Genomic DNA, 56199 nt, shown 5'->3' on the forward strand with positions numbered 1-56199 from the left:
CGAGATCCGCGAGGTGTTCCGCTCCTCGAAGTTCGGCAACATCGCCGGTGTCATCGTCCGCTCGGGCACGATCACGCGCAACGCCAAGGCGCGCGTCATCCGCGACGGCGTCGTGCTGGCCGACGGCCTGCAGATCGAGTCGCTGCGCCGCTTCAAGGACGACGTCACCGAGGTCCGCACGGACTTCGAGGCCGGTATCGGACTCGGCAAGTACAACGACATCCAGGTCGGCGACGAGATCGAGACCACCGAGATGGTCGAGAAGCCGCGAGGCTGATCACATCGGGCGGGGGTCGCGTCTTCGGACGCGGCTCCCGCTTCGGCCTGCGGGGTGTGCATCTCCGAGAGCAGAGCGGGGCCCCTGCCCCGATGCTCTCGGAGATGCACACCCCTCCGGCCTACGCTGGGGGCGGCATCCTCGACGGGACGCCCACCCGCTGCGTCATCCGCGGCGGTATGGAAGAAGGAGAAGGCAGTGGCAGGGGAACGACAGGCCCGCGTGGCCGACCGCATTCGGGTGGTCCTCGCGGAGCGCCTCGAAAAAGGGCTGCGCGACCCGCGGCTCGGATTCGTCACGATCACCGACGTGCGCGTGACCGGCGACCTGCAGCACGCGTCGGTGTTCTACACCGTGATGGGCGACGAAGCGCACCGGGCCGATACGGCCGCGGCGCTGAAGTCGGCCACGGGAATGCTGCGCAGTGAAGTGGGGAAGAACCTCAACACCCGGTTGACTCCGACGCTGGAGTTCATCCTCGACGCCATCCCCGAGAACGCCGACCACATCTCGGCGCTGCTGCGCGAAGCGCGCGAACGCGACGAGTCGGTCGCGGGACTCGCCGCGAGCGCGTCGTACGCCGGCGAGGCCGACCCGTACGTCAAGCCGCGCGAGTTCGACGAGGACGACGACGACGAGGACGACGCGCGCGGCTGACGCCGACCTCGGTGACGGCCGGATGCCCCTCGGGCTCCGGCCGTTCGTCGTCTCCGGCGCGCCGTCGTGCGGAGTCCACGCACGACACGCCGAGCGTGTGGGGGTTCGATCGGCGTGTCGCCGGGAGAGTCCGCAGCGCGGACCCGCGGCGTCCGTCCGGGGGCGGAGGTGCGTCTCTCCCTCGCGCGGGGGAGGTGGTGGCATCCCCCCGTTCGTAGGCTCGGCGCATGACCGCTTCGTCTCGCCCGGACTGGATCGCCATCGGCGTCTTCGCCGTCACCTCCGTCGCGCTGTCCTGGCTCGTCGCGCTGCCGCTGTGGCTGCGGGGATCGGGGCTGGCCGATCCGTTCCTCGGCCTCTTCGCCGCCGCCATGATGTTCACCCCGACGCTCGGTGTCCTCGCAGCCCTCCAGGTCCAGCGGCGCACGCGGGGGCGGCGCGGTGCGCGTGTCGTGCTCCGCGAGCTGGGCATGTGGCCGCTCCGGCCGGCTGCCCGCACCGTCTGGACGTGCGTGGCCGTCATCATCGCGGCCCCGCTCCTGGTGGCGGTGGGCCTCGCGGTCGTGGCGGCGGTCGGTGTCGCGACATTCGACCTGGTCGGATTCTCCGGCTTCCGCGAGACCCTCGAGGCGGCGGTCCCGGCGGGGACCCCGCTCCCGCCGGTGGCGCTGCTCGCCGCGGTGCAACTGGCCACGATCCCGATCGGGGCGCTCATCAACGCGCCCTTCGCGTTCGGCGAGGAGCTCGGCTGGCGCGGCTTCCTGCTGCCCGCCCTCCGCCCGCTGGGGGTGTGGCCCGCGCTTCTGCTCTCGGGTGCGTTCTGGGGGCTGTGGCACGCGCCGTTGATCCTGCTGGGGTACAACTTCCTCGAGCCCAACGCGTTCGGCGTGCTGCTGATGATCGTGGCGTGCGTCTTCTTCGGCATCCTGCTCGGCTGGACCCGGCTGCGGACGGCATCCGTCTGGCCCGCGGTCTTCGCCCACGGAGCGTTCAACGCCTCCGCGGGACTCGGCGCCCTCGTCATCGCGGCCGGCTCCGCCACGCCCTCCCCGGTGATCGCCGGTCCGCTGGGCATCGTGATGTGGGGCGTGTTCGCCGCGGTGACCGTGATCCTGGTCCTGACGGGACAGTTCCGCGCCGATCGACTCGACGCGCGGCTCGCACCCGATCCCGTCCGGCTCGACCCGTCTCCTTCCCTGCCCTCCCCGTCGTGATGACGGGGTGATCGAGGGAGTGCCATCCCGCGGAGATCGCGGACCACACGCCGCCCGGATCGGTCCCGCGGCGGCGTGCCGGCGGTGCACTCCGCGAGACGGTACGCCAGCGCGCGGTCAGCGGGGGAGGAAGAGCGCTCCGCCGTCGGCCTCGGCGAGCCCGTCGGCGATCAGCGAGTCGATGGCGCGGTCGCGCTGCCCGGCGTCGGGCCAGTCGGGGATCATGTCGTCGAGCGGAACGGGGGCGGGGGACGCATCGCGCAGCACCTTCAGAACCGCTCCGCGCGCCTGGCGGTCACTGCCCTCGTACTTCGCCTGACGCCGTCGTCGGTCCTCGGACGCCGGGTATCCGGCCGCGCGCCACGCGCACTGCGCGGCGAGCGGGCAGACGTCGCACCGGGGCGCGCGGGCCGTGCACACGATCGCTCCGAGTTCCATCGCCGCCGCGTTCACGATCGCCGCCTCGTCGATGTCGTCGGGGAGCTCCGCCGCCATGCGCGCGAGGTCCGCCTTGCCGGGCGGTCCGGGCTGGGCGGCGCCGTCCACGACCCGGGCGAGCACGCGCCGGGTGTTGGTGTCGACCACGGGATGCCGGTCGCCGTAGGCGAACACCGCCACGGCGCGGGCCGTGTAGTCGCCGATGCCGGTGAGTGCGAGCAGGGCGTCGACGTCGCGCGGCACGATCCCATCGTGGCGGTCGCGGATCTCGACGGCGGCGCGGTGCAGCCAGAGGGCACGCCGCGGGTACCCCAGGTTCGCCCACTGCGTGACGGCCTCCGCGGGGCCGGCCGCGGCCAGGTCCGCCGGGGTCGGCCACCGCCCCAGCCACGCCTCCAGGTGCGGGATGACCCGCGCGACGGGGGTCTGCTGCAGCATGAACTCGCTGACGAGGGTGCCCCAGGCGCCGAAGCCGGGCCTCCGCCAGGGGAGATCCCGCGCGTTGCCGCGGTACCACGCTATGAGCGGCGCGGCGATCCCTGGCATCCCTCCACCCTACGAGTCCTCGCGCCCGCCCGCGCCGACTCCGCCTGGCGCCCCACCCGGTCGGTGGGTGCCGCGGCGGCACTCGATAAACGCGATCCACGGCCAGACACGGGTTCGCCCGCCGTGTCTCGTCGCCGATCGCGTTTATCGGGTGGAAGCGTGCACGAGCGTGCGCCGAGTGGGACCGTGCGCGGGCGTGGGGCGGGTGGGGGCGTGCGCGGGCGTGGGGCGGGTGGGGGCGTGCGCGGGCGTGGGGCGGGTGGGAGCGTGCGGGGGCCGGGCGCGACCTAGGCTGGAGGCATGTCGAGCGAGAACCCCGTGGAGACCGTGCAGCGGAGCCTCCGTGACCTGATGCGCCAGAACGCGGGCAACGGACGTCTCGTCGTGGCGATCGACGCGCTGGATGCCGCTGCCGCCACGGCCTTCGCGGACGGTTTCGCCGCGGCGGTCGGCGAGGACGGCACGGCCGTCTTCCGTGCGACGCTCGCCGACGACGCGGGCGACGTCCGCGAGAAGCTCGTCGCCCCGTTCCGTGCCGGCGAGCCGTTCGGCGACGGCGACGTCGCACCCGATCGCGCGGTCCTCGTCGTCGACGGCCGCTTCCTCCACGCCGCGGGCCTGCGAGGCCTCTCGAACTGGTCGGTGTGGCTCGAGGCGAACCCGCCGTTCGGCGCCCCGCGTCCCGAACTCCCGGATGCCGAGAAGCGCTACCTCCGCGAGGCGCGCCCGAAGGCGGCCGCCTCGGTCATCGTCGAGAACTCCGACCCCGCACACCCCGTGCAGGTGTTCGGCGACTTCTGCTGATGGCACGCCCCGGCATCCTCCTCGTCGACAAGCCCGGAGGCATCACCAGCCATGACGTCGTGGCGCGCGCGCGTCGCGCCCTGGGCACCCGCAAGATCGGCCACGCGGGCACGCTCGACCCGATGGCGACGGGGTTGCTCGTCCTGGGCGTCGAGGGCGCGACGAGGCTGCTGACCTACGTCGTCGGCGCCGACAAGACGTACGAGGCGACCGTGCTGCTCGGGATCTCGACCGACAGCGACGACGCCGACGGCGAGGAGACGGCCCGGGCGGATGCCACGACCGTCGCCGCCGTGACCGATGCGGCGATCGCCGCCGGGATCGCCGACCTGAGCGGCGAGATCGACCAGGTGCCGAGCACGGTCTCGGCGATCAAGGTGAACGGGCGCCGGGCGTACGACCTCGCCCGGGCGGGCGAGACGGTGGAGCTGAAGGCCCGCCGCGTGACGGTGTCCCGTTTCGAGGTCCGGGCCGCGCGCCGGGAGGCGGCGACGATCGCGCTCGACGTCGTCGTGGACTGCTCGAGCGGCACTTACATCCGGGCGCTCGCCCGTGACCTCGGCGCGGCGCTCGGGGTCGGCGGTCACCTGACCGCTCTCCGCCGGACCCGCATCGGGGCGTTCGACGTCGCCGCCGCGGTCTCCGTCGACGCCATCGCCGAGACCGTGCTCGTGAAACCGGCGACCGCCGCGGCCGCGGTCGTCGGTGCCCTCGCGGTCGGGGCCGAGGAGGCTCGCGACCTCCGCCACGGCAAGCGCATCGACGGCGGCGGTCGGTTGACGGGCGAGCGCGCCGCCGCGATCGATCCCGACGGGCGTCTGGTGGGGATCGTCGAGCGCCGCGGCACTCAGCTCAAGAGCGTCATGAACATGCCCGAGGAGGTCGCGGGATGATCCTGTGGTTCACACTCACGCAGGTGGGGGTCGCCGTCCTGGCGGGGCTCATCGCGGTCGTCGCGGGGCTGGCCGGCCGCCGCCCGTCCGACGTCACCGTGGGGGCGCTCGCCCTCATCGAGGTGCTCCTGATCGTGCAGATCGTCATCGCCATCGCCTCGCCCTTCGCGGGCAACCCGCCGACGGGCAGTCTGCTGGAGTTCTGGACCTATCTCGTGTCCGCCGCGCTCCTGCCGCCGGCGGGGGCGGCGTGGGCGCTCATCGAACGCAGTCGGTGGAGCACCGTCATCATGGGGGTCGCGGCCCTCGCCGTCGCCGTCATGGTGTGGCGCATGCACGTGATCTGGACGGTGCAGGTGGCCTGAGGGCACCGGATGCCGCGGCGCCCGGCCGCCTAGGATGGGGAGGTCATGGCATCCACCACTCCCGCCCGCACCCGCGGAATGACCGGCATCGGCCGGGTCCTCGTGATCGTCTACGGCATCATGGCGCTCGCCGCCACCGGCCGGTCGTTCGTGCAGATCGTCCGCGAGTTCGACGACGCCCCCGTCGCCTACTCGCTCTCCGCCCTCGCCGCGGTGGTCTACATCCTGGCCACGCTCGCGCTGATCTTCTCGTCGCGCGCGACCTGGTACCGCGTCGCCTGGATCGCGATCTGTTTCGAGCTCGTGGGCGTGATCGTCGTCGGTACCCTGAGCCTGGCCCTGCCCGCGCTCTTCCAGCACCCGACGGTGTGGTCGGTGTACGGCATCGGCTACCTGTTCATCCCGCTGGTCCTGCCCTTCCTCGGGCTGTGGTGGCTGATCCGGCACCGCAGGACCGCCCCGTGATCGTCTTCCGCGACCCGGCCGACGTGCCCTCGGGCTTCGGCCCGTCGGTCGTCGCGATCGGGAAGTTCGACGGTGTGCACACCGGCCACCGGGCCGTCATCGATCGCGCGCGCGTGGAGGCGGCCGACGGCGCCCAGGTCGTGGCCGTGACCTTCGACCGCAATCCGTTGAGCGTCCTGCGACCCGACCGGTGCCCGCCGGACGTGATCGGCCCGCACCAGAAGCTCGAGCTGCTCGACCGCGCGGGAGTGGATGCCACCCTGCTGCTGACTTTCGATGAGACTCGGGCCGCGCAGCCCGCGGAGGACTTCGTCCGCGAGGTGCTGGTCGACGCCCTCGCGGCGCGCACCGTGCTCGTCGGTCGCGACTTCCGGTTCGGCGCGGGCGGTGCCGGCGACCCGGACCTGCTCGCGCGGATGGGGGAGGAGCACGGCTTCCGTGTCGACGTCGTCGACGACGTCCGTGCCGTCCACGCCGACCGGCGCGTGTCGTCGACGTGGATCCGCGAGGCGCTCGCGGCGGGCGACATCGCCACCGCCGCGCGCCTGCTCGGCCGCTCGCCGTCGGTCTGGGGCGAGGTGGTCCACGGGCTCAAGCGCGGGCGCGAGCTCGGGTATCCGACGGCCAACCTCTCGCCCGACCTCGAGGGCTTCGTGCCGGCGGACGGCGTGTACGCGGGGTGGCTCATCGACGTGGACGGCGCCCGCCGGATCAGCTATCCGGCCGCGGTCAGCATCGGGACGAATCCCACGTTCGACGACGTGCACACGCGGCAGGTCGAGGTGTACGTGCTCGACGAGACCGACCTCGATCTGTACGGGCATCACGTCGAGGTGCGTTTCGTCGAGCGGGTCCGCGGCATGGCGGCGTTCGACGGCATCGACGCGTTGCTGGTGCAGATGGCCGACGACGTCGAACGGGTCCGCGGCATCCTGCGCTGACCCGGGACCGCCCACGGGTGGAGGCGCGCGGACTCAGTCGCGCCGCGACAGATGATTCCGGATGCCGAGGAACGCGGCCGCGGCACCGAGGAGCATCAGCACGGCGGTGAACACCGCGGCGCGGTGGAACCCGTCGATGTCGAGCGCGCCCCCGGCAACCGCCGAGATCGCGGCGATCGCGAGGAGGCCCGCCACACGGGAGACGGCGTTGTTGACCGCGGAGGCGATCCCCGAGCGCTCCGTCTCGATCGCGCCGAGCACCGCGGCGGTCAGCGGCGACACCGTCGCGGTCAGCCCCAGTCCGAACACGACGATCCCCGGGAGCACCTGGGTCCAATAGTCGAAGTCGGGCCGCACCGACAGCAGCAGCAGAGCGCCCGCCGCCATCACCACGGGGCCGAGCGTCATGAACAGGCGGGGGCCGTACCGCCCCGCCAGGGCGCCCATCCGGGAGCTGAGCGTGATCATCAGCAGCGTGCTCGGCAACGAGGCCAGGCCCGCGAGCGTCGCGGGCAGGCCCGCCCCCTGCTGCAGATAGACCCCGACCACGAACCCGTTCAGCGACAGCGCCGCGTACACGAAGACGGTCGTGAGATTGCCGGCCCAGAAGTTGCGGGAGCGGAACAGGTCCAGCGGCATCATGGGCTGGCGGGCCGTGCGCTGGCGAACGAGGAAGCCCGCGAACGACAGGATGCCGATCACTCCCGGCCCCCAGATGACCGGTGACGCCCACCCCAGGTTCGGCTGCTCGATGAGGGCGAACACGACTCCGCCGAGGCCCGCCGCGCAGAGCACGGCACCGAGGATGTCGACGCGCGCCCCGGCGCGTCGGTGGTCCACATGCCCCGATCGGGCCAGGAGCCACAGCGTGGCGCCGATGGGCAGCACGTTGACGAGGAACACCAACCGCCAGGAGAGCGTGTCCACGAAGACGCCGCCGATGAGGGGACCGGCGATCATCGCGACGGTGGTCGCCCCGGTCCAGATGCCGATCGCCCGGGCCTGGGCCGGGCCGCGGAAGGTCGATGTGATCAGCGCGAGGGAACTCGGTACGAGCAACGCCCCGGCAACCCCCTGGAGTGCCCGCGCGACGATGAGGAACTCGGCCGTGGGGGCCGCGGCGATCGCGATCGAGGTCACGCCGAACCCGACCAGCCCGATCCGCAGCACCAGGGTGCGGCCCAGGACGTCGCTGAGGGAGCCGGCGACGAGGATGAACGCGCCGAGCGTCACGAGATAGGCATCCACCACCCACTGCTGCGTCGACAGGCCGCCGCCCAGATCGCGCGAGATCGCGGGGAGGGCGACGTTCACCACGGTGCCGTCGAGGAACGACACGAAGGATGCCAGCACGGCGACGGCGAGCACCACGCGCTGGTCGCGCGACATCGGTTCGGCCATCGCCCCAGCGTAGGTGTCGTCGAATCGCCGGGGGAGGGGTACGTCAGGACCACCCGCCGACGCGCTAGAATGGTCTCGATCCCGTCACCCGCCTCCTCGCGAGCCGTTCCGGTGAAGACGCGTCGCGGGTCGCAGACGCTGCCGCTCCGGCGGTGAGTCTCGCGGCACTCTCCGGGATCACTGATCCACCGGCCACCGGCCGGGACGTTCCGGACACGTCCGGACGACACGCTCAGGAGGAGCATGCCGACCACGGCAACCGCCGCCCGAGGCTCGAGCCAACGGCGCCGCAAGACCTCGTCATCCCGTCGCGACGACGAGGCCCCCGTCATCCCCATCCTCGCCCGCAAGGTGCGCGAGGTCGAAGCCAAAGCGCAACGCGGCAAGCTCGGCCCGACCAACCGGGTGAAGTTCCAGGTGATCGCCTTCCTCGTCCGCGAGGAGCGCGCCCGCGTCAAGGCCGACACCGAGATCACCGACGCCGCACGCGCCGAGCTGCTCAAGCGGCTCGACGGTGTGGCCACCATCCTGGCCAAGACCGCCGCGCGCGACACGTCGCTGATCCAGCTGCTCGAGGTCGACCAGGCCACGTCGCCGGTCGCGCGCCGCATGCGCCGCGACTGGCTGCTGGAGTCCGGTGCCGAGCTGGCACCCGACGAGCTCATCATCACCGACACCGCCCCGCAAGTCGCCCCGGTGGTGCCGGCGGCGCTGGCCGAGAAGCAGGTCATCCCGCCCTCCATCGAGGCGCGCCAGATGGCGAACCCGTTCCTGCCGCCCGATCTCACCCCGCGCAGCACCGGCGACGCCCCCCGGCGACGCCTGGACGGCTGGGAACTCATGGGCCCGCTCTACAAGGCCTTCGAGACCGGTGCCGGTGGGTCGGCCGCCAGCATGGACCTGCCCCCCGTGCCCGAGTTCGACCGGCTCTCGCCGCGCGGGCTCGAGGTCATGCCGCACCAGTCGCGCTTCCTCGAGGCCGTTCGTCAGGGGCACCGTTCGTTCCTGCTCGCCGACGAGCCGGGTCTGGGCAAGACGGCCGAATCGGTGCTCGCCGCCTCGGTCGCCGAGGCCTACCCGCTGCTGGTCGTGGTGCCCAACGTCGTGAAGATGAACTGGGCGCGCGAAGTGCAGCGCTGGACGCCCCACCGCCGCGCCACCGTCATCTCGGGGAGCGGCGCCGACATCGACGCGTTCGCCGACGTGTTCATCGTCAACTACGAGATCCTCGACCGCCACCTGTCGTGGCTGTCGTCGATCGGCCTCAAGGGCATCGCGGTCGACGAGGCGCACTTCATCAAGAACCTGTCGTCGCAGCGGTCGCAGAACGTCCTCGCCCTGGCCTCCCGCGTCCGTCAGCAGACGCGCGATCCGCTCCTGCTCGCGCTCACCGGTACCCCGCTCATCAACGACGTCGAGGACTTCGACGCGATCTGGCGCTTCCTCGGCTGGACGAACGGCGAGAAGCCGGGTCCCGAGCTGATGGAGAAGCTGGATGCCACGGGCCTCACGCCCGCGGACAAGGCGTTCTACCCCGAGGCGCGCGAGGCCGTGATCTCGATGGGGATCGTTCGGCGCAAGAAGAAGGACGTCGCCGCCGACCTCCCCGACAAGCTCGTCGCCGACCTCCCCGTCGAGCTCGACGACGAGTACGGCCGCTCGATCCGCCACGCCGAGCGCGAACTCGGCGCGCGTCTCGCCGCGAAGTACCGCCGGATCATCGAGGCCCGGGGTGACCGTGGGCTCGCGCCGGGCGAGATCGACGAGGACATCGTCCGCCTCGTCGCGCACGGCGAGCTCGAAGAGTCGAAGGCCGCCGGAACCGGCTCCGAGAACGTCTTCACGATGGTCCGTCGCATCGGACAGGCCAAGGCGCAACTGGCGGCCGACTACGCCGTGCAGCTTCAGCGTTCGGTCGGCAAGGTCGTGTTCTTCGCCAAGCACATCGACGTCATGGATGCCGCGGAGGCCCACTTCAAGGCATCCGGTCTGAAGGCGGTGTCGGTGCGCGGAGACCAGACGTCCACGGCGCGCCAGGCCGCGATCGACGCGTTCAACACCGACCCGTCCGTGGGCATCGCGGTGTGTTCGCTCACCGCCGCGGGCGTGGGACTGAACATGCAGGCGGCGTCCAACGTCGTGCTCGCCGAACTGTCGTGGACGGCCGCGGAGCAGACGCAGGCCATCGACCGCGTGCACCGCATCGGCCAGGACGAGCCCGTCACGGCCTGGCGCATCATCGCCGCGCACACGATCGACACCAAGATCGCCGAGCTCATCGACTCGAAGGAGGGCCTGGCGCAGCGCGCCCTCGACGGCCTCGCCATCGAGCCGGGGTCCAGCGACTCGGTGCAGCTCTCCGCGCTCATGCACCTGCTGCGGCAGGCGCTCGGCGCCTGAGCCCTCCCACGAACGCCCCGGTGCCGCCGGGGCGTTCGTGCGTCGTGGGGCGTGCACGCTCGCTAGGGTCGGGGCATGCCCCTCGATCCGTCCGCACTGATCGACGGTCCGCGTGGGCGTCGGCTGTGCCTGGAGGTCCTGCTCGAAGGAGCGCGTCGCGCCGACACCCCCGAGACGAGAGAGGCCGTTCAGGCGGCGTTCTGGGCCGCGCACGGGCGCGAACGAGGCGCGAGTGTGCTGCTCTCGTTCACCGACGGGACGGAGCCGTTCGTCGAGCCCGAGGTGTCCCCGCGCGCCGCGGCGGCGGCGCTCGCTGCGCTTCCCGTGCCCGCGATGACGTCGCAGACGCTCGCGCACGCGCTGTGGCAGGCGGTCGACGAGGCCGCGTACTGGCAGCCGCCCTCGGGGATGGACGAGCTCGCGGCCGCGCCGGAGATGCGACCCGTCCTGCGGCGGATGGCGGACGGCATCGTGCGATCCGGCCTCGTCGAGTGGTGGGCGAGCCCGTTCGCGCGCGAACACCAGGCGGACGTGGCGTGGGAGGAGGAGCCGTTTCGTGCCGTCGATCCGACACGGATCCTCCCTGAGTGGCGCGCGGACATGGCAGCCGACGAGCTTCGGTTCGCGGGCTCCACCGGGGTCTCCGGCCCGTGGTGGTCGACGCCGCCCTTCCCTCTTCCGCGTACGACCCGCCTCGGCGAGCGTGGCCCGCTGGGCCTGTCCTTCGTCGAGGACTCCTTCGGGTGGCTGTCCGCGCGTTCGCGTCGCGTCGACCCGCCCGCGGGTGACGTCATCGAGATCGACGGCCCCGAAGCCTGGGCGGCGCTGTGCCTGCGGCATCCGCTGGTCGTCACCGCGTCACGGCGCACCGTCTGGGACTGGACGACGGGGCGCGACGGCGTCTGGGTGATCCCGGACTGGGCGGCGGTGGCGCGCGCGGCGGTCGGCGTCCATCTCACCGTGACCGGGTACCTCGCCGGCGCGGGACGGATCATCGACCTCGGCGACGGGGGAGCCAGCACGATCGCGGGGTGGGTTCCGGACGAGACGTTCTGGTTCCGGAACCCGGTCGACGTGGGGCCGGAGGAACGGTGGGTCGCCGAACACCCCATGGGCGTGGACCGGTGGCATCCCGCGTGAGACGTCCCCCGTTTGGCGGGCGCGGCGGGTGGGGCACTAAGGTCGAACGCGGCAGCGTCGCCGACTCGATCATCCCCAATAGCGAGGTTCCAGCATGAAGATCGGCATCCTGACCAGCGGCGGAGACTGCCCCGGGCTGAACGCCGTCATCCGTGGCGTCGTGCTCAAAGGCACCACCAATCACGACATCGAGTTCGTCGGCATCCGCGACGGCTGGCGTGGCGTCGTCGACGGTGACTTCTTCCCGCTGACCCGCCACGAGGTGAAGGGTCTGTCCAAGGTGGGCGGCACGATCCTCGGCACGAGCCGCACGAACCCCTACGAGGGTGTGCGCGGTGGCGCCGAGAACATCTCCAAGACGCTCTACGGGCACCGCATCGACGGCATCCTGGCCATCGGCGGCGAGGGCACGCTCGCCGCGGCCGATCGCCTGTCGAAGGACGGCATCAACGTGATCGGCGTCCCCAAGACGATCGACAACGACCTGCGCGCCACCGATTACTCGTTCGGCTTCGACACCGCGGTCAACATCGCCACGGATGCCATGGACCGCCTCCGCACCACGGGTGACTCGCACCAGCGCTGCATGGTGGCCGAGGTCATGGGCCGGCACGTCGGCTGGATCGCCCTGCACGCCGGCATCGCCGCGGGCGCCCACGTCATCTGCATCCCCGAGGTGCCGATGTCGATCGACGAGATCGTCGAGCAGGTCACGCGCGCCCACGACCGCGGCCGTGCGCCGTTGGTGGTCGTCTCGGAGGGCTTCAAGCTGCAGGGCATGGACGAGGCGTTCAGCGACAAGGGCCTGGATGCCTTCAACCGTCCCCGCCTCGGCGGCATCGGTGAGCTGCTGGCCCCCGAGATCGAGCGCCTGACCGGCATCGAGACCCGCGCCACGGTGCTGGGCCACATCCAGCGCGGTGGTTCGCCGTCGGCGTTCGACCGCGTGCTCGCGACGCGTCTGGGGCTGCACGCCGCCGACGCGCTCGCCGACGGCGCCTGGGGGCAGATGGTGGCGATGCGCGGCACCGACATCATCCGCGTGCCGTTCGCCGACGCGCTCGGCGAGCTGAACAGCGTGCCCCTCTACCGCTACGAAGAAGCCGCCGCGCTCTTCGGCTGAACTCACCCGGCGTTCGAGCACAGGAGATCGTTCGAGGACAGGACCCTCCGGGGCAGAGGCATCCTGTCTCCGAACGATCTCCTGTTCTCGCGCGGGGTGTCAGCGCGGCGCGAGGTGCAGCCCCTGCGCCATCGCGACCCGGAGTCGGTCGAGCACCGTCGCCGAGTCGAACATCACCTGCGCGTAGTCGAAGCGCACGACGGTGTACCCGCGCAGCACGAGCCGTGCGTCGTGATCGAGGTCACGACGACGGTCTTTCGCGGCGCTGTGGAAGGCGAATCCGTCGAGCTGGACCACGAGCCGTTCGCCGATCAGCCCGTCGACGTCGTGGCCCTCGATACGCACCTGTTGGCGCAGCGGGATGCCGGCGGTGGCCAGGAGCGCGCAGAAGTGGCTCTCGAGCCCCGAGTCCGACAACACCCCGGCGGCGCGAGCCACCCGCGCGGCGCGGGGGGAGCGCCAGACCACGCGCGCCAGGACATCGGGGTGGACCATGCGACGTCGCAGCGCCGATTCCCACACCGCGAGGGCATCGGCGGGCGGAACGCAGGATGCCACGTGGAACAGCACGTTCAGAATGTGCTCGACGGGCTCGATGGGTGCCAGGGGAACGGGGCCGATGGCGCGGTGGAGCCGCACGCCCGTGGCATCCACTCGCGAAGCCGTCGGCGGCACCCAGATGTGGAGATCGCCGGATGACGGCACCCAGAGACCCTGCTCCGCCGCGGCGCTCACACACGTGAGGCGTCCGCTGCGGGCGGCGGCGGCGCGGCGGGACGGGGTGCAGTCCGGATGGATCAACCACGAGCGGCGGACGCGGTCGAGCCTGCCGTCCCGCACCGCGGTGACCATCGCGTGCGGCAGGAAGCCGGCTGCGCGCGCGGTGCGGGTGTGCGCGGCGCCGCCGCGGCGACGGACGAACTCGACCAGGGCGTCACTCATTCCCCCGATGATGCCCACGCGCCCCGCCTCGCGAACGCTGTCACCGCGCACCTCGTGGATGGATCAGGATGCCACCGGGCTGGGGAGAAGCCGTGGCGCCTCGCGCGAGAACAGGAGATCGTTCCGGTACAGGACGCCTCGAGCTGCCGCGGCCCTGTACCGGAACGATCCCCGGCGTTACTCGGCCAGGCCCAGCACGTCCAGCAGCCAGGCCAGCTCGAACGCGCGCTCGCGCCACGCGTTGTAGCGGCCGCTCACGCCGCCGTGCCCGGCGACCATCTCGCACTTCAGCAGTGCGTCGGCGCCGACCTCGCGCAGGCGCTGCACCCACTTGGCGGGCTCGACGTACAGCACGCGGGTGTCGTTGAGCGAGGTCACGGCGAGGATGCGCGGGTACGCCACGCCCTCGCGCACGTTCTCGTACGGCGAGTACGACTTCATGTACGCGTACACCTCGGCGTCGTGCAGCGGGTCGCCCCACTCGTCCCATTCGATGACCGTGAGGGGGAGCGAGGGGTCGAGGATCGTCGTCAGCGCGTCGACGAACGGCACGTCGGCGAGGATCCCGGCGAACAGCTCGGGCGCGAGGTTGGCGACGGCGCCCATCAGCAGCCCGCCGGCGCTCCCGCCCTCGGCGACGAGGCGGTCGGGGGTGGTGTACCCGGATGCCACGAGGTGCCGCGCCACCGCGACGAAATCGGTGAAGGTGTTGCGCTTCGCCTGCAGCTTGCCGTCCTCGTACCACTGGCGACCCATCTCGCCGCCGCCACGGACGTGGGCGACCGCGAAGACGACGCCGCGGTCCAGCAGCGACAGTCGCGGAACCGAGAAGCCGGGCTCGATGGAGTGCTCGTAGGAGCCGTAGCCGTAGAGGTGCACGGGACGCGGCGAGGCGCCGGGCTCGCCGAACGAACGCTTCCACACCAGGGACACGGGCACCTGGGTGCCGTCGTCGGCCGTCGCCCAGGCGCGGGCCTGACCGTAGTCGTCGGGGTCGAAGCCGCCGAGGACGGGCTGACGCTTGCGCAGCAGCAGCTCGCCGGTGTCGATGACGTAGTCGTACACGGTGCCCGGTGTCACGAAAGATCCGTAGCCCACGCGCAGCACGGGGGGAGCCCACTCGGGGTTGCCGCCGGTGCCGACGCTGTACAGCGGCTCGTCGAACGCGATCTCGGACACGGCGTGGTCGGCGTACGACAGCAGGCCGAGGCGTGCGAGGCCGTCGCGACGGTAGGCGACGACACCCCAGTCGCGGAAGGTGTCGACGCCCAGCAGGCGCTCGCCGGGGCGATGGGCGATCACGGTCTCGCGCGGCCCCTGAGGATCGGATGCCGCGACCCGCACCACCTCGAAATCGAGGGCGCCGTCGTTGTGGAGGATGTACAGCACGTCCGCGCCGTCGACGACGGCGTGCTCGACCGAGTACTCCACGCCCTCGCGGCGGGGCCAGACGATCCGGGCCTCGCCCCGCAGGTCATCGGCGTCGAGCAGGCGCTCCTCCGAGGTGATCGAGGACCCCACGCCGATGATCAGGTACCGGTCGCTGCGGGTGAAGTCGGCTCCCACCCAATACCGCTCGTCGGGTTCGTGGAACAGCTGCACGTCGGCATCCACGCCCGTCCCGATCTCGTGCAGCCACACGGTGTCGGGGCGCCATGCGTCGTCGACGGTGGTGTAGACGATGAAGCGGCCGTCGGGCGAGAACGTGGCGCCCGAGAACGTGCCGGGGATCTCGTCGGCGAGCGTCTCACCGGTGACGAGGTCGCGGACGCGGACGGTGTAGCGCTCGTCGCCGGCGACGTCGATGCCGTAGAGCATGCGCGTGCCGTCGTTGGAGACCTCGAAACTCCCGAGGGAGAAGAAGTCGGTGCCCTCGGCCTCGACGTTCCCGTCGAAGAGGACCTGTTCGCCGGGTACGGCGACGTCCGGCGAGAGCTGGGGCGGCGTCCAGTCGTCGGGCGAGGCCAGCGGGGCGCGGCACTGGATGCCGTACTGCGCGCTTGCGACGGTGCGGCCGTAGTACCACCACTCGCCGCGGCGGGCGGGGACGGACAGGTCGGTCTCGAGCGTGCGCCCCTTGATCTCGCCGAAGATCTCGTCGCGGAGGGATGCCAGGTGCTCGGTGCGGGCGTCGGTGTACGCGTTCTCGGCCTCGAGGTGGGCCACGACCTCGGCGTCCTCCTTGGCGCGCAGCCACTCGTACGGGTCGTCGAAGGTGTCACCGTGATGGATGCGCGCCGTGATGCGGCGGGCGGCGACGGGAGGGACGGGGCGGGCGTCGGTGTCGGTCACCACTCCACGGTAGTCGGCTCCCGATGCCGTGGGCGGCTCAGCGTTTGACCAGGATGCATGCCGGTGAAATGATGTCGTCGGCCCCGTGAACCTGGGCCGAATGTCAGGTGAACTCTTCGTTCTCCGCGCCGATCCCGTCGGCATCCTCCTTCCCCCTACGGAAAGCGATCGGTGGAGAGCGCAGCCCTTGTCATCGTGCTGGTCATCGCCCTGGCACTGTTCTTCGATTTCACCAACGGCTTCCACGACACCGCGAACGCGATGGCCACGCCCATCGCCACCGGCGCGCTGAAGCCCAAGGTCGCGGTGCTCCTCGCCGCCAGCCTCAACCTCGTGGGCGCGTTCCTGTCGACGGAGGTCGCCAAGACGATCTCGGGCGGCATGATCCGCGAGGACCAGCTGAGTCCAGACATCTTCCCGCCGATCATCTTCGCCGGCCTCATCGGCGCGATCACCTGGAACATGCTCACGTGGCTGCTGGGGCTGCCCTCCAGCTCGTCGCACGCGTTGTTCGGCGGGCTCATCGGCGCGACGCTCGTGGGCGTCGGGGCATCGGCGATCGACACCGGTGTCGTGCTGAGCAAGGTCATCCTGCCGGCGCTGATCGCTCCGCTGACCGCCGGCATCATCGCCTTCACCGTCACGAAGATCGCCTACGGCATCACACGGCGGTACGACATGAAGGCCGACGGCCGCGACGGCTTCCGGTGGGGGCAGATCTTCACGTCCTCGCTCGTGGCCCTCGCCCACGGCACGAACGACGCGCAGAAGACGATGGGCGTCATCACGCTCGCCCTGATCACCGTCGGCTGGCAGTCATCGTCCGAGACCGACCCGCAGCTGTGGGTGGTCTTCGCGTGCGCCCTCACGATCGCCCTCGGCACGTACATGGGCGGCTGGCGCATCATCCGCACGCTCGGCAAGGGACTGACCGACGTCAAGCCCGCGCAGGGCTTCTCGGCGGAGACGTCCACGGCCGCGACGATCCTGGCATCCAGCGCCCTCGGGTTCGCGCTGTCGACCACGCAGGTCGCGTCGGGATCGGTCATCGGCTCCGGGCTCGGCCGTCGCGGATCGAAGGTGCGCTGGAACACGGTCGGCCGCATCATGGTCGGCTGGGTGCTCACGCTTCCCGCGGCCGGTGCGGTGGGGGCCGCGGCGGCGCTGATCGTGGTGTGGCTGGGCGGCTGGGGCGTGGCGGTCGACGCCGTGATCGCGGTCGTCATCATCCTCGGGCTCTTCCTGCGCTCGCGGCGTGACGAGGTCACCTCCGCGAACGCCATGAGCGAGGTCGCCGATTCGGGGGCGGCGGTGAAGGTGCCGCGCAAGCCGGGCCCCACCCGTCGCCAGCGCCGGCTCGAGCGCGCGCAGGCCGGAAAGGACGACCGCGCATGACCATCGACTGGGAAGCCTTCCTCCACGTCTTCGTGGCCGCGCTCCTGGGAGCCGCGGTCGTCGTGACGTTCTACGCGCTCGGGTTGCGCCTGCTCGTCCGGGGCGGCCGTCCGCCGCTGGTCGCGCCGGCGGAGTTCACGGATGCCATCACGGTGCTCACCGACAAGCAGCGGCGCCGCGCCGAGAAGGCGGTGGCCAAGGCTGCCGCGCGCAATCCGCTGAGCACGGGCCAGAAGCGCGTCGCCCTCGTCGGCGCCTACGCGTGCTTCGTGGTCTGTGCGGCGGCGGTGCTCGGCGCACTGCTCCTGATCCTCTTCCATCACTGACGCACCGTGTCGGACGCCCCTCGTAGGCTGAGGGCATGGCATCGGTGCAGTTCGGTCAGCACGCGCCCGCGCGGCGTGTGATCCTCCATCTCAGTGACACGCACCTGCTGGCCGGCGACCGGCTGTTGGGTGGTCGTTACGACGCCGGCGCGCACCTCCGCCGCACGCTCACGGCGGCCGAGGCGACGGGTGTGCGACCGGATGCCGTGGTGTTCACGGGAGATCTGACCGACCTCGGTGAGCCCGACGCCTACCGTGCGCTCCGAGCCGAGGTCGAGCCGTGGGCGGCGCGTCTGGGCGCGCCGGTCGTGTGGGTCGCCGGCAATCACGACGAGCGTCCCGCCCTGCGCGCGGAGCTGCTCGACGCGGACCCCACCCAAGAACCCGTCACCGGAGTGTGGGACCTGGACGGCCTCCGCCTCATCGCGTTGGACTCGACCGTTCCGGGTTGGCACCACGGCGATCTCGATGCCGCTCAGCTGGAGTGGCTCCGCGCAGAGCTCGCCGAGCCGGCTCCGCTCGGTACGATCCTGGCGCTGCACCACCCGCCGCTGCCGACCCACATCCCGTTCTTCGACATCCTCGAGCTCCGCGACCAGCCGGGCCTGGCGGCGGCGATCGCCGGCAGCGACGTCCGCGCCATCCTCGCGGGACACCTGCACTACTCCACCTCCGGCACCTTCGCGGGCGTTCCCGTGAGCGTCTCCGCGGCGTCCTGCTACACGATGGACCTCGCCGCCCCGTCCGACGAGGTGAACGGCATGGATGCCGGGCAGTCCTTCCACCTGGTCCACGTGTGGGACGACACGATCACGCATGCGGTGGTGCCCGTGGTCGACGCGGAGTCGGCGGGCTACTTCACGCCGGAGTGGGTCGCCCGGATGGCCGACCTCACTCCCGAGGAGCGGCTCGAGGCGTTCTCGCGCAAGCGCTGAACCCGTCCGCGCGGCGCCGCTGTACGCGGGGGAGTGCGGGTGTCCAGCGACAGGCCGTGGTGTCCAGCGACTCCGCTGGTCGCGGTGGTTAGGCTCGGGGGATCCCTGACCGCCGTGACGACCCACGAGGACATCCCCCATGGCTTTGGACGCAATGACGCGCACCCGTATCGAGACCGATTCGCTCGGCTCCCTCGAGATCCCCGCCGATGCCTACTGGGGCATCCACACCGCGCGGGCTCTGGAGAACTTCCCCATCGCGAAGCGACCGATCTCGGTCTACCCCGACCTCGTCCGGGCCCTCGCGATGGTCAAGCAGGCCTCGGCGCGGGCGAACCGGCAGATCGGGGTGCTCGACCCGGCCAAGGCCGATCTCATCGACCGCGCCGCGCAGCGCGTCATCGACGGCGAGTTCCACGACGAGTTCGCCGTGGGGGTCATCCAGGGCGGCGCCGGTACCTCGACGAACATGAACGCCAACGAGGTGATCACCAACATCGCGCTCGAGATGGCGGGGCGCGAGAAGGGCGACTACGCCTTCCTGTCGCCGATCGACGACACCAACCGCAGCCAGTCCACGAACGACGTCTACCCGACCGCGGTGAAGATCGGCCTGTCGCTCACGCTCCGGAGTCTGCTGGAGGAGCTGGGGCTGCTGCGGCAGTCGTTCCTGGCGAAGGCCGAGGAGTTCCACGACGTCCTCAAGGTCGGGCGCACCCAGCTGCAGGATGCCGTGCCGATGACGCTCGGCCAGGAGTTCCACGGTTTCGCCACGACCCTGGGCGAGGACTACAACCGCCTGCAGGAGAACGCGTACCTCATGTTCGAGATCAACATGGGGGCGACGGCGATCGGCACGGGTATCACCGCGCATCCCGACTACGGCCCGTCGGTGCTGCGGCACCTCCGGGAGATCACCGGACTCGACCTCGAGACGGCGACCGACCTCGTGGAGTCCACGAGCGACACCGGCGCCTTCATGTCGTTCTCGGCGTCCCTCAAGCGCAACGCGATCAAGCTCTCGAAGATCTGCAACGACCTGCGGCTGCTCTCCAGCGGACCCCAGGCCGGTCTCGGCGAGATCAACCTGCCGGCTCGCCAGGCGGGCTCGAGCATCATGCCCGGCAAGGTGAACCCCGTGATCCCCGAGGTCGTCAACCAGGTCGCCTTCTCGGTCGTGGGTGCCGACATGACGGTCACCATGGCGGTCGAGGGCGGTCAGCTGCAGCTCAACGCCTTCGAGCCCGTGATCGCCCACTCGATCTTCCAGTCGATCACCTGGATGCGTCAGGCGATGTGGACCCTGCGGGTGAACTGCATCGACGGCATCACCGCCAACCGCGAGCGGCTGGGCGCGATGGTCGGCTCGTCGGTCGGCGTCGTCACCGCCCTGACCCCGTTCATCGGCTACGCGGCGGCCGCGGCGCTCGCCAAGACCGCGCTCCTCACGCATCGCAACGTCGCCGACCTCGTCGTCGAGGCGGGGCTCATGACGCGCGACGAGGTCATGAAGCAGATCTCGCCCGCGCGGCTGTCGGGTCTGCAGGCGATCACCGAGGCGATCCCGGTCATCCGCGCCGCGGACAGCGTCGTCGAGGAGTGACCCGCGCCCGCCCCGGCCGGCTCGGGCGGGCCCCCGCCCCCGCCCGCGAGACTGCATCCGCCTGACATCTCCACTGCACGCTGCAGTGGACTCGTCAGGCGGATGCAGTCTCGGTGCCGGAACGGGGATGCCACGGCCTGAGGCGCCGCGGCCGCGGCCACGCCGGGCTCAGTCGAGGATGCGGCAGTGCGTCGTGAGTTCGCCGATGCCGTCGATGCCGACGGTCACCGTCGACCGGTCGCGGAGGAAGATCTGCGGGTCGCGGGAGTAGCCGGCTCCGCCGGGGCTGCCGGTGGAGATCAGGGTGCCCGGCAGCAGCGTCGCCGACTCGGAGAGCTTGTGGATGAGCGTCGCCACGGACCGCACCATCTGGCCGGTCGATGCGTCCTGCACGGTGTGGCCGTCGACGACGGTCCAGATGTGGAGGTCCTGCGGGTCGGGGATCTCGTCGGCGGTCACGACGAACGGACCCGTCGGCGTGAAGCCGTCGAACGATTTGCAGCGCGACCACTGCGCCTCCGAGAACTGGATGTTGCGCGCGGTGATGTCGTTGACCACCGTGTAGCCCCACACGTGATCGAGCGCGTCCGCCTCCGGGATGTCGCGGCCCGGCCGCCCGATGATCACGCCGAGCTCGGCTTCGTAGTCCACGGCCTCGCTGAGGGCGCGCGGCCACGAGGTCGTCTCGCGGTGCGCCGTGAGGGAGTTCGGCCACAGGACGAACACGGTGGGGCCGGCATCCGTCTTCAGTCCGAGCTCGCCCGAGTGCGCCGCGTAGTTGAGCCCGACGGCGAGGATCGTCGGGGGTGCGAGCACCGCCGATGCGAAGGGCACCCCCTCGAGCGGATGCCGGGGCGCCGACGGTGCGGCCTCGCGCACACGCGCCAGGAGGTCGTCGCCGCCGGCGATGAGCTGCTCGAGGGTCGTGGGAGCGCCGGCGAAGAACCCGTCGACGAACGCGAACTCCTCGCCGTGGACGCTGACGAGGCGAGGGGCATCGGCCGCCTCCGGGGAACGGACGTGGGCGAAACGCATGCCTCCACGCTACCGGGCCGGTCGCCGGGGGAAGCCGTCCGCCGCCCCGGCAACCCGCGGGGGTGTGCGGATCCCCGCCCCTAGGCTGTGCGCATGAGCTACCCCTCGCCGCTGTGGCAGCCCGGGCCGGGCGAGCCCGCCCGCATCTCCGACGCCCCGCCGTCCGCCGTGCCGGCGGCGGGCGTCCCCGCGCGTCCACGGCGGGGCGGAGTGCTCCTGTGGATCGTCGCGGGGCTTCTCGTGCCGGTCCTGGGACTGCTCGTGCTGTACTTCCTGCGGTTCCTCGGGCCCGCGGCATCCATCGTCGGGATGATCCTCGCGGTGGTGCCGTTCGTGATCGTGTGGTTCGCGGTGCGGCTCATCGATCGGTGGGAGCCCGAGCCGCGGCGGCTGCTCGCGTTCGCCGTGGCCTGGGGCGCGATCGCGTCGGTCGCGATCGCCCTCGGCGTGGACGCGCTCCTGGCGTTCCTCACGGGTGGGTGGGGCGATGCGTTCAGCTCGGTCGTGCAGGCTCCGATCGTCGAGGAGGTCGCCAAGGGCCTGGGTCTGCTGCTGCTGTACGTCGGCGCGCGCCGGTCGTTCGACGGGCCGGTGGACGGCATCGTCTACGGCGCCCTCATCGGCGCCGGGTTCGCGTTCACCGAGAACGTGCAGTACTTCGCGGTGAGCTTCATCGAGGGCGGTGCGGTGCAGGTCAGCGGGGTGTTCTTCCTCCGTGCGGTGCTCTCGCCGTTCGCGCACGTCATGTTCACCAGCCTCACCGGTTTCGCGTTCGGTCTCGCTGCCCGGCGGTCGCTCGGCACCGGGGCGGCGTTGCGGTACGCGCTGCCCGGCCTCGTCGGAGCGATCGTGCTCCACGCGCTGTGGAACGGTTCTGCGACCTTCTTCAACTTCTTCGAGCTGTACGCGACGCTGCAGGTGCCGCTGTTCGTGCTGTTCGTCCTCGGTATCCTCGCGCTGCGCCGGGAGGAGGCGCGACTGACGCGGGCACGGCTCGGCGAGTACGCCGCCGCGGGCTGGTTCACCGCGCAGGAGGTCGACATGCTCGCCACGGGCGCCGGACGCCGGTCGTCGGTGGCCTGGGCGCGAGGGCTGCCGGGCGACCGCTCGGCGGTGATGAAGAGCTTCATCCGGGATGCCACGGCGCTCGCCGCCGCGCGCCAGCGGGCCCTCTCCGGCCGCGACGCCACGGCGGCCGCACAGGAGCGTGCGCTGCTCCAGCGCACCACCGCGGCGCGTGCCGCACTGCTGGCCCCCTGACGCCGGGTCTTGACAGGCGCGGGGACCGGGAGCACCATCGATGTAGGCCAACTCAGCGCCCGGGAGACACGCAGGCATCGCCGCGGCACCGGGCGCTGAGTCTTTGTCCAGGGGGTTCGCGGGTGCCCGCCGCGTGCTTGGATGGTGTCATGACTGATCGCACCAAGCCGGAGTTCGACGCTCCCAGCGGCCCCGCCCCCTCCGACCTCGTCATCCGCGACATCATCGTCGGCGACGGCGATGAGGCCAAGCCCGGTGACACCGTCACCGTGCACTACGCCGGTGTCGAGTACGAGTCGGGTGAAGAGTTCGACTCGTCGTGGGGTCGCGGCGAGAGCATCCAGTTCCCGCTCCGCGGCCTGATCCAGGGCTGGCAGGACGGCATCCCGGGCATGAAGGTCGGCGGACGCCGCGAGCTCGTGATCCCGCCGCACCTGGCGTACGGACCCGCCGGCGGCCACTTCCTCGGCGGCAAGACCCTCATCTTCATCATCGACCTGCTCAAGGTGGGCTGACCCGGCGTTTCACCGCCTGTTCACGAACCCGAGGGAGCTCCGGCCCCCTCGGGTTCGTGTTTTTCGGGAATCGTGGAATACATTCGGATGAATGCGAGTTGGACCCCGGCAGGACGCCGTACCGGCTCCCCAGACCTCAAGGAGTGACATGACCGACACGACCACGCTCGAGATCCCCGGCTACAAGCAGGGCACCTGGGTGCTCGACCCCTCGCACAGCGAGGTGACGTTCACCGTCCGCCACATGATGATCTCCAAGGTGCGCGGTACATTCGGCATGAAGAGCGCGACGCTCGTCGCCCCCGAGAACCCGTTCGAGGCCACTGTCGAGGCTTCCGTCGACGTCACGTCCGTCGACACCAAGGACGAGGGACGCGACCAGCACCTGCGTTCGGCCGAGTTCTTCGACACCGAGACCTACCCGACGATGGACTTCCGGTCGACCGGTGTCCGTGTCGAGAACGGCGACTTCCTCGTCGACGGCGAGCTCACCATCCGCGGCGTCAGCAAGCCCGCCACCTTCTCGATCGACTTCGGCGGGTTCGGTACCGACCCGTGGGGCAACTACAAGGCCGGCGCGACCGCCAAGACGGTCATCAACCGTGAGGACTACGGCCTCACCTGGAACGCCGCCCTCGAGACCGGCGGCGTGCTCGTCGGCAAGGACGTCACCATCGAGCTCGACCTGCAGTTCGCCCTCCAGGCCTGATCGATCGACTTCTGCGAGGTCCCGGATGCCACGGCATCCGGGACCTCCGTCGTTGCGGGCCGGATGATCAGGCGCGGATGCGGCGACCGAGACGCACCCGCTCCTGCACCAGGAGGATGCCGAGGAAGACGACGACCGCGCCGGCGGGCTCGTTCCACGTGATCTTCTCGCCGAGCACCGCGATGCCCAGAGCGACGCCGACGACCGGGGTGATGTAGGTCACGGTCGAGGCGCGCGTGGGTCCCCACGCGCGCAGCGTGTTCTGGTTCCACACGTACGCCAGCCCCGTGCCGAGCACGCCGAGTGCGACGATGCTCGCGACGACGGCGGGGGTCGGGTTCATGGGCTCCGCGAGGATCAGCGGCGACAGCAGCAGCATCAGCAATGCCGCGGGCCCGATGTACCCGAACGCGAACGCGATGCCCGACAACCCGGCGTCCCCGAGGAAGCGCCGCATGTACGCGAGGCTGAAGCCGTAGCACGCGGTCGCGCCGAGGAGCGCGAGTTGCGCGACGGTGCTGCCCCCGACGTCGGTGAGGGCGCCCGGGGCGATGATGACGACGACCCCGGCGATGCCCACCGCGATGCCGATCAGCTGTCCCGCGCGCAGGCGCTCGACGCGGAACACAGCCCACGCCATGATCGCCGTCATGATCGGGGTCGTGGCGTTGAAGATGCTCGCCAGCCCCGACGACACGTGCTGCTCCGCCCAGGCGAACAGCAGGAACGGGACCACGCAGAACGTCACGCCGAGGACGCACAGGTGCGCCCAGATCCGGGGGCTGCGCGGGAGCCGTTCCCGTCGCACGGCGACGACGGCCGCCAGAGCGAGCGCGCCGAACAGGAGCCGCCCGCCGGCGACCTGCGCGGGGGTCATGCCGGTGAGGGCGACCGCGATGAAGAGGAAGCTCGACCCCCACACGATGCCGGTCAGGACGAACTGCACCGTGACCGAGACGGGGGAGGGGGAGGAAGTGGATGCCACGTCCCGACCCTAGGCCGGAGGTCGGACACGCGCGCGGGTCCGCGGGTGAGAAGTCCGGAATCCGCCGGTGGTTGGCGCTAGGGCACGGGGTTCAGCGCGTCGTAGTCGCGGAACCGTGGCGAGAAGCGCACGAGCACGCCGACGAGGGCCAGGATCAGGATGCCGCCGAACAGCGGCGGCACCCACAGGGCCGTGAGGGTCGCGAGCGTCCCGGCGTAGAGCGCGCCGACACGGGGGCCGCCGGCCACCACGACGATGAAGATGCCCTGGAGGCGGCCGCGCATGGCATCCGGGACCGCCGCCTGCATCATCGTCGAGCGGTAGATCGCGCTGACGTTGTCGGAGGCGCCGGAGACCGCCAGGACGATCGCCGCGAGCACGATCAGCACGACCGCGCCGGAGTCCTCGCCGGTGTCCGCCGGGCGCATCCATCCGAGCGTGGCGGCCAGCAGGATCACGCCGAACGCCCCGATCGACAGGCCGTAGACCTGAATCGCCCGCTCGATCCCGAGCCCCTGCCGCCGGACACGGCCGACGGGGCCCGAGAACAGGCTCGACAGGAACGCCCCTGCCGCGATGGCGGCGGTGAGGATGCCGGTCGTGATCGCGCCGCCGCCGAGGAGCACGGCACCGATCGCGGGGAACAGGGCGATCGGCTGGCCGAACGTCATCGCGGTGATGTCGAGCAGATACTGCAGGCGGATGTTCGGGGCGCGCCGCAGGAACCGCACGCCGTCGCGGAACGACTCCAGGCCCGGCCGGACGATCTCGCCCTCGGGCCGCAGCCGCGGCAACGACCACAGGCCGAGGAACAGCGAGGTCATCAGCAGCACGTCGAGCGAGTAGGTCCACGCGTAGCCCGCGAACGCGACGAGGACGCCCGCGAGCGCGGGTCCGGCCATCACCATGATCCCGACCGTGACTCCCTGCAGCGCGGCCGCGGCCGGCAGCAGATCGCGGGGGAGGAGACGCGGCGTGATCGCCGAGCGGGTGGCCATGACGATCGAGTTCGCGGCCGAGTTGACGACGCTCAGGACGAAGAGGGATGCCACGTTCTCCATCCCCGTCCAGGCCAGGGCCGCGAGCAGCGCGGTGGACACGAACGTCACGGAGGCGGCGATCAGGGCGACGGTGCGGCGGTCGAAGGCATCCGCGAGCATGCCGCCGTAGAGCCCCGCGAGGACCATCGGGACCAGGCCCGCGACGGCGATCATCGACACCGCGAACGTGCTCTGCGTCAGCTCGAACACGTGCAGCATGACCGCGACGACGGTGAGTTGACCGCCCATGCCCGAGAGCGTCGACCCGATCCACAGGCGGGCGAACGCGGGAGAGGTGGTGAGGGGGCGCAGGTCGATCAGCGCGCTGCCCCGGCTCACTCCCCGACCTCGACGCGCTTGACGCGGGCGGTGTGGCCGCGCAGGATCTCGACGTCGCGCGGGGCGACTCCGAAATGGTCGGCCAGCGCCCGGACGACGCCCGCGTTCGCCGCGCCGTCGGCGGCGCGTTCTCGCACGTGGACGAGAAGGCCGTCGGGTCCGTCCTCGACGAGGGGGCCGCGCCGGCTGCCGGGCTTCACGCGGACGGTGATCTGCACCCGTCGAGGCTACGGCACGGGCGCTCGCCGGGGTTCGTGGGCGGGTGGGTGGCGGCATCCGGATGCTGGTAGACTCATGCGGTTGCCGTTCGATCGGCCGCGGATAAAGAGAGCCCACGCATCAGGCGTCGGGCGCCGCGCAACGAAGAGGAAGGGGATCACCTATGGCACTGGAAGCAGACGTCAAGAAGGCGATCATCGAAGAGTACGCGACGCACCCCGGTGACACCGGATCCCCCGAGGTGCAGGTCGCGATGCTGACGCAGCGCATCAAGGACCTCACCGAGCACCTCAAGGCACACAAGCACGACCACCACTCGCGCCGTGGCCTGTTCCTGCTCGTCGGTCAGCGCCGCCGCCTGCTGGGTTACCTGCAGGAGGTCGACATCAACCGTTACCGCTCGCTCATCGAGCGTCTCGGTCTGCGTCGCTAATCGCACCAGCGTTCAATCGCGCAAAACATTCTTGGAAGGCCGCCCCACGGTGTGGGGCGGCCTTCGTCATTCCCCGCCGCGCCGGGGCGCGGCGTTGCGGCGCCGGGGTTGCGGCGTGGGGGCGTGGTGTTGCGGCGCCGTGTCGTGGCATCCACCGATAAACGCGATCCGCGACGAGAAACAAGACGTCGTCGCGTTTCTCACCGTGGATAGCGTTTATCGCGGAGGTAGCGGCATTGTGCGCTGCGGGGCGCGAAGGGCGTGGCGCGCGGGACGTGGCGCCGGATGCGCCGGTCAGGATGCCGCGCGGGCGGCGACCAGATCGGGATGCCAGCGCTCGGCGACGTCGGGATGGGCGCGCAGGCGCGACTTGAGGGCGTTCTCGCCGTACGTGGCGTGGATCGGGTTCGCGGGGTCCTGGGAGACGCCGCGGGCTTCGGCGGCGAACTCCGCGGGCAGGTCGATGATCGGGAGCACCGCGTCGAGTGCGGGGTTGAAGAAGAACGGCACCGAGATGCGCTCGTCGGGGAACTTCGGTGAGATCACGCGGTGGTTCGTCGCCGTGAGATACCCCTGGGTGGCGTACTCGAGCAGCTCGCCGATGTTCACGACGAAGGCGCCGGGAACCGGCGGCGCGTCGACCCACTCGCCGTCGCGGAGCACCTGCAGCCCGCCCTTGCCCGGCTCGACCCACAGCAGAGTGAGGAATCCGGAGTCCTTGTGGGCGCCGACGCCCTGCTGGGGCGTCGGGTCGTCCTTGCCGGGGTACCGCACGATCTTGATGAGCGTCTGCGGATCGCCGAAGTGGCGGTCGAAGTACTCTTCCTCGGCGCCGAGGGAGAGCGCCCACGCGCGCAGGAGCTTGCGCGCGATGCCGGTGAGGTGGTCGTGCCACTCGCCCACGACGTCCTGGAGCTCGGGCTGGGCCGCCGGCCACAGGTTGGGTCCGACGAGCCGGTTGTAGCCGGGGCCGTCGGGGTCGTCCCTACGCCCACTCCCCGCGTCGCTGTCGCGCCGCGGCGAGCCTCCGGGCGTGGGGGCCCAGATGGCTTCGCGCTCGGGTCCGATGTCGATCTGCTCGCGCCAGTCGACGCGACCCTGGGTCAGCTCGCCGCCGACCCGCGTGTACCCGCGGAAGTGGGGGCTCGTGACGTTCTCGATCGCCAGTTTCTCCGCCTCCGGCAGCGCGAAGAAGTCTTTCGCCGCGCGGAGGAGGCGAGCCTCCAGATCGGGGCTGATCCCGGTGCCGGTGAGGTAGAAGAAGCCCACATCGCGGGTGGCGGTGCGCAGTTCGTCGCGGAATCGGGCGGCGGACTCCGGCCCCTGGTCGAGGAGCGAGAGGTCGAGGATCGGGAGGTTCAGCTCGGACATGAACAGAGGCTAAGTCGGGTCTGCGGCGCGACGGCGAATGTTGCCGACGGTTACCGGCGCGTGGGCGGTGTCGGTGTGCGGGTGCGGTGCGAGGCGGTCGCGGCGTCTGAACCGCGGCGGATTCCCCCGGTCAGGCGGTTGTTTCCCGCGTCGAAGAGAATGTGACGCCGTAACCCCGAGGAGTGTTGGATGCCGCGAACCCCGCTGATCGGCGGGGGTGTCCCTCCGCCTGGTGGGGTGCGAGAAGGCCGCCGTATTGCGTAATGTGTCTGAGTCAGGTGAGGCTGCCCTTACCTACCCGCACCGCCGCGGTCCTCTCCGAATCCCGAAAGTCGGTGTCCGCCCGTGCTCGCGTCCTTCTTCGCTCCGTTCCTCATCGGACTGCGTGAGGGGCTGGAGGCTGCGCTCGTCGTCGGCATCCTCGTCGCCTACCTCACCAAGCTCGGACGCCGTGACGCCCTGCCGCGCCTCTGGGTCGGCGTGGGGCTCGCCATCGCACTGGCGGTCGCGATCGGTGCCGTGTTCACGTTCGGCGCCTACGCCCTGACGTTCGAGGCGCAGGAGCTGATCGGTGGGGGGCTCTCGCTGCTGGCCGTGGCGATGGTCACCTGGATGATCTTCTGGATGCAGAAGGCCGGCCGCTCGCTCAAGGCGGGTCTCGAGGGCGGAATCGACCGGGCGCTCCGCGGCGGGGTCTGGGCGCTCGTCGTCATCGGCTTCGTCTCTGTGGCTCGCGAAGGCGTGGAGACGACCCTGCTGCTGTGGTCGATGGTGCAGGGCTTCGGCGACAAGCCCGTCGCCCTGATCGGGGCGCTCGTGGGACTCGTGACCGCCGCCGTGCTCGGTTGGCTGATCGCGCGCGGCATGCTGCGCCTGAACCTCGGACGCTTCTTCACCTGGACCGGCGGGTTCCTCATCATCGTCGCGGCGGGGGTGCTCGCGTACGCGTTCCACGATCTGCAGGAGGCGGGTGCGCTCCCCGGCCCCTTCGGCGCCGGCGCCCCGATCGATCCGTCCACCGGTGCCGTCGCCGTCGGCTGGGTGGGCTTCCCCTTCGGGTGGGCGTTCGACGTCTCCGGCGCCCTCGCGCCCGACAGCACCCTCGCGGTGCTGCTGCAGGCGACGGTCGGATTCATGCCCCAGATGACGTGGCTGCAGGTCATCGCGTGGGTCGTCTACGTCGCCGTCGTCGTCCCCCTGTTCGTCCGCGGTGTCCGGGCGGGGCGCCGCCCCACCGCGGTTCCGCCCGCCGGTGCACCCGCGCCCGCCGGTGCACCCGCGCCCGCCGCGACCCCGACTCCGGCTGCCGCGCCCGCCGTGGCATCCGCCGCCCATCCGAACGGAGCATCATGAACCCGACTCGCCTCCTCGCGGCCACGGCCGCGGCCGGCGCGGCCGTCCTCGTCCTCTCCGGTTGCGTCGCCAAGACCGACGCCGCCGCCACCGGTGCCCTCACCGTCACGTCGACGGCCGACGGCTGCGACGTCTCCGCGGCGACCGCGACGAGCGGCACGCTCGCGTTCGACGTGGTGAACAAGGGCGATCAGACCACCGAGTTCTATCTGCTCGCCTCCGACGGTCTGCGCATCGTCGGTGAGGTCGAGAACGTCGCCCCCGGCGCCTCGCGCAGCCTGACCGTGACGGCGCAGCCGGGCGACTACTTCACGCTGTGCAAGCCCGGCATGGTGGGCGACGGAGTGGGCAAGGCCGCGTTCACGGTCACCGGTGACGCGGTCGCCGTGGACGGCGTGGATGCCGAACAGAAGCAGCAGGCGATCGACCTGTACGCCGCGTTCGTCAAGGATCAGGTCGGTCAGCTGCTGCCCGCCGTGCAGACTTTCACCGCGGCGTACGAGTCCGGCGATGACGCGGCGGCGCAGCAGCAGTACCCGCGTGTCCGCGCGTTCTACGAGCGCATCGAACCGATCGCCGAGGCGCTCGGCGATCTCGATCCGCGCATCGACTACCGCGAGGTCGACGCGGCGGCCGAGGGCCTGACCTGGACCGGTTTCCACCGGATCGAGAAGGACCTGTGGGTCCCCGCGCAGGACGCGCTCAACGCCGACGGCGAGACCCCCGCGTGGAAGGACTGGGCGCCGTCGACGTCCGCCGAGCGTGCGACGTACGGCCAGACCCTCGTCGCGGACACGCAGGAGCTGTACGACTACGTCCACTCCGACGCGTTCGAGCAGGCGCTCACCGACCAGGGCGTCGCCGGGATCTCCAACGGTGCCATCGCCCTCCTCGACGAGGTCGCCACCGGAAAGATCAGCGGTGAAGAGGACTGGTGGTCGCACACCGATCTGTACGACTTCGCCGCGAACGTCGAGGGCTCGAAGATGGCCTTCTCGCTCGTGCGCGATTTCGCCGAGTCCAAGGGGGACAAGGGTGCGTCCCTCGTCACGCGGATCGACACCGGGTACGCCGACCTCGAGGCCGCGCTGGCGGCCTACGGCTCGGCGGACGCGGGCTTCGCGCCGTACACGCAGCTCACGGACGAGGACAAGCGTCAGCTCACCGACCTCATCAACGCCCTCGCCGAGCCGCTCTCGCAGCTCACCGTGACCGTCCTGGAGTGACGATGGGGCAGGAGCAGACCGAGATGGATGCCAGGGGCGCGGCCGACGGCTCCGTACCCGGCGGCGTCTCCCGTCGCGACCTGATCGGTCTCGCGATCGGCGCGAGCGCCACGAGTCTCGTGGTCGGCGCGGGTGCGGGACTCGTCGGCGGTGCGGCCTACGGCCAGACGCAGGCGCGGCAGGCCATGGATGCCGTGGCCCCGGCCTCCGGCATCCATCAAGCGGGGATCACCACCCCGGTGCAGGAGCATCTGCACTTCGCGGCCTACGACATGATGGCCCGGACCACGCGTGACGACCTCGCGTCGCTGCTCGCGGACTGGACCTACGCGGCCACGCGGATGATGCAGGGCCTCGAGGTGAGCGCGACGGGTGCGGTCGGCGGTTCGCCCGAGGCGCCGCCGGACGACACCGGCGAGGCTCTCGGCCTCCCGGCGAGCAACCTGACGATCACGTTCGGGTTCGGTCCCTCGCTGTTCGACGACCGGTTCGGTCTCGCCGCGCAGCGTCCCGCCGGACTCGAGCGGCTGCCCGCGTTCCTCGGCGACGACCTCGACCCGGAGCGTTCCGACGGGGATCTCTGCATCCAGGCGTGCGCCGACGACCCGCAGGTCGCCGTGCACGCGATCCGCAACCTCAGCCGCATCGCCTTCGGGCGCGCGAGCATCCGCTGGTCTCAGTTGGGGTTCGGTCGCACCTCCAAGACCACGAGCGACCAGTCCACCCCCCGCAATCTCTTCGGATACAAGGACGGCACCGCGAACATCCTCGCGAACGACGCGGCGGCTCTGGAAGAGAACGTCTGGGTCCCGGCATCCGAGGGTCCCGCGTGGCTCGCGGGCGGGTCGTACCTCGTCGCGCGCCGCATCGCGATGCTCATCGAGACATGGGACCGCACCCGGCTCGCCGAGCAGGACCGGGTGGTGGGGCGCGACAAGGCGCAGGGGGCGCCGCTCTCGGGCGGCGATGAGTTCTCGGCGCCGGACTTCGCCGCGACGGATGCCGCGGGCAAGCCCCGCATCGACGCGCGGAGCCACGTGCGCCTGGCGCACCCCGACATGAACAACGGCATCCGGATCCTGCGTCGCGGCTACAACTTCGTCGACGGCACCACCGATCTCGGACGGCTGAACGCGGGCCTGTTCTTCCTGTCGTTCCAGCGCAGCCCCGACCGCTACATCACCCTCCAGCGGGCGCTCGCGACCGACGCCATGGGGGAGTACCTGAAGCACGTCGGCTCGGGCCTGTGGGCGGTTCCCCCCGCTCCGGCGGCGGGTGCGTCGATCGGCGCGGGGCTGCTCGGCTCCTGAGCCGCAGCGCGTCCCGCCCCCGCCCGCCCCGCCCGGCGTCACGCCCTCCCCGATCCCGCGATAAACGCTTCTCGCGACGAGACATGGTCCCTCCCGGCGTGTCTCGTCGCGCGGAGCGTTTCTCGGCGTGCGCGGAACGATCGGCCCCGCGGGAATAGATCTCGCGGTCCTGCGTTTCACGATGTATATTCAGATGCATACAAAAAGGAGGGGCATCGTGAACGAGACGAACAACTGGCCCGGGATGCAGTTCGGTGTCATGACGGTGAGCGACATCACCCAGGACCCGACCACGGGCAAGACCCCGAGCGAGGCCCAGCGCATCAAGGACACGCTCACGATCGCGAAGCACACCGAAGAGGTGGGTCTCGACGTCTTCGCCCTGGGTGAGCACCACAACCCGCCGTTCTGGTCGTCGTCGCCGACCACGACGCTCGCCTACATCGCGGCCCAGACCGAGCGCCTGATCCTCACGACCTCCACGACCCTCATTACCACGAACGACCCGGTGAAGATCGCCGAAGACTTCGCGATGCTGCAGCACGTGTCGGGCGGACGCGCCGACCTCATGCTCGGCCGTGGCAACACCGGCCCGGTGTACCCCTGGTTCGGCAAGGACATCCGTCAGGGCCTGCCGCTGACCATCGAGAACTACGACCTGCTCCACAAGCTGTGGCGCGAGGACGTCGTCGACTGGGAGGGCAAGTTCCGCACCCCGCTGCAGGGCTTCACCTCGACACCGCGTCCGCTGGACGGCGTTCCCCCGTTCGTGTGGCACGGCTCGATCCGCACGCCCGAGATCGCCGAGCAGGCCGCCTTCTACGGCAACGGCTTCTTCGCCAACAACATCTTCTGGCCCAAGGAGCACTACCAGCGCCTGATCATGCTGTACCGCGAGCGCTTCGCCCACTACGGACACGGCACGCCCCAGCAGGCGATCGTCGGCCTCGGCGGCCAGGTGTTCATGCGGACCAACTCGCAGGATGCCGTGAAGGAGTTCCGTCCCTACTTCGACAACGCCCCGGTCTACGGTCACGGCCCGAGCCTCGAGGACTTCAGCGAGATGACCCCGCTGACCGTCGGCTCGCCGCAGCAGATCATCGACCGGTACGCCGCGATGCGCGAGACGTTCGGCGACTACCAGCGCCAGCTGTTCCTCATCGACCACGCGGGACTTCCCACCAAGACGGTGCTCGAGCAGCTCGACATCCTCGGTGGCGAGGTCGTGCCCGTGCTCCGCAAGGAGCTGCAGAAGAAACGTCCCGCCGAGGTGCCCGACGCGCCCACGCACGCCAACCTCGTCGAGAAGATCTACGCGGGCGCCGCGCCGCGCCAGGCCGTGCCCGGTGCGAACCGCGGTGACAACATGGTCGCCGGCAGCCCCTACCAGGACGCCCCGGCCAAGGCCGGCAGCTCCTTCGGTGCCGCCGCGACGCGAGTGGGGGCCTGACATGACCGCCCGCCGTATCGCGGTCGTGACCGCGGGGCTGTCCACGCCGTCCTCGACGCGCATGCTCGGTGACCGGCTCGCCCACGCGGCGCTCGCCGAACTCCGCGCGCGGGGGATCGACGCCACGAGCGACGTGTTCGAGCTGCGCGATTTCGCGCACGACCTGACCGACAACCTGCTGACGGGGTTCGCCCCGCCCGCCCTCGAGCAGATGATCAACTCCGTGGTCTCGGCCGACGGCCTGATCGTCGTGACGCCGATCTTCTCGACGAGCTACTCGGGACTGTTCAAGTCGTTCATCGACGTGCTCGACCCGCAGGCCCTGAGCGGGACGCCGGTCCTGCTCGGGGCGAACGCGGGCACCGCCCGGCACTCCCTCGCGATCGACTACGCGATCCGTCCGCTGTTCACCTACCTGCACGCGAATCCCGTCCCGACCGGCGTGTTCGCGGCATCCAGTGACTGGGGATCCAACGCCGACGAGGTCGCCCCGCTCGGCGCCCGCGTCGATCGGGCCGCGCGCGAGTTCGCCGATGCGATCGCCGCGCGGGAGCCCGTACAGGATGCCGATCCCTTCGACCCCGCGTCGTACCTCGGCGCCGGGAAGTCCTTCGGTCACCTCCTCGGCGGTCTCGCCGGCGAGTGACCCGCCTCGACGCCCCGCTCTCCTTCGGGAGGGCGGGGCTTCGTGCTGCGCGGGCGCGGTGGCGGATCCTCGGTGATCCGCCCACCCTCATCCCGATTCCGCGCTGCGGCGCTCACTTCGCGCGGATCGCTGAGGTCGTGCAGGGGAGCGGGGCCGACGTCGCGCCGATCGGCGACGTCGCGCGGCGGCCCTAGGGTGAGGGCATGGATGCCGAGCAGTGGGACGAGCGCTATCGCGCCTCCGTCGGAGGGGTGTGGGCGAGCGAGCCGCCCGCCGTCGTGCGGGAGATCGCGGGCGCTCTGACGCCCGCCACGGCGATCGACGTGGCCACCGGCGACGGGCGGACGGCGCTGTGGCTCTCCGCGCGCGGCTGGGACGTCACCGGTATCGACTTCTCGGCCGAGGCCCTGGCCATCGCGGCGGCCCGCCCCGGCGGCGACGCGGTGTCGTGGGTCCGCGCGGATGTCCACGCGTGGGAGCCGGTGGCATCCGTCGATCTCGTGGTGTCCTGCTACCTGCACCTCGCCGACAACGCCGCCGCGATCGCCCGCATCGCCGAGTGGGTGGCGGTCGACGGGACGCTCGTCGTCGTCGGGCACGACGTCGAGAACATCGCCGCCGGGGGCCACGGACCGTCCGACCCGGCGATCCTCTACACCCCCGAGTTGCTGCGCGGCGCCCTCGACGACCGGTTCCGCATCGAGCGCTGTGAGCGTGTCGTCCGCGGCACCGGCGACGCGGAGCTGCGCGGCGGACATACGCACGCCGCGATCGACACGCTGCTGCACGCGGTGCGCGTGCGCTGAGGCCCCGGCGGGTCAGAGCACGATGTCGTCGGCATCGCGCAGCTCGCGGGCGCCCGCCGGTCGCACGCCCGGTCGCGCGGGCACATCGGCGCCGGCGAGTTCACCGACGTCGATCCGCGCCTCCGCCGCGATGTCGCGGATCGGCACCTGGAACGTGCGGAACGCGCCGAGCGGCGGCACCCGCAGCCCCTGCCGCGTGTCGACGAGCGCCGTCTGGTCGAGTACGAACCCCGCGGCGGAGAGGCCCGCGGCCGAGCGCCAGGCCGCGATCTTCCAGAACCGCAGCGGCACGCGGATTCCGCGGTAGGGCGGATCGTCGGGATCGAGCACCGGTGCGGTGAACACCGCGAGCCGCTGGTCGGTGCTCTCGGCGTAGGCGAGGACGTGGTCCTCCAGCCCCAGCCACAGCTCCTTGGACTGGTTGAAGCCGGCGGCTTGCGGCGCGGCGTTGGGGTAGAAGAACGTCGCGGCCGTGGCATCCCGAGCCTCCGCCGGAGTTCCCCACCCGGGGTCGCGTCGGCGCACCAGGTGCCCGCGGTCGAGGTCGTTGTCGGCGTACACAGCCGGACCGGCCTGGGCCTCGACGGGAACCCGCGGGTCGAGGCGCCACTCGCCCGAGCGCGGGAGGTCCTGCACGGTGGACCCGTCGATCACGACGCCCGTGACCGCGGCGAACCGCCGCACCGGATCGAGCAGGACGGAGAACCGCGGGTAGTCGAGCCGGGTCGTCGGGGCGGCGGGCGAGGGGAGGGGCAGGGGGATGCCGAGGAAGTCGGGGTCGAAACCGTCGCTCATCGCCCCATCGTGCCCGGGCCCTCCGACATCGCGACAGACTGGGGCCATGGAACGGTGGGTGAAGACCCGGGACGACGCCCCCGCCGGGTTCTTCGCGGCGGAGGCGGCGGGACTGGCGTGGCTCGCCGGCGCGCACGGCGTCCGCACCGCCGGGGTGTTCGAGAACGCGCCGACGCACATCGTCCTCGAGCGCGTGACGACCGTGCGCCCGACCCCGGTCGCCGCGGAGGAATTCGGTGCCGCGCTCGCCGCGACCCACGACGCCGGTGCCCCCGCCTTCGGCGCACCGCCGCCCGGATGGGCGGGCGACATCTTCATCGGCCGTCGGACGCAGCCGGCGCGTCCCGAGCCGACGTGGGGCGCCTTCTACGCCGCACAGCGCGTCGCGCCGTTCCTCGCCCCGGCCGTCGCAGCGGGGAACCTCTCGGCATCCGCGGCCGAGATCGTCCGGCGGGCGTGCGCGCTCATCGCGCGCGGGGCCTTCGACGACGATGACGCCCCGGCGCGTCTCCACGGCGACCTGTGGTCCGGCAACGTCCTGTGGTCGGCCGCGGGCGTCGTGCTCATCGACCCCGCGGCGCACGGCGGCCACCGGGAGACCGACCTCGCGATGCTGGCCCTCTTCGGCTGCCCGTTCCTCGACCGGATCCTCGCGGCGTACGACCTTCGGCATCCGCTCCGTCCGGGCTGGCGCGAGCGCGTACCCGTGCATCAGCTGCATCCCCTCGCGGTGCACGCGGCGGGACACGGCCCGGCCTACGGAGACGAACTCGTGGATGCCGCGGAGCGCACGCTCGCGCTCGTCTGAGGCCGCGGGCTACGACGCCAGGTCGCGCGCCGCCCGACGTCGCGCCCGCCGGGCGAGCGCGAGGTCGATGCCCACCCCGATCCCCACGGCGACCACGATCGACACGATCACCGCGACCACCGGTCCGCCCGGCACGAGCGCGGCGACCACCGCGCCGATCACCGCCTGGTAGGCGGCCCACGCCACCGCGGCGACCGCCGCGACCCCGAGGTACCGCGCCGGATTCACCCGTGCCGCCCCCGCCGCGAGGTTGACCGCGAGGCGGGCGAACGGGACGAAGCGCGCCGTGAACAGCACCACCGCGGCGTTGCGTTCGAGTCGCGCCCGCGCCCACTCCAGAGCGGCACGGACGCGCGGTCCGCGCATCCACGCCCAGCGTTCCACCCCGACGGCGCGTCCCACCAGGTAGCAGCACAGGTCGCCGCAGAAGGCCGCCGCACCCGCGACGAGGATGACCGCGACCAGCGGGGGAGTGCCGTTCGCCACCGCCAGCGCGCCGAACGCCGTGACGGCCGCCTCGCCCGGGATCACCACCAGGAACGCGTCCGCGAACACGAGCGCGGCCATGGCCGGCAGCGCCCACGGGCTCGCCGCGATCAGCCCGAGCCACGCATCGATCCCGTCCATCACGTCACTCTCCGTCGCGGATCGAGACGGGATGCCGACCGAGCGGTGACCCGCCGCGGAGCATCCGGTGAACATCGCGAACGTCGGGCCCGGATCGGCTCCGCAGCCGAGCCGCGGGTCCCACCCTGGAGGCGTGAGAGTCGCGCTGCTGGCCGAGTCCTTCCTCCCGCACATGAACGGGGTCACCGGTTCCGTTCTGCACGTCCTCCGCCATCTGGCGGAGGCCGGTCACGAGACGCTCGTGATCGCCCCCAAGTCCGGAGACGTCACCGCCGACCTGCACGGCGCCCGCGCCGAACTCCTTCGCTCGGTGCCGCTGCCGTCGTACCCCGAGGTGCGCGTCGTGTTCGCGCGCGCCGCGCGCCTCGGTGCGCTGCTGCGGGAGTTCCGCCCCGACGTCGTGCACCTGGCATCCCCGTTCGTCCTCGGCTGGCAGGGACTCGCGGCCGCCGAGGCGCTCGGGATCCCCTCGGTCGCGGTGTACCAGACCGACGTCATCTCCTACGCCCAGAAGTACGGTCTGCCCCAGGCCACGGCGCTGGTCGCCGGGCACGTCACGCGACTGCACCGCCGGGCCACGCTCACGCTCGCCCCGTCGTCGGCGTCCACGCGGCAGCTCGAGGAGCTCGGTGTCGACCGTGTCCGCCGCTGGGGCAGGGGAGTGGATGCCGTCCGCTTCGCGCCCGAGCACCGCGACGAGACCTGGCGCGCCGCGCTGGCGCCCGGCGGCGAGCGCATCGTCGGCTACGTCGGCCGTCTCGCCCCGGAGAAGCAGGTCGACGACCTGCGCGCGCTCACCGACCTGCCGGGGACGCGGCTGGTCGTCGTCGGCGACGGCCCCTCGCGTCCGGCCCTGGAGAGGGCGATCCCGGATGCCGTGTTCACGGGACACCTGTCGGGTGACGCGCTCGCGCGGGCGATGGCCGGGTTCGACGTGTTCGTGCATCCCGGCGAGAGCGAGACGTTCGGGCAGACGATCCAGGAGGCCCTCGCCAGCGGTGTCCCGGTGGTCGCCACCGGCGTCGGGGGTCCGCTGGATCTCGTCCGCTCGAGCGTCGACGGGTGGCTGTACAAGCCGGGCGACCTCGACGACCTGCGGGCGCGGGTCGCCGACCTCGTGGGCGACGAGTCGAAACGGCAGGCGTTCGCACGGGCGGCCCGGGATGCCGTCGCCGGGCGCACGTGGGAGGCGCTCACCCGTGAGCTCGTCGGGCACTACCGCGACGCGGCGGCGTTGCGCGCGCGCGATGCCGGGATGCTCGTGCGCGGCGGAGAGCGGCCCGAGGTGCCCGCACCACGCCCCCGAGGGCACTGGACCCGCTACGTCGCGCTCGGCGATTCGCTGACCGAGGGGCTGTGCGACGCGTCGCGGATGCCGTCGGGGCAGTTCCGCGGGTGGGCCGACCGTCTCGCGGAGCTCCTGGCCCACACGAGCGACGCGGGGCCGTTCCGGTACGCCAACCTCGCGGTCCGCAGCCGCCGCGTGCGGCACCTCATCGACGAGCAGATCCCCGCGGCCCTCGCGCTCCGGCCCGACCTCGTCTCGATCCTCATCGGCGCGAACGACCTCGTCGGCCCCGCGCCGGTGATCCCGGCCCTCGTCGCCGAGGTGGAGTCCGCCGTACGGGCCGTGCGTCGCACCGGCGCGGACGTGCTGCTGGTCACGACGTTCCTTCCCCGGCGGGCGGCTGCGCGGATCTTCGCCCGCCGGTTCGCCGCCTACAACGTCGAGCTGCGCCGGATCGCCCGCACGCACGGCGCGATCCTGCTCGACCTGGAGGCGGTCGCCGAGATCGGCGACCTGTCGCTGTGGGCCGACGACCTGGTGCACCTGCGGTCGCGGGGGCACCGGCTCGTGGCGTACCGCGCGGCCGAAGCGCTCGGGGTGCCCGACGCCGGGGAACTGTCCGGCCTCGACGAGGCCCTGCACGCGGACGACGAGGTGCCGCGGGGCGGATGGCTCACGCGCGACGCCCTGCCGTGGGTCTGGCGCCGCCTCCGCGGGCGCACCGCCGGCGACGGCATCCTCCCCAAGCACGACGGGTACGTCGAGCTCCCCGCGCGCGGCGAGCGTCAGCGCACGTCGTCGTAGGGCTCGCGCCCGCGCCGCGCCCCGGCCGCCCGAGTGGCCACCAATTCACGTGATCCGGCCGAACGTCTGCGGCATGGCCGACCAGAAAGAGTGACTTCGGCCGCATCGCGTGATCTGGCGGCTCGGGTGAAGTCAGTACCAGCCCGTGGCCTCGGAGTGCGCCCACGCGCCGCACGGGGAGCCGTAGACCGACCGGATGTACGACAGCCCCCAGTCGATCTGGGTCGCGGCGTTCGTGCGCCAGTCGACTCCGGCGGTGACCATCTTCTCGCCCGGGAGGGCCTGCGGGATGCCATAGGCACCGCTCCACGGATTGAGGGCGTCGGCGCGCCAGCCCGACTCCCGGTTCCAGAGCGACACGAGACACGAGAACTGATCGTCGCCCCAGCCGTACGACCCGATGGCGCCACGGGCGTACTCGCGCGCCGCGGAGGGCGACATCGTCGGACCCGCCGGGGCTGTGGTGCTGCCGCTCCCGCCACCGCTGCCGGCGGACGCCCCCGACCCGCCGCTCGACGATCCGCCGCCGGAGGATCCGCTCGACGATCCGCCGCTCGACGATCCGCTGGACCCGCTGCTCGTCGCGCCCCCGCCGGACGAGCCGCCGGTCGCCGCAGCGGACTGTGCCGCCAGAGCTGCGGTCTGCTGCGCGAGCCTGGCGGCGCGCTCCTGCGCCGCCGTGGTCTCGCGGATCGCGGCGAGCTGCGCGTACAGCTCGTCGAGCCGTGTGCGGGTCGCCGCGACCGTGGTCGCCTCGGCATCGGCCCGGGTCTGGGCCTCCGCCGCCGTGGTCGCGGCCTCGTTCGCGAGGCGGGCCGCCTCCGCGCGCGCCGCGTCCGCTTGCGTGCGCAGCGACGTCGCGAGGTCCGACGCCGAACGCGCCTCGCTCGCGGTCCGTGCCGTCACGGTCGACACCCGATCCAGGATGCCGAGACGCTCCAGCAGCGAGTCGGGGTCTGCCGCGGTCAGCAGCTGGGCGACGAGAGGACCCCCGGCGGTCGAGCGGTACAGCCGGGACGCGCTCGCACCCGCGCGCGCGGTCGCCGAGGCGAGGGTCGCGTCGGCGTCGGCGCTCCGGGCCGTCAACGTCTGGGCGCGAGCCGCCGTGCTCTCGGCGAGCAGCCGCGCGCGTTCCGCGGCGGCGGACGCGTCGAGGGCACCCCGCGACGCGGACGCCGCGGCAGCCTCGGCGGCATCCAGCTGTGCCTTCAGATCGGCGACCGCGGGGTCGTCGTCACCGACCGCCGCAGAGCGGACGGAGGCGTCCGCGGCCGTGCTCGGAGGTGCGATCGTCAGGACGGCGCACATCAGGGCGCTCGCGAGAGCCATGTGACGTATGTGACGTCTGAGGCCCATGAGGCGAGGGTACGGCACCCTTCCGGGTCGAACCACCCGGGAAAGTCGGGCCCTGATAGGCTCTTGGAGGATGCCGCCATGGCATCCGCTCAATTACACATGAGCTCACGGAGCAGGCCGGCAGACGCTGGTCCCCTGTGGTGGACTCCCCGTCATGACGCCGGGTGGTCGTCTACTGGTGGCCAGTCGCCGGGATTTCCGGGCCGACGAGTCGGCGCGCCCTTTCTGCCTGTTCCTGCTCCTTCGCATGTCAGCTCGTCGCCCACACGGGGCGCCGAGCCTAAACAAAGAAGGAGGGACCTCTTGGAAGGTCCAGAAATCACCGCCGCTGAGGCCGTTCTCGACAACGGTCGTTTCGGCACCCGTACCGTCCGCTTCGAAACCGGTCGTCTCGCGCAGCAGGCGCAGGGCGCCGTCGCCGCGTACCTCGACGAAGAGACCATGCTGCTCTCGGCCACCAGCGCCGGCAAGCACCCGCGTGAAGGCTTCGACTTCTTCCCGCTGACCGTCGACGTCGAGGAGCGCTCCTACGCCGCCGGCAAGATCCCCGGCTCGTTCTTCCGCCGCGAGGGTCGCCCCTCCACCGAGGCCATCCTCGTGTGCCGTCTCATCGACCGCCCGCTGCGCCCGTCGTTCGTCGACGGCCTCCGCAACGAGGTCCAGATCGTCGTCACCGTGCTCTCGATCGCGCCGGGCGAGTTCTACGACGCCCTCGCCATCAACGCCGCCTCGCTGTCGACCCAGATCTCGGGTCTGCCGTTCTCGGGTCCCATCGCGGGTGTCCGCCTGGCGCTCATCCCGGGTCACGGCGAGCACGCCGACCAGTGGGTCGCCTTCCCGACCGCCCCGCAGCTCGAGGAGGCCGTGTTCGACCTCATCGTTGCCGGCCGCGTCCTGGAGGACGGCGACGTCGCGATCATGATGGTCGAGGCCGAGGCCACCGAAGGCAGCTGGAACCTGATCAAGGGCGGCGCCACCAAGCCGAACGAGCAGGTCGTGGCCGAGGGCCTCGAGGCCTCGAAGCCCTTCATCCGCGAGCTCGTCGCCGCACAGAACGTCGTCGCGAACACCGCGGCCAAGGAGATCCAGCCGTACCCGGTCTTCCCCGCGTACAGCTCCGAGGTCTACGACTTCGTCGCCGGTCGCGCGTACGACGACCTCGTCGGCATCTACCAGATCGCCGACAAGCAGGAGCGCCAGAACGCCGACGACGCCGTCAAGGACCGCGTCAAGGCCGAGCTCATCGCCGCCGTCGAGGCGGGCGAGCTGCCGGCCGGTGCTCCCCTGGAGTTCTCCGGTGCGTACAAGTCGGTCACCAAGAAGATCGTGCGCGGCCGCATCCTCACCGAGGGCGTCCGCATCGACGGCCGCGGCCTGGCCGACATCCGTCCGCTCGACGCCGAGGTGCAGGTCATCCCGCGCGTCCACGGCTCGGCGATCTTCCAGCGCGGCGAGACCCAGATCCTGGGCGTGACCACGCTGAACATGCTCAAGATGGAGCAGCAGATCGACTCGCTGTCGCCCGTCACGAGCAAGCGCTACATGCACCACTACAACTTCCCGCCGTACTCGACCGGTGAGACCGGTCGCGTGGGTTCGCCCAAGCGTCGCGAGATCGGGCACGGCTTCCTCGCCGAGCGCGCCCTCGTCCCGGTGCTGCCGAGCCGCGAGGAGTTCCCTTACGCCATCCGTCAGGTCTCCGAGGCGCTGGGCTCCAACGGCTCGACCTCGATGGGCTCGGTGTGCGCCTCGACCCTGTCGCTGCTGAACGCCGGTGTGCCCCTTCGCGCCCCCGTCGCCGGTATCGCCATGGGTCTGGTCTCGGACGAGGTCGACGGGCAGACGCGCTACGCCGCGCTGACCGACATCCTCGGCGCCGAGGACGCGCTCGGCGACATGGACTTCAAGGTCGCGGGTACGAGCGAGTTCGTCACCGCGATCCAGCTCGACACGAAGCTCGACGGCATCCCGTCGTCGGTGCTCACCGCCGCGCTGCAGCAGGCTCGCGAGGCTCGCCTCACGATCCTCAACGTCCTGAACGCCGCGATCGATGCGCCCGACGAGATGGCGCCCACCGCGCCCCGCGTCATCAGCGTGCAGATCCCGGTCGACAAGATCGGTGAGCTCATCGGCCCCAAGGGCAAGACGATCAACTCCATCCAGGACGAGACCGGCGCCCAGATCTCGATCGAGGACGACGGCACGGTCTACATCGGTGCGACCGACGGCCCCTCGGCCGAGGCCGCCCGCGCCCAGGTCAACGCGATCGCCAACCCCACCAACCCCGAGGTCGGCGAGCAGTTCCTGGGTACGGTCGTGAAGATCGCGACCTTCGGCGCGTTCATCTCGCTGCTCCCCGGCAAGGACGGCCTGCTGCACGTCAGCGAGGTCCGCAAGCTCGCCGGCGGCAAGCGTGTCGAGAACGTCGAAGACGTGCTGTCGGTCGGTCGCAAGATCCTCGTGCGCATCACGAAGATCGACGACCGCGGCAAGCTGTCGCTGGAGCCCGTGCTCGACGAGGCCACCGAGCCCGCCGACACCGAGGGCTCGGCTGCGGCCAGCGAAGGCCCCGAGGCTCCCGCCGAGGGCTGACCCCTCTCCGACGGATGCCCGTCCCGCGTCACGCGGGGCGGGCATCCGTGCATTCCGGCCCGGCCGGCGGCGGTCAGGCGGCCGTCTTCAAGCGTTATGCAATGTTTATCGCCGAGCCGGGCGAATCGGCGGTCGGACCCTGGTGAGGCCCTACCCTCGAACTACGCGTCGGGGGCGAAGCGGGCGCCGTCGGCGTCCGGTCTCCGGTGCACCGAGGAGTGGCCCATGAGTGGCTCGGGCGTCGACGAGACGGCCACGCCGCCCCTGCGCCGCAACCGGGTGCCTCACCCGTCCGCTCCCGTGACGCTGCAGGGTCCCGGCCTCGGGTCGCACGTTCGCGTGCCCCTCGGCGAGACCGGCTTCGACGTGTTCCCGCTGTTCCTCGGCGGTGGCGAGTTCGGCTGGAACGTCGATGCCCGCGTGAGCCACGAGATCCTCGACACGTACGTCGAGCTCGGCGGCAACGCGATCCACACCGCCGACAGCTACGCGGCAGGACGCAGCGAGTACATCATCGGCTCGTGGATGCGTTCCCGCGGCACGCGCGACGACACCGTGCTCGCGGTGCGCATCGGTCGGCATCCCGACAACCCGGGGCTCGGCGCGGTGAACCTCGTCCGCGCGGTCGAGGCGTCGCTCAGCCGTCTCGGCACCGATCGCATCGACGTCCTCTCGCTGGATGCCGTCCGCGGCGACACCGCGGTCCTGGAGGACACGCTCGCGACGTGCGAGTGGCTCGTCGAGAGCGGCAAGGTCCGCGCGATCGGCGCGCACGGCTACACGGCCTCGCAGCTGGTCGAGGCGCGGATCCTCTCGTCGGCCGGGTACCCGCGGGTGACGGTCCTGGACGTGCCGTACAACGTCATGCGCCGGGACGAGTTCGACGGCGATCTGCGGCTGATCGCCGCGGCCCAGAGCATCGCGGTGACGCCGTCCCACCCGCTGGCGCACGGCTTCCTCGCCGGTGAGACCCGCACCCGCGGTCAGCAGCAGAGCTCGGTCCGCGGCTCGCAGCTCGCGGCTCACCTGAACCGCCGGGGGTCGCGGGTGCTACGTGCGCTCGATGCCGTCGGCGTGGAACTGGGGGTTCCGGATGCCGCGGTCGCGGTGGCCTGGCTCCTCGCTCAGAAGGCGGTCACGGCGCCGATCGTCAACGCGTTCGCTCCGCGGCACGTCGTCGAGTGCATGCGCGCGGTGGGCGTCCGGCTCAGCCGCGCCCAGCTGTCGGACATCGCCCGCGCCGCCGAGTGATCCGCCCCGTGTCGGGGGCGTGACGTAGGCTGGAAGTGTTCTGCGGGGGGCCCGCACACTGACGACGAGGTGAGCTGACGTGACGCATTACATCTACCTGGTGCGCCACGGCGAGCATCAGGATGCCGAGCACGGGCTCACCGACGGACCCCTGTCGCCGCGCGGCCAGCGCCAGGCCGCCCTCCTCGCCGACCGCCTCTCCGGGCTCCCGCTCGACGCCGTGTGGCACTCTCCTCTGGAGCGCGCGGCCCAGACCGCACGCGCCGTCGCCGAGCGACTCCCGTCGGTGTCTCCCGAGGCATCCGCTCTGCTGTTCGACTGTGTGCCGACCGGCATGACGCCCGAGACGCCCGCCGCGTACGAGCCGTTCTTCGGTGCGGTGACCGAGGCCGAGATCGAGGCCGGGCGCGCCCAGATGGCGGATGCCACGGCCGAGTTCCTCGCGCGCAAGACCGGCGAGGTGCATGAGCTGCTCATCACACACAACTTCGTGATCGCCTGGTTCGTGCGCGAGGTGCTGCAGGCGCCGGAGTGGCGCTGGATGACGATCAACCAGGCCTATTGCGGCCTGACGGTGATCGCGCAGAAGAAGGGCCGGCCCTGGACCCTGCTGTCGCACAACGACCTGGCGCACCTGCCGGTCGAGCTGCGGACCGGCCTGGTCGACCCGCTTCCGGTCTGACGTGGCGGCGGCGTCGCGCGGCGGGCCCTACGTACCCGTCGTCGGGTGGCTGGCCCTGGGCGGTACCGTCGCCGGGGCTGTGGTCTGCGGGATCCTCTTCGGCTTCCTGATCCCACCCGACCGCGGTGAAGAGGGCGTCGTGTGGGTCATGCCGCTGTACGGGGCGTTCGCCGGCTTCGTCGCCGTGCTCCCTGCGATCGTCGGCTTCTGGGCCGGGCTGCTGCTGTGGACACGCACGCGTACCCGTTCGGTCGCGTCGCGTGCGGCGGTGGCGACGGTGTCGGCCGCCGGGGCGGCCCTGGCGTTCTGGGTGGCCGTCGTCGCCGCGATGACCGGTGGCTACGGAGTCGTGCTGGGCCTGATCCTCGGCGGGCTCACCGCGGCGGTCACCGCGACGATCGTCGGTCCGGCCACGATCCGCGCGGCGCGCCGCGCCGACCGCGCTCCGGCCGCCTGATCGCGGCGAGGGGGTGGTGGCGCTCCCGTCTCAGCCCAGCACCTTCCCGTACCACCTCGTCGCGTTCGCGTTGTCGTTGTACGCGGGGATCGCCTGAAAACCCGAACGGGCGTACAGGCCGCCCGCCGCGTCGAGCGTGTGGTGGGTGTCGAGCACGAGCTCGGCAGCGCCGCGCTCGCGCGCCCGGCGCTCGAGATCGTCGAGGATCGCGCGCCCCCAGCCGCGCCCTCGGCCCGTGGAGCGCACGAACAGGTGTTTGACCTCGTCGCGCGGGCCGTGCGGTCCGTCGTCGATGCGCCGGATGCCGCCGCATCCCGCCGGGCGACCCTCGTCGTCGTCGAGCACGACGAAGACGCCGGCCGGTTCGACGAACGTCGCCGGCGACGGGAAGACCGTGCGATATCCACCTCCGGGGAAGATCGAGGCGCGCAGCGCGAAGTACTCCTCGAGCAGCGCGTGCGCGTCGGGGGCGTCGACGGGGGAGATGCGAATCGAGACCACGCTCCGATGCTAGGCGAGGGGCGAACCGGCGCGTCCCCCCGCATGCCGGCCCGCCGGTGACGCCGCCGCATAGGCTGGCACCATGACCACACGCGTTGCCATCGTGGGCGGAACCGGGAAACTCGGCGGAGTGATCCGCGAGGTCGTCGAGACCGAGGAGGGGTACGAGGTCGCGGCCGTGCTCGGCTCACGATCCGACCTCGCCGAACTCGACGGCGCCGACCTGGTCATCGACGCCTCCACTCCCGCGGTGTCGATCGACGTGGTGCGCGCGGCCATCGAGCGCGGGATCAACGTGCTCGTGGGCACATCGGGGTGGTCGAGCGAGCGGATCGCCCTCGTGCGCCCCCTGGTGGATGCCAGCGGCACCGGGGTCGTGTTCATCCCCAACTTCTCGCTCGGTTCCGTGGTCGGCAGCGCCCTGGCCGCGGCGGCCGCGCCTTTCTTCCCGTCGATCGAGATCGTCGAGGCGCACCGCGAGACCAAGGTGGACTCGCCCAGCGGCACCGCCGTCCGGACGGCCGAGCTCATCGCCGCCGCCCGCGAGAAGGTCGGCCCGGTGCAGTCGCCTCACGTGGACCAGCGTGCACGGGGTCAGCAGGTCGCCTCGGTGCCGATCCATTCGCTGCGGCGACCGGGCGTCGTCGCGCGGCAGGAGACCGTCCTGTCGGGCGCGGGGGAGTCGCTCAGCATCGTCCACGACACCATCGACCCCGCCACGGCGTACGCCCCCGGCATCCGCATCGCGCTGGCGGCGGCGCGCGAGGCGCGCGGCGTGATCGTGGGGCTCGACAGCTTCATCGACATCGGTGTCCGCACACGCCCGGCCCGCCCGGAGGCGCCGATCGCCGACGACGACGTGTCGGGGCAGGTCGCGAGCGTCACCAGCGCATGAGGACGCGTATCGCCGTCGTGATCATGACGGCCCTCCTCCTGCTCTACATCGTGCTCGCGGGGCAGCGCGCTCTCGTGCTGCTCGGCAGCGGAGACGGCGTGGGCATCGCGATGGGCGTGGCCCTCATCGTGCTGCCGATCATCGCGCTCTGGGCCATCGGGCGGGAGCTCTGGTTCGGCGTGCGCGCACAGCGGCTCGGCGAGATCCTGGATGCCGAGGGCGCCCTGCCGGACGAAGAGCTCGACGTGCGCCCGAGCGGACGGGCGACGCGCGCCGACGCGGATGCGCTCTTCCCGGGCTATCGTGCCGATGTGGAGGCCCATCCGGCCGACTGGCGCGCGTGGTACCGCCTCGGTCTGGCGTACGACGCGTCCGGCGACCGGCGCCGGGCGCGGGAGGCCGTCCGCCGGGCGATCTCCCTCCAGGCGGCCGACGGACGCGCCGGCTGACACGACGGCCGGCGCGGGTCGCGCGGCCGTTCGCGTCAGCGTGGGGCGGGGACCGCGGACGCGACGGCGTCCTCGACGGTGCGGTGCAGGAACGTGAAGCCCGCGTTCTCGAGCACGGCGGGGCGGACATCGGCATCCGAGGTCAGCAGCGCCTCCGTCGCGTCGCGACCGAGGGCGAGCTTCATGCCCCACACCGGCGCGCGCAGGATGTACGGCCGATTCATCCGTCGGGCCAGGGCGAAGCCGAGGTCGTTCGCGGTGGCGCGGGTGGGGCCGGTGAGGTTCACCGGGCCGTCGATGTCCGAGTCGATGACGTGGCGGATGGCACGCACCTCGTCGTCGAGTGTGATCCACGGCCACACCTGCGTCCCGCGTCCGATCGGTCCGGAGGCGCCCAGCCTGGTCAACAGCAGGAGCGGCTTGAGCACGCCTCGTTCGTGCACGATCGGCGCCGTCCGCAGCAGAGCGACGCGGGCGTGGGAGCCCGCGTCCTTCGCGGCGTGCTCCCACTCGACGCAGATGTCGGCGAGCAGGCCCTCACCGCGCCCGGATGCCTCGGTGAGGACGGCGCCGGGCTGCGATCCGTAGTACCCCGTCGCGGAGGCGTTGACGAGCGCCGGGGCGTCGGCCCGGAGTTCGCGGATCGCCGCGGCGAGCGTACGCGTGGGGGTGATCCGCGACCAGAGCAACCGGCTCTTGTAGGCAGGGGTCCACGGGAACCGTCCGATCGACGCGCCGTTCAGGCACACGACCGCGTCCGCGCCGGCGAGCACGTCGGGATCGAGGGGGGTGGCGTCGTCCAACCACTGCACCTCGTGCGGGCCGGATGCCGGATGCCTCACCAGTGACGTCACCTCGACGCCGTCGGCGCGCAACGCCTCGGCCAACGCCGAGCCGATGAGGCCCGACGCGCCGGCGAGGACGACGCGTCGGGCGGGGGACTCAGGCAAGCGTGGCCTCGAGCGTGATGTCGATGCCCGCGAGCGCCTGCGAGACGGGGCAGTTAGCCTTGGCGTCGTTCGCGATCTTCTCGAACGTCGCCGCGTCGAGGCCCGGGACGACGGCGTTGACGTTCAGGTGGCTGCCGGTGATGCCGGTGCCGGGCTTGAAGGTCACCGAGGCGGTCGCGTCGATCGACTCGGGCGGCGTCCCGTTCTCGGCGAGGGCGTTGGAGAGGGCCATGCTGAAGCACGACGAATGGGCGCCGGCCAGGAGCTCCTCGGGGGTCGTGACCGAGCCGGATCCCTCGCTGCGCGCCTTCCAGTTCACATCGAACGTGCCGATCCCCGATGAGGTGAACGTGACCTCGCCCGATCCCTCGAACAGGCTGCCCTTCCAGGCGGTGGTGGCTTCGCTGGTGACGGACATTCGAACCTCCGTGTATGGGCGCAGCCCGATGCGGCTGCGGCGCAGATCAGCCTAGCCAGGGCCGCAGACGCGGCGGAGGTCTTGACAGCCCGCGCTGGTCCGATGCTCAGGCCGCGGAGGGCCGACGGCGGCCGACGAGGCCCGCGCGCTGGAGGACCAGGTAGAGCTGGCATCCGAGGCACAGTCCGAACACCGCGTTCAGGAACGCGGCGACGAAGGCCATCGCCGCGGCGATCGGCAGCGCCCACGGCACGCCCGCGAGGTGCAGGAGCAGGCCCACGGCGGTGACGAACAGGCCGACGCCCTGCGCGAAGCGCGGCGGGCGCGGGTCCTCGAACTCGGTGGGCGGAGCCAGGCGCGGCTGCACCACGCGGCGATAGAGCACTCCCCACGGGGCGGTGCGCGGCGACGCGACCCCCCAGACGAAGAGCAGGGCGATCACCAGCAGGAGGAGGAAGCCGGGGTCGAGGATGCGCGCCGACAGGGGTGTGGCGGCGAGGTCGCCGGTGGCGACGCCGATCAACGACAGGAACGTCGCGACCAGAAGCAGGACGGCGGTGATGGATGCCGCGAACCGCGGCCCGCGGACATCGATGCGCTGGACTTCAGGCACGGGCGGACTCCTCTTGCAGGCGGCTCAGTTCGAGCTCGACGACGGCTCGGCCCGGGGTGCCGCCGAAACGGGTGCGGATCGCCCCGTGGCGGTCGAGGACCAGGGTGGTGGGGGTCTGCAGCACGCGGAAGTGCTGAGCGATGTCGGGGCGGTGCGTCAGGTCGACGTCCAGGTGGCGCACGCCCTCCCGGTCGTCGGCGATGTCCGACAGCATGCGGTGTACTCCGGGGCAGCGCGCGCACATCTCGGTGCTGAACTGCAGCAGCGTCGCCTCCTCGCCGAGTCCGTCGGCGCCCAGCCGGCGCGGGTCGACGATCTCTGCGGAGTCCACGGTGCGGGCGCGTCCCTGCGTACGGCGGAAGACGACGCCGGCACCCACGGCGACCACGACGAGCGCGGCGATCACGAGGAGGGCAAGGGTGAGGTCCACGACCGACAACGCTAACGCGCGACGGGGGGACGGGGGCCGATGAGTCGCCGAATGACGCTCCCGTCCGGTGTTTCCTCAGCGGTCGTCCAGCTACGGGTTCCATCGACGGGGCGCACGGCAGCGCGCGCTCCGTCCGGGTGTCCGAGCACCCCGGTATCGTGAGGGCCGTGACCGCCGACATCCCCACGCCGTATGAAGATCTCCTCCGCGACGTCCTCGCCTCGGGTGTGCACAAGTCCGATCGCACCGGCACGGGCACCACGAGCGTGTTCGGTCGACAGATCCGGTTCGACCTGGCCCAGGGGTTCCCGCTCGTGACGACGAAGCGCGTCCACATGAAGTCGATCGTGTACGAACTCCTGTGGTTCCTGCGCGGGGAGTCGAACGTCGGGTGGCTGCAGCAGAACGGCGTGACGATCTGGGACGAGTGGGCGGATGCCGACGGCGAGCTCGGCCCCGTCTACGGCGTCCAGTGGCGCTCGTGGCCGACGGCCGACGGCGGCGAGATCGACCAGATCTCGCAGGTGATCGACCAGATCCGTCGCGATCCCGACTCGCGTCGCCTGATCGTGTCCGCCTGGAACCCCGCCGACATCCCTGACATGGCTCTCGCCCCGTGCCACGCGCTCTTCCAGTTCTACGTCGCCGACGGCAAGCTCTCGTGCCAGCTCTACCAGCGCAGCGCCGACATGTTCCTGGGCGTCCCCTTCAACATCGCGTCCTACGCGCTGCTCACGCTGATGATCGCCCAGCAGGTCGGGCTCGAACCGGGCGAGTTCGTCTGGACGGGCGGCGACTGCCACGTGTACGACAACCATCGCGCTCAGGTGACCGAGCAGCTCACGCGCGACCCGTACCCGTACCCGACGCTGCGGTTCGCCCGGAAGCCCGACTCGATCTTCGACTACACGTACGACGACATCGTGGTCGAGGACTATCGGCACCACCCCGCGATCCGGGCCGCCGTCGCCGTATGACCAGGCTCGGGCTGGTCTGGGCGCAGGCCCGCGACGGCGTGATCGGTGCCGGCGGGGGGATGCCGTGGCACGTGCCCGAAGACCTGGCGCACTTCCGCGCCGTGACGGGCGGGTCCGACGTCATCATGGGGCGCCGCACGTGGGAGTCGCTTCCACCGCGGTTCCGCCCGCTGCCCGGTCGCCGGAACATCGTGGTCTCCCGGTCCGTCGCGTGGGCCGATTCCGGGGCCGAGCGCGCCGACTCGCTCGACGCGGCACTGCGGCTCGCGAGCACCGACGACGTGTGGGTCATCGGCGGCGGGCAACTGTACGCCGAAGCCATCGGTCGCGCCGAGATGCTGGAGGTGACACGGCTCGACCTCGACGTGGACGGCGACACGGTCGCGCCCGGCCTCGGCGGCTGGACGCGGGTCGCCGCCGACCCCGAGGACGGCTGGCAGGTCTCCCGCACGGGGGTCCGCTACCGCTTCGAGACCTACGCGCGGGGGAGCGCCGCGTGACCCGCACCGCGTTGGTCACCGGCGCCAGCTCGGGTCTCGGCGCCGAGTTCGCCCGCCAGCTGGCCGCCCGCGGCGCCGACGTGGTGCTCGTCGCGCGTGATCGCACCGCCCTCGCCGCGGTGGCCGAGCGCATCCATGCCGATTTCGGAACGCACGTCGACGTGCTGGTCGCCGACCTCCTCGACGACGACGAGCGCGCGGCGGTCGAGGCGCGCCTGGCCGCGGGTGTCGACGTGCTCGTCAACAACGCCGGATTCGGTCTCGATCTGGCGTTCGAGAAGACCGACGTCGCCGACGAAGTCCGCCACCTGCGTCTGCACGTCGAGGCGGCTCTGCGCCTGACCCACGCGGCGCTGCCGACCATGCTCGAGCGCGGCGGCGGCAGGATCGTCAACGTCGCCTCCGTGGCCGGATTCGTTCCTCGGGGGACGTACGGCGCCGTCAAAGGGTGGCTCATCTCCTTCAGTCGATGGGCGAACGTGGTCTACAGTCCGCGCGGGGTCTCCGTCACGGCGGTGTGCCCGGGATTCGTCCACACCAATTTCCACGAACGCCTCGGGCTTCCGCCGGGGCAGGAGGGCGTCCCACCCGGGATGTGGCTCACGGCCGACACCGTGGTGCGCGAGGGGCTGCGCGCCGCCGCGCGCGGGCGCTCGGTGTCCATTCCGTCGCTGCGCTACAAGCTCCTCGTGGCCGTCTCGCTCCTGCTGCCCGACCGGACGGTCGTGAAGGCCGCCGCCCGGGGTCGCTGAGGTCAGCGGAAGCGTCCGAGGCGGATGCCGGCGAACGCCAGCGCCCCGATCGTCTCTCCGTCGGTGATGGTGCCGTCCGCCACGAGACCGAGCACGTCGGCGAACGGGATCCAGCGCACCGCCTCGATGCCCTCCTCGCGCTGTGACGCCGTGGCATCCGCGATGTGCAGATCCTGCGCGAGGAACACGTGCTCGGGGGCCTCCGCGATGCCGTTGAGGGCGTGCATGCGGCCGATGTGGTCCCACCGGGCCGCGGTGACGCCGCTCTCCTCCCGCAGCTCGCGCTGCGCGGCCACGAGCGGGTCCTCGCCGTCGCTGCCGCCGGACGGCAGCTCGAGCGAGCGCCCGGTCGTGTAGCGCTCGAGCTCCACCATGCACAGACGTGCCCGATCGTCGATCGCGATGACGAACACCGAGGGCTGCTGCATCCGGACCACGCCGTAGATTCCGTCGCCGTCGGGGCCGGTGACCTCGTCCTCTCGAACGTGGATCCAGCGGTTCTCGTACACGGTGCGGGAGGAGCGGGTGGTCCAGACCATGCGGTCAGCCTAGGGTGACGGCGGGATCCCGCCCCGCCGGTGGGGGAGATGTTCATCCACGGCCCCGTGCTCGACCGGGGAAGGCGGGTGCTGAACCGATAACCTGAGAGCATGACGCACTCCGGCAACCCCTTCGGTCAGGTGCTCGTCGCGCTCGTCACCCCGATGACGGCCGACGGCGAGGTCGATTGGCCCGCCGTCGAGAAGCACATCGACGACGTCGTCAGCGCGGGCGCCGACGGTGTCGTCGTCACGGGCACGACCGGCGAGACCTCGACGCTCACCGACCCCGAGAAGCTGCGCCTCGTCGAGGTCGGCAAGGACGTCGCGGCCGGTCGCGCCAAGATCATCACCGGTGGCGGGTCGAACGAGACCGCGCACGCCATCGAGCTGTACAAGGCCAGCGAGAAGGCCGGCGCCGACGGCATCATGATCGTCACGCCGTACTACAACAAGCCCACCCAGGCCGGCATCCTGACCCACTTCCGTCTCGTCGCGGATGCCACCGACCTCCCGGTGATCCTCTACGACATCCCCGGCCGCACCGGCGTCGAGATCAAGTACGAGACGATCCTGCGCCTCGCGAAGCACCCGAACATCCTCGCCGTCAAAGACGCCAAGGGCGACTTCAGCGAGGTCAGCCGCGTGCTCAACCAGACCGACCTGATGTACTTCTCCGGCGACGACGCCAACGTGCTGCCGCACCTCGCGATCGGCGCTGCGGGCCTCATCGGCGTCACGGCGAACATCACCGCCACGCCGTATCGGACGATCGTGGATGCCGTGAACCGCGGTGACCTGGCAACGGCCACCGCGGAGCACAAGCGCCTCGAACCGCTCGTCCGCGCCGTCATGACCCACGTGCCCGGCACGGTCGCGGCGAAGTACATCCTGCACGGGCTCGGCCGCATCGGCAGCCCGCGCGTGCGTCTGCCGCTGGTCGGTCCGGAGGAGTGGGAAGCCGCGACGATCGAGGACGAGCTGGCGCTGGTCCGCGACGTTCCGGGCGCCGACTTCTCCAACTTCCGCCCCGACCGCAACGCGGCCGCCGGCGGTGCGCTGCCCAAGGTGCACGGCACCACGAGATAAGCATCGGCGTCCGCCGAACCGCGGCCAGGGACGCCACACGAAGGGATGCCGCGACGCGGTGTCCGAGGAGGCACCATATGCCCACGACCATCTACGATCCCCCCACCCTCGCACCCGGAACCCTCCGCGTCGTCCCGCTCGGCGGCCTCGGCGAGGTCGGCCGCAACATGACGGTGTTCGAGTTCGAGGGGAAGCTCCTCATCGTCGACTGCGGCGTGCTCTTCCCCGAGGAGCACCAGCCCGGCGTCGACCTGATCCTGCCGGACTTCGACCCCATCCGACACCGCCTCGACGACATCGTCGGCGTCGTGCTCACCCACGGGCACGAAGACCACATCGGGGCCGTCCCGTACCTCCTCAAGCTCAAGAACGACATCCCCCTCATCGGCTCCGGGCTCACCCTCGCCCTCATCGAGGCGAAGCTCAAAGAGCACCGCATCCGCCCGTTCACGCTGACGGTGCAGGAGGGGCAGCGCGAGCAGGTCGGCCCGTTCGACCTCGAGTTCGTCGCGGTGAACCACTCGATCCCGGATGCGCTCGCCGTGGCGATCCGCACCCCCGCGGGCCTCGTCCTGGCCACCGGCGACTTCAAGATGGACCAGCTTCCGCTCGACGGCCGCATCACCGACCTGCGCGCGTTCGCGCGCCTCGGTGAGGAGGGCGTCGACTTGTTCCTCGTCGACTCCACGAATGCCGATGTCCCCGGTTTCACGCCCACCGAGCGGGGCATCGGCCCGGTGCTCGACCAGGTGATCGCGAAGGCGCCGCGCCGCGTCGTCGTGGCCAGCTTCTCGAGCCACGTGCACCGCGTGCAGCAGGTTCTGGACGCCGCGCACGCCAACGGTCGTCGCGTCGCGCTCCTCGGGCGCAGCATGGTCCGCAACATGGGCATCGCCGCCGATCTCGGTTACCTGAACGTGCCGGACGGCGTGCTGATCGACTACAAGAAGGCGCGCGACCTCCCCGACGACAAGATCGTCTACATGTCGACCGGTTCGCAGGGCGAGCCGATGGCGGTGCTCAGCCGCATGGCCAACCTCGACCACGCCATCGAGCCGGGCGAAGGTGACACGATCATCCTGGCCTCCAGCCAGATCCCCGGGAACGAGAACGCCATCTACCGCGTGATCGACGGGCTGACGAAGCTGGGCGCGACCGTCGTGCACAAGGGCAACGCCAAGGTGCACGTCTCGGGCCACGCCGCCGCGGGCGAGCTGCTGTACTGCTACAACATCCTCAAGCCCAAGAACGTGCTGCCCGTCCACGGCGAGTTCCGACACCTCATGGCCAATGCGAAGCTGGCGCAGGAGACGGGCATCCCCGCCGAGCGGACCATCCTCGGCGAGAACGGCACCGTGGTCGACCTCCGCGACGGCCGCGCCGAGGTCGTCGGCCAGCTCGACATCGGTTTCGTCTACGTCGACGGCTCGTCGGTGGGCGAGATCACGGATGCCGATCTGAAGGATCGCCGGATCCTCGGCGAAGAGGGCTTCATCTCGGTCATCGTGGTCGTCGACCGCCAGACCGGGAAGATCATCTCGGGCCCCGAGGTGCACGCGCGCGGGTTCGCGGAGGATGCCGCGGTGTTCGAGAGCGTCAAGCCCAAGATCGCCGCGGCCCTCGCCGAGGCCGCGCAGTCGGGCGTGCGCGACACGCACGCGCTGTCGCAGGTCGTCCGTCGCACGATCGGTCGCTGGGTGAACCAGTCGCTGCGTCGTCGCCCGATGATCGTGCCGCTCGTCATCGAGGCGTGAGCCCTCGGTCCGCTCCTCCCGGTGGGGAGCGGACCCCGCAGAGGTGACGCGCGGGTCGGTATCATGCGGGGCATGCCCGCCATCCCGATCCGCGCGGCGCTCCCGTCCGACGGTGCTTTCCTCGCCGACATGACGGTGGAGGCCGCCAATTGGCGCGCCGGCAGCGTCCGGCCCCGCCACGAGGTGCTCAGCAGCCCCGACCACCAGCGGTACATCGCCGGGTGGCAGCGTCCGGGCGACGCGGGATTCGTGGCGGAGTCGCCCGCGGGCGAGGCCATCGGAGCGGCCTGGTACCGCATGCTGCCGCGCAGCGAGCCCGGCTTCGGCTGGGTGGGGACGGGCGTCCCGGAGCTGATCATCGGCGTGCGTCCCGTGTGGCGTGCGCACGGTGTCGGGCGTGCCCTGCTGCAGAGTCTCGTCGCGCATGCGCGGGCCCAGGGGTATTCGCGGATCAGCCTGAGCGTCGAGCGCGACAATTTCGCCCGCGTCTTCTACCGCACCGAAGGCTTCGCCGTCACGCGAGCGGGGCAGGGACGCGACGTGATGGTGAAGACCCTGCGCTGACGCGCGGGTATCGGTCCTGTCCCGAACCCCGCGTCGGTGCGCGCGAATGTCGGGGGCTCGGCCTACCGTGGGGGAATGGCCCGCAGCACGTCCACGTCCGGCGGTCGCGCCCCCGCGAAGCGACAGGCGCGACCGAAAGCCTCGGCGCCCGCACCCCAGCGCTACGTCGATGACCCCGAGAAGCCTCCGGTCGCCGTGCGCGCCTGGACGGCGCTCGCGCACGGCGTCGGCGGGATGTTCCGCGTCTTCGGCCC

General features: G+C 71.5%; 57 protein-coding genes and 1 pseudogene (1 of these 58 only partly in view). 40 read left to right on the forward strand and 18 right to left on the reverse strand.

The window, feature by feature from the left end; genetic code table 11:
- The 3 genes and pseudogenes from BGO45_RS16085 to BGO45_RS16095 form a co-directional block, all read left to right on the forward strand.
- Window positions 1-277, forward strand: a pseudogene (locus BGO45_RS16085) (translation initiation factor IF-2); the annotation flags it as partial.
- Window positions 278-475: 198 nt separating this feature from the next.
- Window positions 476-934 (forward strand): 30S ribosome-binding factor RbfA, encoded by a 459-nt coding sequence (gene rbfA, locus BGO45_RS16090; RefSeq protein WP_292696162.1) that lies wholly within the window; start codon window positions 476-478, stop codon window positions 932-934.
- Window positions 935-1161: 227 nt separating this feature from the next.
- Complete coding sequence (locus tag BGO45_RS16095) at window positions 1162-2148, forward strand: CPBP family intramembrane glutamic endopeptidase (protein WP_292696164.1); 987 nt, start codon at window positions 1162-1164, stop codon at window positions 2146-2148.
- A 117-nt stretch (window positions 2149-2265) separates the two neighbouring features.
- Here BGO45_RS16095 and BGO45_RS16100 read toward each other — a convergent pair whose 3' ends face one another.
- Window positions 2266-3132 (reverse strand): A/G-specific adenine glycosylase, encoded by an 867-nt coding sequence (locus BGO45_RS16100; protein WP_292696167.1) that lies wholly within the window; start codon window positions 3130-3132, stop codon window positions 2266-2268.
- A 300-nt stretch (window positions 3133-3432) separates the two neighbouring features.
- Here BGO45_RS16100 and BGO45_RS16105 point away from each other — a divergent pair, with 300 nt between their 5' ends.
- Genes BGO45_RS16105 through BGO45_RS16125 form a run of 5 tightly spaced genes read left to right on the forward strand, consistent with a single transcriptional unit; the run spans window position 3433 to window position 6600 of the window.
- Complete coding sequence (locus BGO45_RS16105) at window positions 3433-3936, forward strand: hypothetical protein (protein ID WP_292696169.1); 504 nt, start codon at window positions 3433-3435, stop codon at window positions 3934-3936.
- On the forward strand, window positions 3936-4829 hold the full coding sequence (gene truB / locus BGO45_RS16110) for a tRNA pseudouridine(55) synthase TruB (protein WP_292696171.1): 894 nt from the start codon (window positions 3936-3938) through the stop codon (window positions 4827-4829). The genes BGO45_RS16105 and truB overlap by 1 nt, the downstream gene beginning before the upstream one ends.
- The gene (locus BGO45_RS16115) at window positions 4826-5194 is read left to right on the forward strand and encodes a hypothetical protein (protein ID WP_076490881.1); all 369 of its coding nucleotides are present in this window, start codon (window positions 4826-4828) and stop codon (window positions 5192-5194) included. The genes truB and BGO45_RS16115 overlap by 4 nt, the downstream gene beginning before the upstream one ends.
- 45 nt (window positions 5195-5239) lie before the next feature.
- Complete coding sequence (locus BGO45_RS16120; protein ID WP_076490880.1) at window positions 5240-5659, forward strand: hypothetical protein; 420 nt, start codon at window positions 5240-5242, stop codon at window positions 5657-5659.
- On the forward strand, window positions 5656-6600 hold the full coding sequence (locus tag BGO45_RS16125; RefSeq protein ID WP_292696175.1) for a bifunctional riboflavin kinase/FAD synthetase: 945 nt from the start codon (window positions 5656-5658) through the stop codon (window positions 6598-6600). The genes BGO45_RS16120 and BGO45_RS16125 overlap by 4 nt, the downstream gene beginning before the upstream one ends.
- A 33-nt stretch (window positions 6601-6633) precedes the next feature.
- Here the strand turns inward: BGO45_RS16125 and BGO45_RS16130 are convergent, their stop codons facing one another.
- Window positions 6634-8001 carry an MFS transporter gene (locus BGO45_RS16130; protein ID WP_076490878.1) on the reverse strand — a complete coding sequence of 456 codons (1368 nt, stop codon included), beginning with the start codon at window positions 7999-8001 and terminating at the stop codon, window positions 6634-6636.
- Between the two features lie 243 nt (window positions 8002-8244).
- Between BGO45_RS16130 and BGO45_RS16135 the strand changes: the two genes are divergently transcribed.
- From BGO45_RS16135 to BGO45_RS16145, 3 genes are all read left to right on the forward strand, one after another.
- Window positions 8245-10401, forward strand: coding sequence for a DEAD/DEAH box helicase (locus BGO45_RS16135; RefSeq protein ID WP_076490877.1), 2157 nt, complete (start codon window positions 8245-8247; stop codon window positions 10399-10401).
- 75 nt (window positions 10402-10476) lie between these two features.
- Window positions 10477-11541 (forward strand): hypothetical protein, encoded by a 1065-nt coding sequence (locus BGO45_RS16140; protein ID WP_292696180.1) that lies wholly within the window; start codon window positions 10477-10479, stop codon window positions 11539-11541.
- 94 nt (window positions 11542-11635) lie between these two features.
- Entirely contained in the window at window positions 11636-12664 is a 1029-nt protein-coding gene (locus BGO45_RS16145) for a 6-phosphofructokinase (protein WP_076490875.1), read from the forward strand.
- A 99-nt stretch (window positions 12665-12763) separates the two neighbouring features.
- On the opposite strand, the gene BGO45_RS16150 is transcribed toward BGO45_RS16145, so the two are convergent.
- On the reverse strand, window positions 12764-13606 hold the full coding sequence (locus tag BGO45_RS16150) for an endonuclease domain-containing protein (protein ID WP_292696183.1): 843 nt from the start codon (window positions 13604-13606) through the stop codon (window positions 12764-12766).
- Between the two features lie 177 nt (window positions 13607-13783).
- Window positions 13784-15898: a S9 family peptidase gene (locus BGO45_RS16155; protein ID WP_292696185.1), complete on the reverse strand. Its 2115-nt coding sequence runs from the start codon at window positions 15896-15898 to the stop codon at window positions 13784-13786.
- Window positions 15899-16069: 171 nt separating this feature from the next.
- On the opposite strand from BGO45_RS16155, the gene BGO45_RS16160 reads away from it, so the two are divergent.
- From BGO45_RS16160 to BGO45_RS16175, 4 genes are all read left to right on the forward strand, one after another.
- Window positions 16070-17293 carry an inorganic phosphate transporter gene (locus BGO45_RS16160; RefSeq protein WP_292696188.1) on the forward strand — a complete coding sequence of 408 codons (1224 nt, stop codon included), beginning with the start codon at window positions 16070-16072 and terminating at the stop codon, window positions 17291-17293.
- Window positions 17290-17619: a peptidase gene (locus tag BGO45_RS16165; RefSeq protein WP_292696191.1), complete on the forward strand. Its 330-nt coding sequence runs from the start codon at window positions 17290-17292 to the stop codon at window positions 17617-17619. Before BGO45_RS16160 ends, BGO45_RS16165 begins: the two co-directional genes overlap by 4 nt.
- A 35-nt stretch (window positions 17620-17654) precedes the next feature.
- Window positions 17655-18554 (forward strand): phosphodiesterase, encoded by a 900-nt coding sequence (locus BGO45_RS16170; RefSeq protein WP_292696194.1) that lies wholly within the window; start codon window positions 17655-17657, stop codon window positions 18552-18554.
- Window positions 18555-18693: 139 nt separating this feature from the next.
- On the forward strand, window positions 18694-20157 hold the full coding sequence (locus tag BGO45_RS16175) for an aspartate ammonia-lyase (RefSeq protein WP_292696197.1): 1464 nt from the start codon (window positions 18694-18696) through the stop codon (window positions 20155-20157).
- Between the two features lie 168 nt (window positions 20158-20325).
- On the opposite strand, the gene BGO45_RS16180 is transcribed toward BGO45_RS16175, so the two are convergent.
- Window positions 20326-21192, reverse strand: coding sequence for a fumarylacetoacetate hydrolase family protein (locus BGO45_RS16180; protein ID WP_292696200.1), 867 nt, complete (start codon window positions 21190-21192; stop codon window positions 20326-20328).
- A 93-nt stretch (window positions 21193-21285) separates the two neighbouring features.
- Here BGO45_RS16180 and BGO45_RS16185 point away from each other — a divergent pair, with 93 nt between their 5' ends.
- From BGO45_RS16185 to BGO45_RS16195, 3 genes are all read left to right on the forward strand, one after another.
- Window positions 21286-22452 (forward strand): PrsW family intramembrane metalloprotease, encoded by a 1167-nt coding sequence (locus BGO45_RS16185; RefSeq protein ID WP_292696203.1) that lies wholly within the window; start codon window positions 21286-21288, stop codon window positions 22450-22452.
- 149 nt (window positions 22453-22601) lie between these two features.
- Window positions 22602-22967 carry an FKBP-type peptidyl-prolyl cis-trans isomerase gene (locus BGO45_RS16190; RefSeq protein WP_013583439.1) on the forward strand — a complete coding sequence of 122 codons (366 nt, stop codon included), beginning with the start codon at window positions 22602-22604 and terminating at the stop codon, window positions 22965-22967.
- A gap of 148 nt (window positions 22968-23115) precedes the next feature.
- Window positions 23116-23676: a YceI family protein gene (locus BGO45_RS16195; RefSeq protein WP_292696213.1), complete on the forward strand. Its 561-nt coding sequence runs from the start codon at window positions 23116-23118 to the stop codon at window positions 23674-23676.
- A 67-nt stretch (window positions 23677-23743) separates the two neighbouring features.
- On the opposite strand, the gene BGO45_RS16200 is transcribed toward BGO45_RS16195, so the two are convergent.
- The 3 genes from BGO45_RS16200 to BGO45_RS16210 all read right to left on the reverse strand — a co-directional run bounded on the left by BGO45_RS16200 (window position 23744) and on the right by BGO45_RS16210 (window position 26258).
- Window positions 23744-24661, reverse strand: a complete 918-nt coding sequence (locus BGO45_RS16200; protein WP_292696215.1) for a DMT family transporter — start codon at window positions 24659-24661, stop codon at window positions 23744-23746.
- A gap of 77 nt (window positions 24662-24738) precedes the next feature.
- Window positions 24739-26040, reverse strand: a complete 1302-nt coding sequence (locus tag BGO45_RS16205; protein WP_292696217.1) for an MFS transporter — start codon at window positions 26038-26040, stop codon at window positions 24739-24741.
- Complete coding sequence (locus BGO45_RS16210) at window positions 26037-26258, reverse strand: DUF167 domain-containing protein (protein ID WP_292696219.1); 222 nt, start codon at window positions 26256-26258, stop codon at window positions 26037-26039. The genes BGO45_RS16205 and BGO45_RS16210 overlap by 4 nt, the downstream gene beginning before the upstream one ends.
- 164 nt (window positions 26259-26422) lie before the next feature.
- Here BGO45_RS16210 and rpsO point away from each other — a divergent pair, with 164 nt between their 5' ends.
- Window positions 26423-26692 (forward strand): 30S ribosomal protein S15, encoded by a 270-nt coding sequence (gene rpsO, locus BGO45_RS16215; protein WP_058598104.1) that lies wholly within the window; start codon window positions 26423-26425, stop codon window positions 26690-26692.
- A gap of 294 nt (window positions 26693-26986) precedes the next feature.
- On the opposite strand, the gene BGO45_RS16220 is transcribed toward rpsO, so the two are convergent.
- The gene (locus BGO45_RS16220) at window positions 26987-28063 is read right to left on the reverse strand and encodes a 2-oxoglutarate and iron-dependent oxygenase domain-containing protein (protein WP_292696225.1); all 1077 of its coding nucleotides are present in this window, start codon (window positions 28061-28063) and stop codon (window positions 26987-26989) included.
- A 345-nt stretch (window positions 28064-28408) separates the two neighbouring features.
- Between BGO45_RS16220 and efeU the strand changes: the two genes are divergently transcribed.
- From efeU to BGO45_RS16250, 6 genes are all read left to right on the forward strand, one after another.
- On the forward strand, window positions 28409-29416 hold the full coding sequence (gene efeU / locus BGO45_RS16225; protein ID WP_292696226.1) for an iron uptake transporter permease EfeU: 1008 nt from the start codon (window positions 28409-28411) through the stop codon (window positions 29414-29416).
- On the forward strand, window positions 29413-30642 hold the full coding sequence (gene efeO / locus BGO45_RS16230; protein ID WP_292696227.1) for an iron uptake system protein EfeO: 1230 nt from the start codon (window positions 29413-29415) through the stop codon (window positions 30640-30642). Before efeU ends, efeO begins: the two co-directional genes overlap by 4 nt.
- A gap of 2 nt (window positions 30643-30644) precedes the next feature.
- Complete coding sequence (efeB, locus tag BGO45_RS16235) at window positions 30645-31952, forward strand: iron uptake transporter deferrochelatase/peroxidase subunit (protein ID WP_292696337.1); 1308 nt, start codon at window positions 30645-30647, stop codon at window positions 31950-31952.
- A 244-nt stretch (window positions 31953-32196) separates the two neighbouring features.
- A complete protein-coding gene (locus BGO45_RS16240) occupies window positions 32197-33402 on the forward strand; it encodes an LLM class flavin-dependent oxidoreductase (RefSeq protein ID WP_292696339.1) in 1206 nt (401 codons plus the stop codon).
- 1 nt (window position 33403) lies between these two features.
- Entirely contained in the window at window positions 33404-34048 is a 645-nt protein-coding gene (locus BGO45_RS16245) for a CE1759 family FMN reductase (protein WP_076490858.1), read from the forward strand.
- A gap of 203 nt (window positions 34049-34251) precedes the next feature.
- Window positions 34252-34854 carry a bifunctional 2-polyprenyl-6-hydroxyphenol methylase/3-demethylubiquinol 3-O-methyltransferase UbiG gene (locus BGO45_RS16250; RefSeq protein WP_292696229.1) on the forward strand — a complete coding sequence of 201 codons (603 nt, stop codon included), beginning with the start codon at window positions 34252-34254 and terminating at the stop codon, window positions 34852-34854.
- Between the two features lie 12 nt (window positions 34855-34866).
- On the opposite strand, the gene BGO45_RS16255 is transcribed toward BGO45_RS16250, so the two are convergent.
- Window positions 34867-35649 carry a DNA/RNA non-specific endonuclease gene (locus tag BGO45_RS16255; protein WP_292696231.1) on the reverse strand — a complete coding sequence of 261 codons (783 nt, stop codon included), beginning with the start codon at window positions 35647-35649 and terminating at the stop codon, window positions 34867-34869.
- Between the two features lie 46 nt (window positions 35650-35695).
- Between BGO45_RS16255 and BGO45_RS16260 the strand changes: the two genes are divergently transcribed.
- Window positions 35696-36457: a fructosamine kinase family protein gene (locus tag BGO45_RS16260; protein ID WP_292696233.1), complete on the forward strand. Its 762-nt coding sequence runs from the start codon at window positions 35696-35698 to the stop codon at window positions 36455-36457.
- A gap of 9 nt (window positions 36458-36466) precedes the next feature.
- Here BGO45_RS16260 and BGO45_RS16265 read toward each other — a convergent pair whose 3' ends face one another.
- Complete coding sequence (locus tag BGO45_RS16265; protein ID WP_292696235.1) at window positions 36467-37084, reverse strand: VTT domain-containing protein; 618 nt, start codon at window positions 37082-37084, stop codon at window positions 36467-36469.
- Between the two features lie 133 nt (window positions 37085-37217).
- Between BGO45_RS16265 and BGO45_RS16270 the strand changes: the two genes are divergently transcribed.
- Complete coding sequence (locus BGO45_RS16270; protein ID WP_292696237.1) at window positions 37218-39176, forward strand: glycosyltransferase; 1959 nt, start codon at window positions 37218-37220, stop codon at window positions 39174-39176.
- Window positions 39177-39308: 132 nt separating this feature from the next.
- Here the strand turns inward: BGO45_RS16270 and BGO45_RS16275 are convergent, their stop codons facing one another.
- A complete protein-coding gene (locus BGO45_RS16275; RefSeq protein ID WP_292696239.1) occupies window positions 39309-40505 on the reverse strand; it encodes a hypothetical protein in 1197 nt (398 codons plus the stop codon).
- Window positions 40506-40835: 330 nt separating this feature from the next.
- Between BGO45_RS16275 and BGO45_RS16280 the strand changes: the two genes are divergently transcribed.
- From BGO45_RS16280 to BGO45_RS16295, 4 genes are all read left to right on the forward strand, one after another.
- Window positions 40836-43124, forward strand: coding sequence for a polyribonucleotide nucleotidyltransferase (locus tag BGO45_RS16280; RefSeq protein ID WP_076490852.1), 2289 nt, complete (start codon window positions 40836-40838; stop codon window positions 43122-43124).
- A 225-nt stretch (window positions 43125-43349) separates the two neighbouring features.
- Entirely contained in the window at window positions 43350-44375 is a 1026-nt protein-coding gene (locus BGO45_RS16285; RefSeq protein WP_292696242.1) for an aldo/keto reductase, read from the forward strand.
- Window positions 44376-44454: 79 nt separating this feature from the next.
- Entirely contained in the window at window positions 44455-45057 is a 603-nt protein-coding gene (locus tag BGO45_RS16290) for a histidine phosphatase family protein (protein WP_292696244.1), read from the forward strand.
- Between the two features lies 1 nt (window position 45058).
- Window positions 45059-45514, forward strand: coding sequence for a hypothetical protein (locus BGO45_RS16295; RefSeq protein WP_292696246.1), 456 nt, complete (start codon window positions 45059-45061; stop codon window positions 45512-45514).
- Window positions 45515-45544: 30 nt separating this feature from the next.
- Here BGO45_RS16295 and BGO45_RS16300 read toward each other — a convergent pair whose 3' ends face one another.
- Window positions 45545-46015: a GNAT family N-acetyltransferase gene (locus BGO45_RS16300; protein ID WP_292696248.1), complete on the reverse strand. Its 471-nt coding sequence runs from the start codon at window positions 46013-46015 to the stop codon at window positions 45545-45547.
- Window positions 46016-46097: 82 nt separating this feature from the next.
- Here BGO45_RS16300 and dapB point away from each other — a divergent pair, with 82 nt between their 5' ends.
- Complete coding sequence (dapB, locus tag BGO45_RS16305; RefSeq protein ID WP_292696250.1) at window positions 46098-46910, forward strand: 4-hydroxy-tetrahydrodipicolinate reductase; 813 nt, start codon at window positions 46098-46100, stop codon at window positions 46908-46910.
- Entirely contained in the window at window positions 46907-47359 is a 453-nt protein-coding gene (locus BGO45_RS16310; RefSeq protein WP_292696252.1) for a hypothetical protein, read from the forward strand. The genes dapB and BGO45_RS16310 overlap by 4 nt, the downstream gene beginning before the upstream one ends.
- Window positions 47360-47394: 35 nt before the next feature.
- On the opposite strand, the gene BGO45_RS16315 is transcribed toward BGO45_RS16310, so the two are convergent.
- From BGO45_RS16315 to BGO45_RS16330, 4 genes are all read right to left on the reverse strand, one after another.
- Window positions 47395-48309: a TIGR01777 family oxidoreductase gene (locus BGO45_RS16315; protein ID WP_292696254.1), complete on the reverse strand. Its 915-nt coding sequence runs from the start codon at window positions 48307-48309 to the stop codon at window positions 47395-47397.
- Window positions 48302-48727 carry an OsmC family peroxiredoxin gene (locus BGO45_RS16320; RefSeq protein ID WP_076490841.1) on the reverse strand — a complete coding sequence of 142 codons (426 nt, stop codon included), beginning with the start codon at window positions 48725-48727 and terminating at the stop codon, window positions 48302-48304. Before BGO45_RS16320 ends, BGO45_RS16315 begins: the two co-directional genes overlap by 8 nt.
- 106 nt (window positions 48728-48833) lie before the next feature.
- Entirely contained in the window at window positions 48834-49340 is a 507-nt protein-coding gene (locus BGO45_RS16325) for a DUF4395 domain-containing protein (RefSeq protein ID WP_292696257.1), read from the reverse strand.
- Entirely contained in the window at window positions 49333-49770 is a 438-nt protein-coding gene (locus BGO45_RS16330) for a thioredoxin family protein (protein ID WP_076490839.1), read from the reverse strand. Before BGO45_RS16330 ends, BGO45_RS16325 begins: the two co-directional genes overlap by 8 nt.
- Before the next feature lie 167 nt (window positions 49771-49937).
- Here BGO45_RS16330 and BGO45_RS16335 point away from each other — a divergent pair, with 167 nt between their 5' ends.
- The 3 genes from BGO45_RS16335 to BGO45_RS16345 are packed head-to-tail and all read left to right on the forward strand — an operon-like array spanning window position 49938 to window position 51999.
- Complete coding sequence (locus tag BGO45_RS16335; RefSeq protein WP_076491860.1) at window positions 49938-50747, forward strand: thymidylate synthase; 810 nt, start codon at window positions 49938-49940, stop codon at window positions 50745-50747.
- Entirely contained in the window at window positions 50744-51247 is a 504-nt protein-coding gene (locus tag BGO45_RS16340; protein WP_292696260.1) for a dihydrofolate reductase, read from the forward strand. The genes BGO45_RS16335 and BGO45_RS16340 overlap by 4 nt, the downstream gene beginning before the upstream one ends.
- Complete coding sequence (locus tag BGO45_RS16345) at window positions 51244-51999, forward strand: SDR family oxidoreductase (protein WP_292696262.1); 756 nt, start codon at window positions 51244-51246, stop codon at window positions 51997-51999. Before BGO45_RS16340 ends, BGO45_RS16345 begins: the two co-directional genes overlap by 4 nt.
- A gap of 2 nt (window positions 52000-52001) precedes the next feature.
- Here the strand turns inward: BGO45_RS16345 and BGO45_RS16350 are convergent, their stop codons facing one another.
- Entirely contained in the window at window positions 52002-52538 is a 537-nt protein-coding gene (locus BGO45_RS16350; protein ID WP_292696264.1) for an NUDIX domain-containing protein, read from the reverse strand.
- 111 nt (window positions 52539-52649) lie between these two features.
- Here BGO45_RS16350 and dapA point away from each other — a divergent pair, with 111 nt between their 5' ends.
- From dapA to BGO45_RS16370, 4 genes are all read left to right on the forward strand, one after another.
- The gene (gene dapA / locus BGO45_RS16355; RefSeq protein ID WP_022878057.1) at window positions 52650-53627 is read left to right on the forward strand and encodes a 4-hydroxy-tetrahydrodipicolinate synthase; all 978 of its coding nucleotides are present in this window, start codon (window positions 52650-52652) and stop codon (window positions 53625-53627) included.
- A 77-nt stretch (window positions 53628-53704) separates the two neighbouring features.
- The gene (locus tag BGO45_RS16360) at window positions 53705-55381 is read left to right on the forward strand and encodes a ribonuclease J (protein ID WP_292696267.1); all 1677 of its coding nucleotides are present in this window, start codon (window positions 53705-53707) and stop codon (window positions 55379-55381) included.
- Window positions 55382-55453: 72 nt separating this feature from the next.
- Complete coding sequence (locus tag BGO45_RS16365; protein WP_292696269.1) at window positions 55454-55945, forward strand: GNAT family N-acetyltransferase; 492 nt, start codon at window positions 55454-55456, stop codon at window positions 55943-55945.
- A gap of 75 nt (window positions 55946-56020) precedes the next feature.
- A protein-coding gene (locus tag BGO45_RS16370; RefSeq protein WP_292696271.1) for a DNA translocase FtsK crosses the window boundary here: on the forward strand, window positions 56021-56199 show its 5' end (the start). The gene runs 2515 nt beyond the window's last position; 179 of the gene's 2694 nt are visible here — the first part of the coding sequence; it begins with the start codon at window positions 56021-56023; the stop codon falls past the right edge of the window.

This window comes from Microbacterium sp. 71-36 (genome assembly GCF_001898305.1).
Classification (GTDB): domain Bacteria; phylum Actinomycetota; class Actinomycetes; order Actinomycetales; family Microbacteriaceae; genus Microbacterium.

Coding starts and splice junctions, on each gene's coding strand:
- truB (WP_292696171.1), top strand. CDS start 3,936: ATGGCACGCCCCGGCATCCTCCTCGTCGACAAGCCCGGAGGCATCACC.
- BGO45_RS16140 (WP_292696180.1), top strand. CDS start 10,477: ATGCCCCTCGATCCGTCCGCACTGATCGACGGTCCGCGTGGGCGTCGG.
- rpsO (WP_058598104.1), top strand. CDS start 26,423: ATGGCACTGGAAGCAGACGTCAAGAAGGCGATCATCGAAGAGTACGCG.
- BGO45_RS16145 (WP_076490875.1), top strand. CDS start 11,636: ATGAAGATCGGCATCCTGACCAGCGGCGGAGACTGCCCCGGGCTGAAC.
- BGO45_RS16255 (WP_292696231.1), bottom strand. CDS start 35,649: ATGAGCGACGGTTTCGACCCCGACTTCCTCGGCATCCCCCTGCCCCTC.
- BGO45_RS16190 (WP_013583439.1), top strand. CDS start 22,602: ATGACTGATCGCACCAAGCCGGAGTTCGACGCTCCCAGCGGCCCCGCC.
- BGO45_RS16150 (WP_292696183.1), bottom strand. CDS start 13,606: ATGAGTGACGCCCTGGTCGAGTTCGTCCGTCGCCGCGGCGGCGCCGCG.
- BGO45_RS16310 (WP_292696252.1), top strand. CDS start 46,907: ATGAGGACGCGTATCGCCGTCGTGATCATGACGGCCCTCCTCCTGCTC.
- BGO45_RS16350 (WP_292696264.1), bottom strand. CDS start 52,538: ATGGTCTGGACCACCCGCTCCTCCCGCACCGTGTACGAGAACCGCTGG.
- BGO45_RS16285 (WP_292696242.1), top strand. CDS start 43,350: ATGAGTGGCTCGGGCGTCGACGAGACGGCCACGCCGCCCCTGCGCCGC.
- BGO45_RS16240 (WP_292696339.1), top strand. CDS start 32,197: ATGCAGTTCGGTGTCATGACGGTGAGCGACATCACCCAGGACCCGACC.
- BGO45_RS16220 (WP_292696225.1), bottom strand. CDS start 28,063: ATGTCCGAGCTGAACCTCCCGATCCTCGACCTCTCGCTCCTCGACCAG.
- BGO45_RS16245 (WP_076490858.1), top strand. CDS start 33,404: ATGACCGCCCGCCGTATCGCGGTCGTGACCGCGGGGCTGTCCACGCCG.
- BGO45_RS16105 (WP_292696169.1), top strand. CDS start 3,433: ATGTCGAGCGAGAACCCCGTGGAGACCGTGCAGCGGAGCCTCCGTGAC.
- BGO45_RS16095 (WP_292696164.1), top strand. CDS start 1,162: ATGACCGCTTCGTCTCGCCCGGACTGGATCGCCATCGGCGTCTTCGCC.
- BGO45_RS16340 (WP_292696260.1), top strand. CDS start 50,744: ATGACCAGGCTCGGGCTGGTCTGGGCGCAGGCCCGCGACGGCGTGATC.
- BGO45_RS16170 (WP_292696194.1), top strand. CDS start 17,655: ATGGCATCGGTGCAGTTCGGTCAGCACGCGCCCGCGCGGCGTGTGATC.
- BGO45_RS16130 (WP_076490878.1), bottom strand. CDS start 8,001: ATGGCCGAACCGATGTCGCGCGACCAGCGCGTGGTGCTCGCCGTCGCC.
- dapB (WP_292696250.1), top strand. CDS start 46,098: ATGACCACACGCGTTGCCATCGTGGGCGGAACCGGGAAACTCGGCGGA.
- BGO45_RS16365 (WP_292696269.1), top strand. CDS start 55,454: ATGCCCGCCATCCCGATCCGCGCGGCGCTCCCGTCCGACGGTGCTTTC.
- BGO45_RS16115 (WP_076490881.1), top strand. CDS start 4,826: ATGATCCTGTGGTTCACACTCACGCAGGTGGGGGTCGCCGTCCTGGCG.
- BGO45_RS16275 (WP_292696239.1), bottom strand. CDS start 40,505: ATGGCTCTCGCGAGCGCCCTGATGTGCGCCGTCCTGACGATCGCACCT.
- BGO45_RS16165 (WP_292696191.1), top strand. CDS start 17,290: ATGACCATCGACTGGGAAGCCTTCCTCCACGTCTTCGTGGCCGCGCTC.
- BGO45_RS16120 (WP_076490880.1), top strand. CDS start 5,240: ATGGCATCCACCACTCCCGCCCGCACCCGCGGAATGACCGGCATCGGC.
- BGO45_RS16185 (WP_292696203.1), top strand. CDS start 21,286: ATGAGCTACCCCTCGCCGCTGTGGCAGCCCGGGCCGGGCGAGCCCGCC.
- dapA (WP_022878057.1), top strand. CDS start 52,650: ATGACGCACTCCGGCAACCCCTTCGGTCAGGTGCTCGTCGCGCTCGTC.
- efeO (WP_292696227.1), top strand. CDS start 29,413: ATGAACCCGACTCGCCTCCTCGCGGCCACGGCCGCGGCCGGCGCGGCC.
- BGO45_RS16250 (WP_292696229.1), top strand. CDS start 34,252: ATGGATGCCGAGCAGTGGGACGAGCGCTATCGCGCCTCCGTCGGAGGG.
- BGO45_RS16260 (WP_292696233.1), top strand. CDS start 35,696: ATGGAACGGTGGGTGAAGACCCGGGACGACGCCCCCGCCGGGTTCTTC.
- BGO45_RS16265 (WP_292696235.1), bottom strand. CDS start 37,084: ATGGACGGGATCGATGCGTGGCTCGGGCTGATCGCGGCGAGCCCGTGG.
- BGO45_RS16135 (WP_076490877.1), top strand. CDS start 8,245: ATGCCGACCACGGCAACCGCCGCCCGAGGCTCGAGCCAACGGCGCCGC.
- efeB (WP_292696337.1), top strand. CDS start 30,645: ATGGGGCAGGAGCAGACCGAGATGGATGCCAGGGGCGCGGCCGACGGC.
- BGO45_RS16320 (WP_076490841.1), bottom strand. CDS start 48,727: ATGTCCGTCACCAGCGAAGCCACCACCGCCTGGAAGGGCAGCCTGTTC.
- BGO45_RS16175 (WP_292696197.1), top strand. CDS start 18,694: ATGGCTTTGGACGCAATGACGCGCACCCGTATCGAGACCGATTCGCTC.
- BGO45_RS16195 (WP_292696213.1), top strand. CDS start 23,116: ATGACCGACACGACCACGCTCGAGATCCCCGGCTACAAGCAGGGCACC.
- BGO45_RS16360 (WP_292696267.1), top strand. CDS start 53,705: ATGCCCACGACCATCTACGATCCCCCCACCCTCGCACCCGGAACCCTC.
- BGO45_RS16100 (WP_292696167.1), bottom strand. CDS start 3,132: ATGCCAGGGATCGCCGCGCCGCTCATAGCGTGGTACCGCGGCAACGCG.
- BGO45_RS16180 (WP_292696200.1), bottom strand. CDS start 21,192: ATGCGTTTCGCCCACGTCCGTTCCCCGGAGGCGGCCGATGCCCCTCGC.